General features: G+C 67.5%; 46 protein-coding genes, 1 tRNA gene and 2 pseudogenes (1 of these 49 cut by a window edge). 17 read left to right on the top strand and 32 right to left on the bottom strand.

The window, feature by feature from the left end; translation table 11 throughout:
- From N416_RS0113345 to menJ, 3 genes are all read right to left on the bottom strand, one after another.
- A protein-coding gene (locus tag N416_RS0113345) for a nitroreductase family deazaflavin-dependent oxidoreductase (protein ID WP_024442606.1) crosses the window boundary here: on the bottom strand, positions 1-442 show its 5' portion. The gene continues 2 nt to the left of window position 1, outside the view; 442 of the gene's 444 nt are visible here — the first part of the coding sequence; its start codon is at positions 440-442; only part of the stop codon is in view: it crosses the left edge, with 1 base visible at position 1.
- A gap of 14 nt (positions 443-456) precedes the next feature.
- Positions 457-1,131 (bottom strand): class I SAM-dependent methyltransferase, encoded by a 675-nt coding sequence (locus tag N416_RS21645; protein ID WP_036457926.1) that lies wholly within the window; start codon positions 1,129-1,131, stop codon positions 457-459.
- Between the two features lie 65 nt (positions 1,132-1,196).
- Positions 1,197-2,426: a menaquinone reductase gene (menJ, locus tag N416_RS0113355; RefSeq protein ID WP_024442607.1), complete on the bottom strand. Its 1,230-nt coding sequence runs from the start codon at positions 2,424-2,426 to the stop codon at positions 1,197-1,199.
- A 21-nt stretch (positions 2,427-2,447) separates the two neighbouring features.
- Between menJ and grcC1 the strand changes: the two genes are divergently transcribed.
- The 3 genes from grcC1 to N416_RS0113370 all read left to right on the top strand — a co-directional run bounded on the left by grcC1 (position 2,448) and on the right by N416_RS0113370 (position 4,837).
- Positions 2,448-3,464 (top strand): nonaprenyl/(2E,6E)-farnesyl/geranylgeranyl diphosphat synthase, encoded by a 1,017-nt coding sequence (grcC1, locus tag N416_RS0113360; RefSeq protein WP_196805139.1) that lies wholly within the window; start codon positions 2,448-2,450, stop codon positions 3,462-3,464.
- A gap of 73 nt (positions 3,465-3,537) precedes the next feature.
- Positions 3,538-4,386, top strand: coding sequence for a zinc metalloprotease HtpX (htpX, locus tag N416_RS0113365; protein ID WP_024442609.1), 849 nt, complete (start codon positions 3,538-3,540; stop codon positions 4,384-4,386).
- Positions 4,387-4,498: 112 nt separating this feature from the next.
- Positions 4,499-4,837 carry a type II toxin-antitoxin system HicB family antitoxin gene (locus tag N416_RS0113370; protein ID WP_024442610.1) on the top strand — a complete coding sequence of 113 codons (339 nt, stop codon included), beginning with the start codon at positions 4,499-4,501 and terminating at the stop codon, positions 4,835-4,837.
- A gap of 31 nt (positions 4,838-4,868) precedes the next feature.
- Here N416_RS0113370 and N416_RS0113375 read toward each other — a convergent pair whose 3' ends face one another.
- From N416_RS0113375 to N416_RS0113390, 4 genes are all read right to left on the bottom strand, one after another.
- Positions 4,869-6,395 (bottom strand): SulP family inorganic anion transporter, encoded by a 1,527-nt coding sequence (locus tag N416_RS0113375; RefSeq protein WP_024442611.1) that lies wholly within the window; start codon positions 6,393-6,395, stop codon positions 4,869-4,871.
- A gap of 140 nt (positions 6,396-6,535) precedes the next feature.
- Entirely contained in the window at positions 6,536-7,561 is a 1,026-nt protein-coding gene (locus tag N416_RS0113380; RefSeq protein WP_024442612.1) for an NAD(P)H-dependent glycerol-3-phosphate dehydrogenase, read from the bottom strand.
- Positions 7,562-7,616: 55 nt separating this feature from the next.
- On the bottom strand, positions 7,617-9,092 hold the full coding sequence (locus tag N416_RS0113385; RefSeq protein WP_024442613.1) for an NAD(P)/FAD-dependent oxidoreductase: 1,476 nt from the start codon (positions 9,090-9,092) through the stop codon (positions 7,617-7,619).
- Positions 9,093-9,137: 45 nt separating this feature from the next.
- Positions 9,138-9,629, bottom strand: coding sequence for a YajQ family cyclic di-GMP-binding protein (locus N416_RS0113390; RefSeq protein WP_024442614.1), 492 nt, complete (start codon positions 9,627-9,629; stop codon positions 9,138-9,140).
- A 79-nt stretch (positions 9,630-9,708) separates the two neighbouring features.
- On the opposite strand from N416_RS0113390, the gene N416_RS0113395 reads away from it, so the two are divergent.
- Positions 9,709-9,791 (top strand) — tRNA-Tyr (locus tag N416_RS0113395).
- A gap of 534 nt (positions 9,792-10,325) precedes the next feature.
- Here N416_RS0113395 and N416_RS0113400 read toward each other — a convergent pair.
- Both N416_RS0113400 and N416_RS0113405 read right to left on the bottom strand, forming a co-directional pair.
- A pseudogene (locus N416_RS0113400) lies at positions 10,326-10,646 on the bottom strand (2-oxoglutarate and iron-dependent oxygenase domain-containing protein); the annotation flags it as partial.
- 38 nt (positions 10,647-10,684) lie between these two features.
- Positions 10,685-11,116 (bottom strand): pyridoxamine 5'-phosphate oxidase family protein, encoded by a 432-nt coding sequence (locus N416_RS0113405; RefSeq protein ID WP_024442616.1) that lies wholly within the window; start codon positions 11,114-11,116, stop codon positions 10,685-10,687.
- 116 nt (positions 11,117-11,232) lie between these two features.
- Here N416_RS0113405 and N416_RS0113410 point away from each other — a divergent pair, with 116 nt between their 5' ends.
- From N416_RS0113410 to N416_RS0113430, 5 genes are all read left to right on the top strand, one after another.
- A complete protein-coding gene (locus N416_RS0113410) occupies positions 11,233-12,831 on the top strand; it encodes an amidohydrolase (protein WP_024442617.1) in 1,599 nt (532 codons plus the stop codon).
- An 86-nt stretch (positions 12,832-12,917) separates the two neighbouring features.
- Entirely contained in the window at positions 12,918-13,703 is a 786-nt protein-coding gene (locus N416_RS0113415) for a class I SAM-dependent methyltransferase (protein ID WP_024442618.1), read from the top strand.
- 21 nt (positions 13,704-13,724) lie between these two features.
- Complete coding sequence (locus N416_RS0113420) at positions 13,725-14,201, top strand: DUF309 domain-containing protein (RefSeq protein ID WP_024442619.1); 477 nt, start codon at positions 13,725-13,727, stop codon at positions 14,199-14,201.
- Positions 14,198-15,280 carry a galactose-1-phosphate uridylyltransferase gene (galT, locus tag N416_RS0113425; protein ID WP_024442620.1) on the top strand — a complete coding sequence of 361 codons (1,083 nt, stop codon included), beginning with the start codon at positions 14,198-14,200 and terminating at the stop codon, positions 15,278-15,280. The genes N416_RS0113420 and galT overlap by 4 nt, the downstream gene beginning before the upstream one ends.
- The gene (locus tag N416_RS0113430; RefSeq protein WP_024442621.1) at positions 15,277-16,356 is read left to right on the top strand and encodes a galactokinase; all 1,080 of its coding nucleotides are present in this window, start codon (positions 15,277-15,279) and stop codon (positions 16,354-16,356) included. Before galT ends, N416_RS0113430 begins: the two co-directional genes overlap by 4 nt.
- A 2-nt stretch (positions 16,357-16,358) precedes the next feature.
- Here the strand turns inward: N416_RS0113430 and N416_RS0113435 are convergent, their stop codons facing one another.
- From N416_RS0113435 to N416_RS0113450, 4 genes are all read right to left on the bottom strand, one after another.
- Entirely contained in the window at positions 16,359-17,528 is a 1,170-nt protein-coding gene (locus N416_RS0113435; protein ID WP_024442622.1) for an FAD-binding domain, read from the bottom strand.
- A gap of 4 nt (positions 17,529-17,532) precedes the next feature.
- Positions 17,533-19,899 carry a lysylphosphatidylglycerol synthase transmembrane domain-containing protein gene (locus tag N416_RS0113440; protein ID WP_024442623.1) on the bottom strand — a complete coding sequence of 789 codons (2,367 nt, stop codon included), beginning with the start codon at positions 19,897-19,899 and terminating at the stop codon, positions 17,533-17,535.
- Positions 19,900-20,076: 177 nt separating this feature from the next.
- The gene (locus tag N416_RS0113445) at positions 20,077-20,952 is read right to left on the bottom strand and encodes an oxidoreductase (protein WP_024442624.1); all 876 of its coding nucleotides are present in this window, start codon (positions 20,950-20,952) and stop codon (positions 20,077-20,079) included.
- Between the two features lie 25 nt (positions 20,953-20,977).
- Positions 20,978-21,652 (bottom strand): ankyrin repeat domain-containing protein, encoded by a 675-nt coding sequence (locus tag N416_RS0113450; RefSeq protein WP_036457934.1) that lies wholly within the window; start codon positions 21,650-21,652, stop codon positions 20,978-20,980.
- 116 nt (positions 21,653-21,768) lie between these two features.
- On the opposite strand from N416_RS0113450, the gene N416_RS0113455 reads away from it, so the two are divergent.
- On the top strand, positions 21,769-22,566 hold the full coding sequence (locus N416_RS0113455; protein ID WP_024442626.1) for a hypothetical protein: 798 nt from the start codon (positions 21,769-21,771) through the stop codon (positions 22,564-22,566).
- Between the two features lie 87 nt (positions 22,567-22,653).
- Here the strand turns inward: N416_RS0113455 and N416_RS21650 are convergent, their stop codons facing one another.
- The 5 genes from N416_RS21650 to N416_RS0113480 form a co-directional block, all read right to left on the bottom strand.
- On the bottom strand, positions 22,654-23,001 hold the full coding sequence (locus N416_RS21650) for a hypothetical protein (protein ID WP_024442627.1): 348 nt from the start codon (positions 22,999-23,001) through the stop codon (positions 22,654-22,656).
- Between the two features lie 12 nt (positions 23,002-23,013).
- Positions 23,014-23,316: a hypothetical protein gene (locus N416_RS0113465; RefSeq protein ID WP_024442628.1), complete on the bottom strand. Its 303-nt coding sequence runs from the start codon at positions 23,314-23,316 to the stop codon at positions 23,014-23,016.
- A 20-nt stretch (positions 23,317-23,336) separates the two neighbouring features.
- A complete protein-coding gene (locus N416_RS22170; RefSeq protein WP_024442629.1) occupies positions 23,337-24,569 on the bottom strand; it encodes a DUF4226 domain-containing protein in 1,233 nt (410 codons plus the stop codon).
- 61 nt (positions 24,570-24,630) lie between these two features.
- The gene (locus N416_RS0113475) at positions 24,631-25,410 is read right to left on the bottom strand and encodes an acyl-CoA thioesterase II (RefSeq protein ID WP_036457976.1); all 780 of its coding nucleotides are present in this window, start codon (positions 25,408-25,410) and stop codon (positions 24,631-24,633) included.
- Between the two features lie 65 nt (positions 25,411-25,475).
- Positions 25,476-26,321 (bottom strand): class I SAM-dependent methyltransferase, encoded by an 846-nt coding sequence (locus tag N416_RS0113480; protein ID WP_024442631.1) that lies wholly within the window; start codon positions 26,319-26,321, stop codon positions 25,476-25,478.
- Positions 26,322-26,409: 88 nt separating this feature from the next.
- On the opposite strand from N416_RS0113480, the gene N416_RS0113485 reads away from it, so the two are divergent.
- Together N416_RS0113485 and N416_RS0113490 are read left to right on the top strand one after the other, a co-directional pair.
- A complete protein-coding gene (locus tag N416_RS0113485; protein ID WP_024442632.1) occupies positions 26,410-27,978 on the top strand; it encodes an acyl-CoA carboxylase subunit beta in 1,569 nt (522 codons plus the stop codon).
- Positions 27,979-28,044: 66 nt separating this feature from the next.
- Positions 28,045-28,452, top strand: a complete 408-nt coding sequence (locus N416_RS0113490) for a hypothetical protein (RefSeq protein ID WP_024442633.1) — start codon at positions 28,045-28,047, stop codon at positions 28,450-28,452.
- Between the two features lie 10 nt (positions 28,453-28,462).
- On the opposite strand, the gene N416_RS0113495 is transcribed toward N416_RS0113490, so the two are convergent.
- Complete coding sequence (locus N416_RS0113495; RefSeq protein WP_024442634.1) at positions 28,463-28,930, bottom strand: hypothetical protein; 468 nt, start codon at positions 28,928-28,930, stop codon at positions 28,463-28,465.
- A gap of 75 nt (positions 28,931-29,005) precedes the next feature.
- Positions 29,006-29,791, bottom strand: coding sequence for a hypothetical protein (locus tag N416_RS0113500; RefSeq protein ID WP_155943371.1), 786 nt, complete (start codon positions 29,789-29,791; stop codon positions 29,006-29,008).
- 88 nt (positions 29,792-29,879) lie between these two features.
- Between N416_RS0113500 and N416_RS0113505 the strand changes: the two genes are divergently transcribed.
- Positions 29,880-31,307: a YdiU family protein gene (locus N416_RS0113505; RefSeq protein WP_024442636.1), complete on the top strand. Its 1,428-nt coding sequence runs from the start codon at positions 29,880-29,882 to the stop codon at positions 31,305-31,307.
- Here N416_RS0113505 and N416_RS0113510 read toward each other — a convergent pair.
- Positions 31,283-33,613, bottom strand: a complete 2,331-nt coding sequence (locus N416_RS0113510) for an MMPL family transporter (protein WP_024442637.1) — start codon at positions 33,611-33,613, stop codon at positions 31,283-31,285. The two genes, N416_RS0113505 and N416_RS0113510, sit on opposite strands and share 25 nt — an antisense overlap.
- 175 nt (positions 33,614-33,788) lie before the next feature.
- Here N416_RS0113510 and N416_RS0113515 point away from each other — a divergent pair.
- The 3 genes and pseudogenes from N416_RS0113515 to N416_RS0113525 form a co-directional block, all read left to right on the top strand.
- Positions 33,789-33,992: pseudogene (locus N416_RS0113515) on the top strand (type III polyketide synthase); the annotation flags it as partial.
- 2 nt (positions 33,993-33,994) lie between these two features.
- A complete protein-coding gene (locus N416_RS0113520; RefSeq protein WP_024442639.1) occupies positions 33,995-34,495 on the top strand; it encodes an isoprenylcysteine carboxyl methyltransferase family protein in 501 nt (166 codons plus the stop codon).
- Positions 34,492-35,508, top strand: a complete 1,017-nt coding sequence (locus N416_RS0113525) for an NAD(P)/FAD-dependent oxidoreductase (protein WP_024442640.1) — start codon at positions 34,492-34,494, stop codon at positions 35,506-35,508. The genes N416_RS0113520 and N416_RS0113525 overlap by 4 nt, the downstream gene beginning before the upstream one ends.
- Here the strand turns inward: N416_RS0113525 and N416_RS0113530 are convergent.
- The 11 genes from N416_RS0113530 to N416_RS0113580 form a co-directional block, all read right to left on the bottom strand.
- Positions 35,468-36,544, bottom strand: coding sequence for a histidinol-phosphate transaminase (locus N416_RS0113530; RefSeq protein ID WP_024442641.1), 1,077 nt, complete (start codon positions 36,542-36,544; stop codon positions 35,468-35,470). The genes N416_RS0113525 and N416_RS0113530 overlap by 41 nt on opposite strands.
- Positions 36,541-37,572 carry a 3-oxoacyl-ACP synthase III family protein gene (locus N416_RS0113535; protein ID WP_024442642.1) on the bottom strand — a complete coding sequence of 344 codons (1,032 nt, stop codon included), beginning with the start codon at positions 37,570-37,572 and terminating at the stop codon, positions 36,541-36,543. The genes N416_RS0113530 and N416_RS0113535 overlap by 4 nt, the downstream gene beginning before the upstream one ends.
- A gap of 8 nt (positions 37,573-37,580) precedes the next feature.
- Complete coding sequence (locus N416_RS0113540; protein WP_024442643.1) at positions 37,581-38,246, bottom strand: hypothetical protein; 666 nt, start codon at positions 38,244-38,246, stop codon at positions 37,581-37,583.
- Positions 38,224-39,975, bottom strand: coding sequence for a thiamine pyrophosphate-binding protein (locus N416_RS0113545; RefSeq protein ID WP_024442644.1), 1,752 nt, complete (start codon positions 39,973-39,975; stop codon positions 38,224-38,226). Before N416_RS0113545 ends, N416_RS0113540 begins: the two co-directional genes overlap by 23 nt.
- Positions 39,976-40,067: 92 nt before the next feature.
- Complete coding sequence (locus tag N416_RS0113550; RefSeq protein ID WP_024442645.1) at positions 40,068-40,784, bottom strand: anti-sigma factor; 717 nt, start codon at positions 40,782-40,784, stop codon at positions 40,068-40,070.
- Positions 40,781-41,272, bottom strand: a complete 492-nt coding sequence (locus tag N416_RS0113555) for a sigma-70 family RNA polymerase sigma factor (RefSeq protein WP_036457986.1) — start codon at positions 41,270-41,272, stop codon at positions 40,781-40,783. The genes N416_RS0113550 and N416_RS0113555 overlap by 4 nt, the downstream gene beginning before the upstream one ends.
- A 94-nt stretch (positions 41,273-41,366) precedes the next feature.
- A complete protein-coding gene (locus N416_RS0113560) occupies positions 41,367-42,995 on the bottom strand; it encodes a carotenoid oxygenase family protein (RefSeq protein WP_024442647.1) in 1,629 nt (542 codons plus the stop codon).
- Positions 42,992-43,264, bottom strand: a complete 273-nt coding sequence (locus tag N416_RS21660) for a sigma factor-like helix-turn-helix DNA-binding protein (protein ID WP_024442648.1) — start codon at positions 43,262-43,264, stop codon at positions 42,992-42,994. The genes N416_RS0113560 and N416_RS21660 overlap by 4 nt, the downstream gene beginning before the upstream one ends.
- A gap of 176 nt (positions 43,265-43,440) precedes the next feature.
- A complete protein-coding gene (locus N416_RS0113570) occupies positions 43,441-44,205 on the bottom strand; it encodes a S1 family peptidase (RefSeq protein ID WP_024442649.1) in 765 nt (254 codons plus the stop codon).
- Positions 44,206-44,298: 93 nt separating this feature from the next.
- Positions 44,299-45,297: a restriction endonuclease gene (locus tag N416_RS0113575; protein ID WP_024442650.1), complete on the bottom strand. Its 999-nt coding sequence runs from the start codon at positions 45,295-45,297 to the stop codon at positions 44,299-44,301.
- On the bottom strand, positions 45,294-46,574 hold the full coding sequence (locus N416_RS0113580; RefSeq protein ID WP_024442651.1) for a hypothetical protein: 1,281 nt from the start codon (positions 46,572-46,574) through the stop codon (positions 45,294-45,296). Before N416_RS0113580 ends, N416_RS0113575 begins: the two co-directional genes overlap by 4 nt.
- 204 nt (positions 46,575-46,778) lie before the next feature.
- Here N416_RS0113580 and N416_RS0113585 point away from each other — a divergent pair, with 204 nt between their 5' ends.
- The gene (locus N416_RS0113585) at positions 46,779-52,712 is read left to right on the top strand and encodes a DUF3320 domain-containing protein (RefSeq protein WP_024442652.1); all 5,934 of its coding nucleotides are present in this window, start codon (positions 46,779-46,781) and stop codon (positions 52,710-52,712) included.
- Positions 52,713-52,730: the final 18 nt, after the last annotated feature.

Genomic DNA, 52,730 nt, shown 5'->3' on the forward strand with positions numbered 1-52,730 from the left:
AAGAAGCCGGGTCGAACCGGAACACCGGGATCCGCCCGGCGAGCGCCTCGACCTCGTCGGGGGTGCCCTTGTCCACCAGGCCCGCCTGCTTGAGGAAGCGGGCGCCTACCGGCACCTGCACCGGGAATGCTCGCAGCACCGGGCGGGCCGCCTCCGCCGACAGCTCGACGATGCGGACCGGCCGTTCGCTGCGGCCGTGGCGCAGCAGGCCCGCGCCGGCTGCCCGGGCATTGAGCGCCCAATCGGCCTTGGGGAACCCCGCCACCGTGTAGAGCTGCCCGTCGACGGTGAACGGTGTCATCGGGGTGCTGCGCGGCTGACCGGACTTGCGGCCCGGCACCGTCAGCACCATCGGTGGGCCCGTCGGGATACCCAGCTTCTGCAGGCCGATCATCAATTTGTTGACCGGTTTGAGCCAGCGCGGCGGCTTCGGGTCACTCATGGCGTGGCTCCCTTTCAGCCCAGGTGCGCCGAGAGCAGCCAGCCCGCCGCCGACTTGCGGCCGCCCGGTTCGTCGCGCAGTGGAACGCCGCCGAATCCGGGGAACTCATCGGGGAACACCGCGTGCAGCCGGGCCGGCTTGATGTCGTCGATCACCCAGTACTTCGACACCACCTCACGCAGCTCGTCGGCGGTCACCGCGAACGGCGGGCCCTCGGGGATGGCGGCCTTGTCGAAGACCAGCACGAAGTACGACGCCCCGGGCGCGGCCGCACGCACGATGGAGCGTTGGTAGCCCTCGCGGGCCTCCACCGGGATCGAGTGGAACAGCGTGCTGTCGACGATGGTGCCGAAGCGGCCGTCATAGCCGGTGAAGTCGCTGATATCGGCGACTTCGAAGGAGGCGCTGGTCAAACCGCGCTTGGCCGCCTCGCGGCGGGCCAGATCGATGGCGGTGGGCGAACTGTCGAGGCCCACGGTGGTGTGACCCTGCTCGGCCAGATACAGCGAGATGGCGGCCTCGCCGCAGCCGACATCAAGGACATCGCCGTGGAACTTGCCCTGCTGGATCAGTGTGGCCAGCTCGGGCTGGGGCTCCCCGATGCTCCACGGTGGTTTGGCGCCCAAGCCCATCTGCTCGGATTCGCCCCGGTATGCGGCGTCGAACTGAAGTTCCATTGAATCGCTCATCACTCCGGTATAGCAACGCCCCTGATATATGTCAACGAAGTTGATATGTTCCGAACGGACCGACGTCAGGCGAACGGGCGGCGGCGGTCGATCAACCGGGACATCCGCCCCCCGCCACGCCAGGCCCGCGCCACCAGATCCGCGTCGTCGTCGGTGACCAGGTTGGCCATCACCCGCACCGCCACCCGCATCAACAGCGTCGAACGCATCGCCAGCGGGCCGGTGGCCGGCAGGAACCGGGGGAACGTCAGCAGCAGCGCCAGTCGCCGTGCCACCGAGAATCCGCGCGCGTAGTGGGCCGCCAGCAGCTCTGGCCAGGCCTGCGTAAGGTCGGCGCCGCCCGCATTCTCCAGTAGCTCGACGGCCAGGCGCCCGGTCTCCAGGCCGTAGTCGATGCCTTCGCCGTTGAGCGGGTTGACGCAGGCCGCGGCGTCACCGATCAGCATCCAGTTGGGTCCGGCGACGCCCGAGACCGCGCCGCCCATCGGCAGCAGCGCACTGGCCGGGGCACGCACCGGGCCCTCGAAACCCCATTCCTCGCGGCGTAGGTCGGCGTAGTAGGACATCAGCGGCCGCAGCGCGACGTCGGCGGGCCGTTTGACGGTGGCCAGCGCGCCGACGCCGATGTTCACCTCGCCGTTGCCCAGCGGGAAGATCCAGCCGTAGCCCGGCAGCACCTCCCCCTCCGGGGACCGCAGCTCCAGATGCGACGTCAGCCACGGTTCGTCGCTGCGCGGCGAGGCCAGATAGCCGCGGGCGGCTACCCCGTAAACCGTCTCTTTGTGCCACTGGCGGCCCAGCTCGCGACCCAGCGTGGAGCGGGCCCCGTCGGCGACGATCAGTGTCTTACAACTGACCTCCGTGCCGTCGGCCAACACCAGTGCACGCACGCGCCCGGACGCGTCGTGTTGAACCCCGACTGCCTTGACGCCCAACAACATCCGGGCGCCGGACTCCTCGGCGACCTTGCGGATGCGTTCGTCGAGTTCGGTGCGCGGCGCCGCGCTGCCAGTCGACGGGAACGACGGGCCGGGCCAGTCCACTTCGATCTCGCCGCCGAAGCCGGCCATCCGCAGACCCCGGTGCCGGATATGGCTGTCCAGCCACTCACCGAGCCCCAGCAACTCCAGCTGTTCGACGGCTCGCGGGGTCAAGCCGTCACCGCACGGCTTGTCCCGCGGGAAGGCGGCCGAATCGACCACCAGCACGTCACGGCCCGCCCGCGCGGCCCAGGCGGCCGCCGCCGACCCCGCCGGCCCCGCACCCACCACCACCACATCAGCCTGCGAACTCACAGTGACCAGTATGTTGGAGCCGTGAGGACACCGGCGAACGTGGTGGCGGGGTTGGATTTCGGCGGGTTGGGAGACCCGGGTTTCGCGGACCGGGTTCGCGACGGGGTTTCGCGTATCGAAGAGCTGATGGACACCGAGTTGCGCGGTGGAGACGGCCTGATGACCGAGGCCGTGACGCACTTGTTCGACGCCGGCGGAAAGCGGTTCCGTCCGCTGTTCACAGTGCTGTCGGCGCAGCTGGGGCCTGAGCCGGACGCCTGGCAGGTGACGGTGGCCGGTGCGGTGATCGAGCTGGTGCACCTGGCCACGCTGTACCACGACGACGTGATGGATGAGGCGCAGATCCGCCGCGGGGCGCCCAGCGCCAACGCCCGGTGGGGCAACAACATTGCGATCCTGGCCGGTGACTACCTGTTCGCCACCGCCTCACGCCTGGTGTCGCGGCTGGGGCCGGATGCGGTGCGGATCATTGCCGAGACCTTTGCCCAGCTGGTGACCGGACAGATGCGCGAGACCCGCGGGGCGGCCGACGGTGTGGACGCGATAGAGCACTACCTCAAGGTCGTCTATGAGAAGACGGCCTGTTTGATCTCGGCGTCGGGCCGCTTCGGTGCGACGTTCTCCGGTGCCGACGATGACCAGATCGAGCGGCTGGCCCGCCTCGGCGGGATCGTGGGCACTGCCTTCCAGATCTCCGACGACATCATCGACATCGATTCCGACCCCGACGAGTCCGGCAAGCTGCCCGGCACGGATCTGCGCGAGGGTGTGCACACGCTGCCGGTGCTCTATGCACTGCAGGAGACCGGCGCCGACGCCGAGCGGCTGCGAGTGCTGCTGGCCGGACCGGTCACCGAGGACGCGGCGGTCGAGGAGGCGCTGGGGCTGTTGCGCGCCTCGGCCGGCATGGTCAGGGCCAAGCAGACGGTGGCCGACTATGCCGCGCAGGCCCGCGCGGAGCTGGCCGCGCTGCCCGACTGTGTCGGACGGGCGGCATTGGCCAGCCTGGTCGACTACACCGTGACCCGGCACGGCTGACCACGATTGCGGAACTCGTGCGAGCTCGTCGGCGTTTAATGAGCACGATGGTCGTTCTCCAAGGAGGAAGTCGATGACCTGGCACCCGCACCACAACACGGCGAAGACGTTCTTTCTGCTGTTCCTGATGTCGGCGTTGATCGTGTTGGTGGGCCGGGCGTTTGGACCGCAGATGATGTGGGTGGCGGTGCTGTTCGCGGTGGGGATGAACGCCTACACCTACTTCAACAGCGACAAGCTGGCGCTGCGGGCGATGCGGGCCCAGCCGGTGACCGAGGTTCAGGCGCCGGAGATCTACCGGATTGTGCGCGAGCTGGCCACCACCGCCCATCAGCCGATGCCCCGACTGTACGTCAGCGACACCAACGCGCCCAACGCGTTCGCCACCGGCCGCGACCCGCGGCACGCCGCGGTGTGCTGCACCAGTGGAATCCTGCGGCTGCTCAACGAGCGTGAGTTGCGCGCGGTGCTGGCCCACGAGCTGTCGCACGTCTACAACCGCGACATTCTGATCTCGTGTGTGGCCGGCGCGCTGGCCTCAGTGATCACCGGTCTGGCCAATATGGCGATGTTCATGGGCAACCGCCGCGACGGCAACCCGCTGGCGATGCTGCTGGTCGCCTTGGTCGGGCCGCTGGCGGCCTCGGTGGTCCGGATGGCCGTGTCGCGGTCGCGCGAGTACCAGGCCGACGAATCCGGCGCGGTGCTCTCGGGGGACCCGTTGGCGCTGGCGTCGGCGCTGCGCAAGATCTCCGACGGTGTCCAGGCCGCCCCGCTGCCGCCCGAGCCGGAACTGGCCAGCCAGTCGCACCTGATGATCGCCAACCCGTTCCGCGCGGGGGAGAAGGTGGGTCAACTGTTCGCCACCCACCCCCCGATGGCCGACCGGATTCGGCGCCTGGAGGACATGGCCCGCGGCTAACGCGGTCCGCCTGCTGGCCCCCCACACCCCGGCGCCCCATCTGCCACTTTCGCACCCGCGCTTGGGGATAGGTGTCTTGTCGAATCGGATAGCGCATGCGCTACTACCGGGCATGAACCACTACACCTACCGCGCTGAGTGGTCGCGCGAGCACGACGAATACATCGGCCGCTGCCTGGAATTGCCCTTCCTGAAGCATTGGGCACCGACGCTGCGAGAGGCTATCGCCGGTGTTGAGCAAGCCGTTGATGAGCACCTGGCCGAGTGTGAAGGCGAAGACGTACCGCCTCCCATCACCGACCGGAACTTCAGTGGCAACTTCGTGGTCCGGACCTCACCGTCGCTGCATGCCCGGCTCGCCGTCGAGGCCGCTGATCAGCGTGTGTCGATGAACCACTGGATCGTGCAGAAGTTGGCTGACCGGCCGCCGAGTGGTCTGCTCGACTGGTGATACCGGATGCGCTATCCGATTCGAACTCCTCTCACCCCCGCCTCGATGGTGCGCACGTGACGCATGCGTCGGCTGCGCGCGCTGTGGAGCCGGATTCACTGGGCACCAGCACCGTGCCGCCGGTAGCGCAATGCTGCCGCAGCCAATCTTCAATGGCCTGCTCGGCGGCGTGATCGAGATAGGTGGTGTTGATGGCGAGCGTGACGTGCGTGCCGGCGGGAATCTGTGCCAGCACGTTGGTCAGCCGGGGCAGTGCCAGGAAGGTGCACGTGCCCGACACGGTCACCAGCCACTCGTCGTCGCTCTGTGTGGCGGTGACCTTCACCCGGATCACCCGCCACCCGGTCAACACCATCGCCAGCGCCAGCCCGATCAGCACCCCGTGCAGCAGGTTGAGGAACACCACGCCGGCCGCCGTCACCACGTAGACGATGAGATCGCCGCTGCGCCAAGCCGTCTCGATGTGAATCATCTTGATCAGTTGGACTCCGATGGTGATGAGCAGACCCGCCAGCGCGGCAGTCGGAATCTGCTGCACCAAGCCGGCGAACGGCAGGGCGAACAGCAGGATCCACACGCCGTGCAGGAACGCCGACGCCCGCGACTTCGCGCCGGCGTTGACGTTGGTGGCGCTGCGGACGATCACCCCGGTGATCGGCAGTCCACCGAGCAAGCCCGAGGCGACGTTGGCGGTGCCTTGCCCGATCAGTTCGCGGTTGAAATCGGTACGCCGCCCGGTGTGCATCCGGTCCACCGACACCGCCGAGAGCAGGCTTTCCACGCTGGCGATCAACGCCACGGTGAGCACCCCGATGAAGGCGGCGGCCCAGTTGCCCTCCGGCAGCGCCGGCAGTTGCACGGCATCCAGCAGTGATCCGTCCAGGGTGATGCGATGCACGTCCAGCGAGAAGACCAAGGACAGCACCGTTGCTCCGGCAATGGCGACCAGCGGCCCGGGAATCCGGCCCAGCGGTCCCGTCACCGATCGCCAGGCGAGCATGATGATGATCACCAGGATGCCCAGGACCGGCTCGGCTCCATGGGACTCGATCAGCCCTTCGGGCAGGCTGGCGAGGTTTTCCCAGGCCGAACTCGCCGACCGGCCGCCGAGGAGGACGAGCAGCTGCTGCAGCGTGATCGTGATGCCGATTCCGGCCAGCATCGCGTGCACCACGACCGGCGAGATCGCCAGCGCGGCCCGCGCCACCCGGCTCAACCCGAATAGGACCTGCAGCACCCCGGCGCCGACGGTGATAGCGCACGTCACCTTCCAGCCGAAGCGCCCGACCAGATCCGCGACGACGACCGTCAGCCCGGCCGCCGGCCCGCTGACCTGCAGCGGAGACCCGCCCATGGCGCCGACGACGAGACCGCCGACGATTGCGGCGATCAGACCGGCCAGCACCGGTGCGCCGGAGGCCACGGCGATACCCAATGACAGCGGCAGAGCGACCAGGAACACCACCAGGGAGGCGGGCAGGTCATACCGCAGTACCGAACGGGACCAGCCCATTCGTGGTTTGACGCGTGATTTGCCGTCGGCTTGCGCGGTCAGCATCCGGTAGTTCCCCTGCCCTCATAAGATATTGCTGAGATACAGGGAAGTTATTCGTGTCTTATTGCCAAATGCAGAATGCGACATGTCCGGGAAGTAAACACAAGTTACACATTCGGAGTGAATACACAGGAACTAGGCAGTTAAAAGCCAGAGCCGGTCACCTCATGTCCGGGCGTCTCGGCGATCAGGCCACGGTAGGCCTGCTCCACCGTCGAACCGTGGTTGATCACGCCATCGACCTCGCGCGCGATCGGCATACTCAGCCCGTACTGCGCGGCGAACTTCATGATCACGCTCGCGGCCCGCACACCCTCGGCCACCTGATTCATCGACGCGATGATCTCGTCGATGGGCTTGCCGGAGCCCAGCTGCTCGCCGACATAGCGGTTGCGGCTGCGCTGGCTGGTGCAGGTGACGATCAGGTCGCCCATCCCCGCCAGGCCCGCGAAGGTGTCGCGGGCTCCGCCCATCGCCTCGCCGAGCTTGGACATCTCGCGCACCGAACGTGACATCACCATAGCCCGGGTGTTCTCCCCGATGCCCAGCGAGTAGCCCATGCCGACCGCGATCGCATACACGTTCTTCAGCGCGCCGGCCATCTCGACCCCGACCACGTCGTCGGTGGTGTACACCCGGAATCGCTTGGTGCGGAACAGCGACGCCAGCTCACACGCCAGGCCCGGGTCGGGCATGGCCAGCACCGCCGCCGCGGCATAACCTTCGGCGACCTCGCGGGCGATGTTCGGCCCGGCCAGGATGCCGGCCGGATGCCCGGGCAACACCTCGTCGACGATCTGCGACATCCGCATGTTGGTGCCCTGCTCCAGGCCCTTGACCAGCGACACCACCGGCACCCAGGGGCGCAGCTCGGTGGCCAACTCCTCGAGCACTCCCCGGAAGCCGTGTGACGGTACGGCCATCACGACGACGTCGGCGCAGTGCGCGGCTTCGGCGAAATCGGTGGTGGCACGCAGCGTGCTGCTGAGTTCGACATCGTTGCCCAGGTAGCGACTGTTGCGGTGGTTGTCGTTGATGTCGGCGGCGGTCGCCTCCGACCGCACCCACTGCAGCGTCGGCGCGCGGCGCGAGCAGATGGACGCCACCGTGGTACCGAACGATCCGCCTCCGAGCACGACAACATTGGGTGTACGAGTAGCAGCTGGCATGTGCGACAGCGTATTGCCGTCGCCGCCGCCGCACCGGCAGTTGGCGAACTCGGTGCTATCCAGCCAGCGGTACGGGCTCCCCGGCCCGTCCGAACACCATCGATTCGGTGATCTGGTCGAACCGGAAGTCCAAGGCGTCGGCGAAGTAGTTCTGGCGCACATTCCACGGTCGTTTGGTGCCCGACCGCGGGAGCGCATGCGGCGCGCGGAGCACATAACCGGCCTGGATGTCCCAGGCCGACTTCTCGGCCATCGGCTCGTCGCCGAGGTGCGGATAGGCGTGGGTGTAACCGCGAGAAGCCATGTATGCCAGTAGTTTGGCGGTGGCCCGGGCGGTGATGTCGGCGCGCAGCGTCCAAGACGCATTGGTGTAGCCGACGCACCAGAACAGGTTCGGCACGTCTTCGAGCATGTGCGCCTTGTAGACGAATCGATCGGTGGACTTGATCTCGGTGCCATCCAAGCTGATCCGCACCCCGCCGAGCGCCTGCAGTTGCAAGCCGGTGGCGGTGACGATGATGTCGGCGTCCAGATGCGCCTCGGACCGCAACACGATCCCGGTGGCGTCGAAGCGATCGATCCGGTCGGTGACCATCTCGACCCGGCCGGCGCTGATCTCGGCGTAGAGGTCGGCGTCGGGAATCAGGCACAGGCGCTGATCCCACGGTTCATACGGCGGCTTGAAGTGGGTGTCCACGGGGTAACCCGGCGGCAGATTCTGTACGGCCGTGCGACGCAGGATCCGCTTGAACAGCGGGGGAGTCTTGCGGGCCAGGAACCAGACGTAGCCCTCGAACAGGGCCATCACAAACCGGATGATCGGGTGAGCCCACTTGCGGGGCAACAGGCTGGTCACCACATTGACGAAACGGCTGTACATGGTCGCCGAGATCAGATAGGTGGGGGTGCGCTGCAGCAGGGTCACGTGGGCGGAGCGCTGCGCCAATGCCGGGACCAGTGACATCGCGGTGGCGCCGCTGCCGATCACCACGACCTTCTTGTCGGTGTAGTCCAGATCTTCGGGCCAGTGCTGGGGGTGCACCAGCGTTCCCGCGAACGTCTCGGATCCCGGGAAGTCCGGGGTGTAGCCCTCGTCGTAGTTGTAGTAGCCGGAGCCGAAGAACACGAACCGGCCGCGGTAGGTCCGCTGGCTGCCGTTCTCGTCCGCCGTCACGGTCCAGGTGTCGGTAGACGAATCCCAGTCGGCGGCGGTGACGTGGTGGTTGAACCGGATGTGTTCGTCGATGCCGTACTTGCGCGCGGCGTCGGTCAGGTAGTCGCGGATCTCGTCGCCGTTGGCGACCCGTTCGCGCCGGGTCCAGGGTTCATACGGCAGGCACAGCGTGAAGATGCTGCTGTCCGAGCGCACCCCGGGATAGCGGAACAGGTCCCAGGTCCCGCCGATGCGCTCACGCCGTTCCAAGATGACGTAGTTGGTGCCGGGGTTGCGTTCGGCGATGCGGTAAGCCGCGCCGATACCGGAGATGCCGGCTCCGATGATGACGACGTCCACGACCTCTTCGGTAGTCACAAGGCCCAGCCTAGGCAGGCAAGGCGGTCGGAGCAGCGGTATCGGTTACCGGTAATTCACGAATTGCAGGGCCACGTCCAGGTCGGCGCCCTTGAGCAGTGCGATCACGGCCTGCAGGTCGTCGCGCTTCTTCGATGACACCCGGATCTCGTCGCCCTGGACCTGGGACTTGACGCCTTTGGGGCCCTCGTCGCGGATCAGCTTGTTGATCTTCTTGGCGTGCTCTGCGTCGATGCCCTGCTTGAGGCTGCCGCTGACCTTGTAGGTCTTGCCCGACGGTTGCGGGTCCCCGGCGTCGAACGCCTTCATGGAGATGTCGCGGCGGATCAGTTTCTCCTTGAACACGTCGACGGCGGCCTTGACCCGCTCCTCGGTGGAGCTGACCAGCTCGATATTTTCCTCGCCCTTCCAGGCGATGGTGGTGTCGGTGCCGCGGAAGTCGAACCGGGTGGCCAGTTCCTTGGCGGCCTGGTTGAGCGCGTTGTCGACCTCTTGCCGGTCGACCTTGCTGACGATGTCGAATGATGAGTCCGCCACGAGACCCGTCCTCTCTTCGAGTTGTGCTGGCCGTTTGTGTCTGAGGTACATCCTCGTTGTAGTCTGCTAGGCGCACTACGGCAGGTTGCCCGAGCGGCCAATGGGAGCGGACTGTAAATCCGTCGGCGGAAGCCTACACAGGTTCGAATCCTGTACCTGCCACACCTGATCAGGCCTCCTTTCGAGGGGGCCTGATTACTTTTTCGACGTCCGTAGCCCGCCATGAGTCCGCAGCAGAAAGCAGTCGCGACGCAGCTGGATCTGGCCGGGGACAGTGATCGAGATCCCGGGCCGGGGAAGTTGGTGCTACCAGCTTCCTGGCGTTCCGGGCGCAACCGCTACGCCCCGCCAGTTGCACGGCTGAAAGGTCTGCCACGCCACGAGAGCACATTGGGCTTCGGCAGGGATGCCGGGCAAGCAGCCAGGCTGACCCGGGCCGCCGCAATTCGTCGGTCCCGGAACGAATGGATCGGCACCTGAAACACCGGCACCCGCCGCGACAGCAATGACCGACCACATCGCTGTGACCGCAGACAACAGCAGCAGCTTCATCACACCACCTCCGACTCCAAAGATCGGGGCAAGAATATGGTGCGATGTGAAAATTTGTTGGGAATTGTGGAAATCGGTCCGTTATCTTTCGCGCCGTGGCGTCGGCGTGATCCCGTGGTGCAGTTCCGCCACATCGGGATGCGCACCCTGCGCGTCGGGTAGCGCAGGGCGTTGCGGCCCGATGTCGATCTGCTCTCGCCAGTCGACGCGCCCGTTCGTCAGCTCGCCACCCAGACGTGAATAGCCCCGGAAATGCGGGCTTTTCAACTGGCTGATCTGGTTCTTCTCCGCCTCGGGTAGCGCGAAGAACTGCCGGGCCAGCTCGAGGATCTCGGTGATCTGCGCATCGGGTATGCGGTGGCCGGTGAGGTAGAAGAAGCCGTGGGTGTGCGTGGCCTCCCGCAAGGCCAGGCGAAACGCCGCTGTGTCGGTATCGGCGGCAGACAGGTCAAGTACCGGCAGCATCACAGCGAGTCTTCGGTTCAGGCGCCCAAAGCCAAGCGCTACAGGTCGCCGGAGTAATCGGCGGTCAGCCAGCGGTCGGGCCGGATGGTGAACAGCACGCTGGAGTCGCCGTCCATGTTGGCGGCGAATGCCCGGCCGCCTTCTTGGCCCAGGTAGCGGATCGCAATGGCCTCGCGCTGCGGCAGCGGGGCCGGCGTGACCGCATTGACCACGGTGCCTTCGACGATCACATATTGGTAGGGCAGTTCTTCGCGCTGCACCACCAGCGTCACCGCGCCGGCCTGTTCGATGAGCCTGGCCTTCCGCCGGCCCGCACCGGTGTTGACCAGGATGTCGCCGCCGGGGGTGTAGTCATACCAAATCGGGACGCTGGCCGGGGGCCGGCCGTCGGTGGCGGCGACAGACAACACCGCGATGTGCTTGTCGGCGAGAAACTGTTGACGCTCGGTCTCGGTGAAGGGTTTGGGCATATCGGCTCGAACAGCGGTCGTCCCCGGGCTATTCCACCGGGTCGCGGAGCAGCTCTCCGGCAGGGGCGCCTCCCTCGGCTTACACTCCGGCGATGCCTGCCCAAGAGGAGCCCGGAATGCCTGTAGCGGATCTCGTTGTCATCGGCACGGTGCTCACGGTCAACGACGCGCAACCGACTGCCCAGGCGCTGGCGGTCACCGACGGGCGCATCGTGGCGGTCGGCGACCGCACGGACGTGGACGCGTTCATCGGCCCGGACACCCGGGTGCTCGACATCGGCGACGGCTGCGTATTACCCGGCTTCGTCGAGGCGCACGGGCATCCGCTGATGGAGTCGGTTGTGCTGTCCGGCCGGATGGTCGATATTCGGCCGGTCACCCTGGCCGACGCCGACACCGTCGTGGACCTGATCCGCCAAGAGGTGGCCGCGCGCGGCGTCGACGGGGCGTACGCGATCGGCTGGGACCAGCTGCTGCAGCCGGGTCTGCCCGAACCGACGTTGGCCTGGCTGGACAGCGTCTCTCCGGAGCACCCGCTGGTGATCGTGCACAACTCCGGGCACAAGGCCTACTTCAACTCTGCGGCCGGCCGGCAGGCCGGGTTGAGCCGTGACACCCCCGACCCCATCGGTGCGAAATACGGCCGCGACGCCGCCGGCGAACTGGATGGGACCGCGGAGGAGACCGCCGCGCTGATTCCATTGCTGGGCAAGGCGATGATGCCCGGCGACGCCCCGGCGATGCTGCGCGCCGAATGCGCACGGCTCAACCGGGCCGGGCTGACAACGATTTCGGAGATGGCGTTCTCACCGCAGTTCCGGCCGCTGGTTGACCACCTGCGCAATGAGCTGACCGTGAGACTGCGCACTTACGAGATCTCCAACGAGGCGTTGCACACCGACGCGTCGCCGGGGGACGGCGACGACATGGCGCGCCAGATCGGTATCAAAATCTGGGTGGACGGCTCACCGTGGATCGGCAACATCGACCTGTCGTTTCCGTATCTGGACACCGACGCCACCCGCATCATCGGCGTCGAACCCGGTTCGTGCGGGCACGCCAACTACACCGGCGAACAACTGACCCGCATCGTCGAGGCGTACTTCCCGCACGGCTGGCAGATGGCCTGCCATGTGCACGGCGACAACGGGGTTGACACCATCCTCGACGTCTACGAGGACGTGCTGCGGCGGTACCCGCGCGAAGACCACCGGTTGCGCCTCGAACACGTCGGCGCCATCCGCCCCGAGCAGTTGCGCCGCGCCGCCGCGCTGGGCGTGACCTGCAGCCTGTTCGTCGACCACCTGCACTACTGGGGTGATGTTCTGGTCGACGGACTGTTCGGGGAGGAACACGGCTCGCGGTGGATGCCGGCGGCGTCCGCCGTCGCGACGGGCATGCGCATCTCGCTGCATAATGACGCGCCGGTCACCCCCGAAGAGCCGTTGCGCAACATCAGCGTCGCCGCCACCCGGGTTGCGCCCAGCGGGCGGGTTCTGGCGCCCGACGAGCGGCTCACCGTCGAGCAGGCGATCCGGGCGCAAACCCTCGACGCGGCCTGGCAACTGTTCGCCGACGATGTGACCGGCTCCCTCGAGGTGGGAAAGTATGCCGATCTGGTGGTGCTCTCCGCGGATCCACGGGCCGTCGCCCCGGAGGCGGTCGCCGATCTGGAGGTACGCGCTACCTTCCTGGCCGGTCGCCAGGTGTTCTGACACGCGCGACCATCCGGCTATTTAAAGGAGATATAAGGGTCTAAAGTCATCTGGCGGGATAAGCCTGGTAAGGCTAACCTTCGTTCATGACACTTCCGATGCCCGACCGCAAGACCGCTGACCTCCCCGGACACTGGCTCTTCGCGCGCCTCGGCAAACGTGTCCTTCGGCCGGGCGGGCTGGAGCTGACCCACCGGATGCTCGCCGACGCGAACCTCGCCGGTGCCGACGTCGTGGAACTCGCGCCCGGCATGGGGCGCACCGCGAAAGACATCCTGCAGCACAGTCCGCGCAGCTACACCGGCGTCGAGGCCGACGACCATGCCGCCGGTGTCGTCCGCTCGGTGGTGGGCGACAAGGGACGAGTGGTCACCGGCGAGGCGTCGGAGACCGGGCTGACCGCCGGCAGCGCCGATGTCGTCATCGGCGAGGCGATGCTGACCATGCAGACCAACACCCACAAGTCCGAGGTCATGCGGGAAGCCTTCCGGGTGCTGCGGCCGGGCGGCCGTTATGCCATCCACGAAATGATGTTGCAGCCCGCCGAGGTGCCCGAGGCCGTCAAGGAGGAGGTCCGCACCGCCTTGGCCCGCTCCATCAAGGTCAATGCCCGGCCGCTGACCGCCCCGGAGTGGACCGAGCTGCTCACTGAGGCCGGCTTCACCGTGGAGAAGATCTCCTACGCGCCGATGGCACTGCTGGAGCCGCACCGGTTGATCGCCGACGAGGGCCTGGTCGGGGCGCTGCGCTTCGTGTTCAACGTGCTGCGCGATTCCGACGCGCGGTCCCGGGTGCTCAACATGCGCGCCACGTTCCGCCGCCATCGCAACAACATGGCCGCGATCGAGGTGATTGCTGCCAAGCCCGCCTGACCGGCTTGCCATGATGGTCAGGTGACAACCCGCGACCGCGACGACTCGGGCCGTCCCCGAAACGCCCGCCCGCGTGATCGGCTGGGCCGCCCGCTGCCCCGCGGCAGCCAGGGCGGGGTCGAAGGTGTTCCCGACGACCTCGACCTGCCGCCGTCCCAGATGCTGGCCTATGCGCAGCTGTTGCTGGACGACGGGCTGGCGTTCAACGCCCACGAGGTGCTGGAAGCCGCCTGGAAACATCGGCCCGCCGCCGAGCGTGAACTGTGGCAGGGCTTGGCGCAGTTGGCCGTCGGCGTCACCCACGTCCAGCGGGGCAACGTCGCCGGAGCGGTCAGCCTGTTGCGCCGCGGCGCCGAACATCTGGCGACGGTGCGGCTCCCGGCCCCGTTCGGGATCGACCTCACCGGATTGCTGGGCTTCGCCGCGCAGTTGGCCGACGACCTGGCGGCCGGCGTCGAGATCGCCCCGCAGCGGTTGCACCCGCGGCTGGTCGCGTGAGCGCCCCGATTCGCTGGGCGCTTGCCGACGGCCGCGACCTGCTGTTCTTCGCCCTGCCCGGCCGTGCCCCGGTGCCGGTGCCCGATCGGCGGCCGCTGCCTCCCCGTGACCCCGAGCCGTCGCAATTGCGCTTCGACCGCACCACCGGCCAGTGGGTGATCATCGCCGCGCAGCGCCAGGACCGCACCTATAAGCCCCCCGCCGAGGCGTGCCCGCTGTGCCCGGGACCGAGCGGTGAGACCAGCGAGGTGCCGGCGGCCGACTACGACGTCGTGGTCTTCGAGAATCGGTTCCCCAGTCTGGCCGGCGCCGGTGCCGTGGTCTCCCCGCCGCCGGACGGTGCCGAGTTCGTTTCCGAACCGGGCAGCGGGCGTTGCGAGGTGATCTGCTTCTCCGCCGATCACACCGGCTCATTCGCCGACCTGCCGGCGGCGCATGCCCGGCTGGTAGTGCAGGCGTGGCGGCACCGCACCGCTGATCTGTTGGCCCGCCCCGGCGTCGAGCAGGTGTTCTGCTTCGAAAACCGGGGCGAGGAGATCGGGGTGACGCTGGCTCACCCGCACGGCCAGATCTACGGCTACCCCTACCTGACCCCGCGCACCGCCGCGATGCTGGCGCAAGCGCGTGATCATCGAGTGACGCACGGCGGGAATCTGTTCGCCGACCTACTGGCGGCCGAGCGTGCCGAGGGTGCACGGATCGTGGCGCAGACCGAACACTTCACCGCGTTCGTGCCGTTCGCCGCACGCTGGCCCGTCGAGGTGCACCTGTACCCGAACCGGTGGGTGCACAGCCTGACCGACCTGACCGATCCCGAGCTCGACGACTTCGCAACCGTCTACCGGAATCTGTTGGGTCGCTTCGACCGTCTCTACGACGCCCCGCTGCCCTATATGGCCGCACTGCACCAGTACCGCAACGACGGCGCGCAGGCCGACGGCTATTTCCACGTCGAGCTGATGTCGATCAGACGCAGCGCCACCAAACTGAAATATCTGGCGGCCTCGGAATCGGCGATGGACGCGTTCATCGCCGACGTCACCCCGGAGTCCGTGGCGGCTAGGCTGCGTGAGCTGTGATCACCTACTCCGCGCCGGGACGAGTCAACCTGATCGGCGAACACACCGACTACAACGCCGGTTTCGCGCTGCCCATCGCGTTGCCGCAACGCACCAGCGTCGCCTTCACCCCCGGCGAGGTCGACACGCTCACCGTGCTCAGCGACCGGGCCGATGCGCCGGTGATCATTCCGCTGGACACCACGCCCGGGCAGACGACCGGATGGGGGGCCTATGTCGCCGGGGTGATCTGGGCGCTGCGCGACAGCGGTTTCGCGGTGCCCGGCGGCACCATGGACATTCGCAGTGACGTACCGATCGGCTCGGGCCTGTCGTCGTCGGCGGCCCTGGAATGCGCGGTGCTCGGCGCCTTGGCATCGGCGGCCGGTCTGCATATCGACCGCATCGAGCAGGCCCGGATCGGCCAGCGCGCCGAAAACGACTATGTCGGAGCCCCAACCGGATTGCTGGATCAACTGTCTTCCCTTTTCGGAGAGGTGTCCAGCGCGCTGCTGATCGACTTCCGTGATGTCGCCGTGCACCCGGTGCCGTTCGACCCGGACGCGTCCGGGGTGAGTCTGCTGCTGCTCGACTCCGGCCAACGGCACGGCCACGTCGACGGCGAGTACGCCGCCCGGCGCGCATCGTGTGAGCGCGCCGCCGCCGCATTGGGGGTGGGATCGCTGCGCGACGTCCAGCACCGGGGTGTTCAGGCGCTGGATGCGGTCACCGACCCGGTCGATGCCCGGCGAGCTCGGCACGTGCTGACCGAGAACGAGCGCGTGCTGGATTTCGTTGCGACTTGCGCCGAAAGGGATTTCGCCACTGCCGGAGCTTTGTTCACCGCATCGCACGCCTCGATGCGCGACGACTTCGAGATCACCACTGAGCACATCGACCTGATTGCCGACAGTGCGGTGGCCGCCGGCGCGCTCGGCGCCCGGATGACCGGCGGCGGGTTCGGCGGCTGCGTGATCGCGCTGGTGCCGGCCACGCTCACGTTGAAGGTGGGCGACGCGGTGCGCGCCGCGGTCACCGAGGCCGGCTACCCCGAGCCGGAGGTGAGCCGGGTGTACGCGGCAGCCGGAGCGGGATAGTCTCAGATTCCGTAGTCGGGCAGGTCGAAATCGTCGCGCACGGTACCGGCGAAGAGGTTTGTCAGTATCCGCAGGTTCATTGCCCGGAGCGCGAGGTTGCGAAACCACAGGCCGAAACGTGTTCGGGTGGCGAAGAAGCCGAGCAGTTGCTGCGCGTTGGACTGTTTGGCCTCGATCAACGGGCGCAGTCGTGACTCGTAGGCCTCGAACGCGCGTAGGTGGTCACCGCCGGCGCGGTGCAGCTCGCCGGCCAGCACATAGGCCTCGGTGATCGCCAGGCCGGTGCCCTCGCCGCCGAGCAGCGAGATGCACCCGGCGGCGTCGCCGATCAACAGCACTCGGCCGCGCGACCAATGGTTCATCCGAACCTGACTGACCACGTCGAAGTACAGGTCTCCCGGGTCGCCGGCATCGAGGGCGGCCAACAGTTGCGGGCACTCCCAACCGGCATCGGCGAACCGGTTGTGCACCTGGACCTTCGGATCGGAAACGTCAGGTGAGGCGTCGCGGAACACGAACAAGGCCAGGGTGCGGTCGTCGCGCAGCGCCACGCGGGACACCTGCCGGTCGGGGACTGCGTATGTCAGGTAGGTCAGTTCGTCCCGGGGCCGGTAGCCGTCGACGACGGCCGCGGCCACCTTGCAGCCGAGGTAGTGCTCGAAACCCGGGTCCGGGCCGAACACCAACCGGCGTACGTTGGAGTGCAGCCCGTCGGCGCCGATCACCAGGTCGAACTCGCGCGGCCCGGCATGGCCGAAGCTCAGGCGGACGCCGTCGTCGTCCTGGTCGATGGCGGTGATGCTGTCGCCGTAGATCATCTCGACGTGCTCGGCAATGGTGGCGTGAATGGTGTCGGCCAGGTCGCCGCGCGGCAGGCTGGTGAAGTCGTCGCCGAGTAAGTCCCGAAAGACGTTGGCGTCCAACGTGGCGAGGGTGTGGCCGTCGGCGCCGACCGTTCGGACGGAGTCGATCTGGTAGCCCTTGTCCAGGATCTGGGCCTCCAGGCCCATGCGCTGGGCGACGGTGTAACCGACGCCCCAGAAGTCGATCATGTAGCCGCCGGAGCGGAAGGCCGGCGCGCGCTCGATCACGGTCGGGGTGTGGCCGGTGCGGTGCAGCCAATACGCGAGCGCCGTCCCGGCTACTCCCGCACCGCTGATCGCAATCCGCATCGGCTCAGATCATTTCGTTCTCTGTCAGCCATCGCATCACCGGCCAGCCGACGAACACCGGCAGCCAACAGGTCAGCACCCGGTAGAGCAGCACCGACGGGACCGCCAGAGCGGCGGGCACACCGAACGCGGCCAGCCCACCGATCAGGGCGGCCTCCACGGCTCCCACCCCGCCGGGCGTCGGCGCCGCGGAGGCCAGCGTGCCGCCCACCATCGTCACGACCGTGACGGTGACGAAGGAGGTGTTGCCGCCGAAGGCCTCCACGCTGGCCCACAGTGCCAGCGCCGCGCCCAACGTGGTGCCTGCCGCGCCCAGCACGATCAACGCCAGCCGCTTGGGTTCGCGGGCCAGCTCCACCAGGTCGCCGGTGACTTCCTTGAGGCGTGGCCGCAGCGCTGTGGTCAACCATCGGCGCAGGTTCGGCACCAGCAGCACAATGCCGGCCAAGCCGAGCGCCACACCGGCGATCAGGTACAGCATGGTGGCACCGGGTACGAAGTGGGACAGGTCCGTCGAGGCGCCCGCAGCGGTGGTGAAGACAACCAGCAGAATCACGTGCACGATCACCTGCACCGACTGCTGGAGTGCGACGGCGGCGGTCGCGCGCAGTGTGCTCAGGCCGCCCTTTTGCAGGAACCGGGTGCTCAGCGCCAACCCGCCGACCCCGGCCGGGGTGGTGGTGGCCGCAAAGGTGTTGGCCACCTGCATGATCGCCAGATTGCGAAAGCTGACCAGGCCGTTGGCGCAGGCCCACAGTGCGCCCGCGGCGCCGACATAGGTCAGCGACGAGACGATCAGCCCGACCAGCGCCCACCACCAGTTCGCTTGGCGCAGTTGGGAGAAGAAGGTGGGCACCTGGCTGATGAAGGGATAGGCCACGTAGACCAGGGCGCCAAGCAGGATCAACTGAATCAGCTGGCTGCGGGTGAACCGGGTGATGGTCTTGGTCTGGATCTGATCGGTACCGGTCTGACGTTTGACCTCCTCGCGGGCGGCGGCGATCACCGTGCCGACGTCGGGGACGGCATTGCGAAGGCGTGCGGGCACCGCGGATTTGGTGAGGCGTCGTGACGCGGCCAACACTGCGGTCCGGCCGAAGTACTCGATGGCCGCCTCCACCGCCGCGGCCGCGTCGTACAACGATGACGTCGTCACCAGCAACTGGGCGATATCGGATTGCAGCTGGGTGTCGGTGGCGCCGTACTCGGCATTGCCGAAGCCGCCGAACAGAACCTGGCCGCCGTCGACGGTCATCTCCTTGGCGCGCAGGTCGCCGTGCGAGATCTGCTGATCGTGCAGGTGCCGCAAGGACTCCCAGGGCTTGGCCACCGGCGTGCTGGCGGTGCAGTCAGCGATCGGGGTGCCCCTGGTGGGGGTGTGGGCGTATAGCGTCCAGCCCCGGTCGAGGGAGGCGACCGCGACGGTGTTGGTGTTGGCGAGCCCGGCATCGGCGATGGAGATCGCCATCAGCGCGCGATGCTCCACGGCGCGGTGTAGCGAGGCATGCAGCGGCGCGGTCTCGGTGGTGCGTAACCGGAATTTGCGCCAGAGCTGTCGCAGCGCGCCGCCGCTGCGCTGGTTGGGGCCGTACAACTCGATGATCACCGGGTGGTCGCCGACGGTCGACAGCACCAGCGGGCCGGGGCCGGCCGGCCGGATGACGGCGAGTTCGGAGACGGTGTGCCGGCGGCGGGCCAGGGTGCGGACGGTGCCCTCCAGCGGCACCTCCAGCGCGGGTGTGCCGACGATCAGGATCACCAGGGCCCCGACGAACCAGCCGACGGCCAGCCCGAGCAGCGAGCGCGCCGGGACGATCGCGCTGACCACCAGGTGGATCGGTACGAACGCCAGCAGCAGTGCCCACCACCAGCGTCTCCAGCGGGCGGGCAGCCAGGGCCCGGAGACGGTGAGCATGGCGGCGAGCATGGCGATCCACCGCGGGTCGTCGAGGAACTGCGCCAGCGTGGTGGCCAGCCGATCGGACAGGTCGAAATGCCAGTTCGGCGCGGCCATGCCGGTACTGCGGATCGACAGTGACACCACTGCGAGCAGTCCGGCCACGGCATAGGCTCCGAGCAGCTTCCATTGCTTGGAGACCACCAGTCCGATCAGGATCGCGAACGGCAACGCCAGGATCGCGATGCCATAGGCGAGGTAGACCAGGTTGGCGTGGACGGGGGAGAGCACCCCGACGATCTGGGACACCGACCGCTCGAGTGCCACCCATTCGTAGCGGGTGACCAGCGAGCTGGTGATGACGGTCGCGAGGAAGAGTGCGGCCAGCACCAGACGCAGAATGTCATTGGTGCGTCGGGTCAGCGGCTGCAGCAGGTTGCCGGTGACGGCGACGTCGCGCCCCTCAACTCGCATGATCTCTTTCGGTCCGTCTCATGCCGCATCGCGTGGCGGCTCGCCACAACTTAACCGGTGAGCTGCGGTATCACGCTGGATTGTCGGCGACATGGCGCCGCGTCGGCCCGCGTGAGTCTCATGTGCCACACCCGTCACCATCGACGATCGGCACCAGGTGTGCCCGGCTTGCAGCGACTAGAGCGGGTAGCTGACCCCGGTCATCTTCTCCGACTCCTCCCATAACCGGCGCCACAGTCGCTGATCCTGGGACAGCTTGTTCGACGGGCACGGCCCCATCGGGCCGCGGGACTGGTTCAGCTTGGTGGGACCCCAGTAGATGTCCGGGTCGGCGTCGGGAACGGTCGCGGCGAACAGGGTCGACTCGGCGCCCCGCTCCGGCGGCTGGCCGACCAGCGGCAGGCCGTACTTGGCGATCAACCCGACGATGGTCTTGTCGTTGTCGAACAGGTCGGTGGTCGACACCCCGGGGTGCACGCCGTAGGAGCGCACCGGCGAGCCGGCCGCAACCAGGCGCCGCTGCAGCTCGCGGGCGAACATCAGGTTGGCCAGCTTGGACTGGGCGTAGGCGAGGTTGCGCTGGTAGGGGCGGTGCTCATAGTTGAGGTCGTCGACCCAGAACTTGGGGGTCTGCTTGTGCGCGATGCTCGACACCGTCACCACCCGGTCACTGATCCGGTCCAACAGCAGGCCGGTCAGCGCGAAGTGTCCCAGATGGTTGACGCCGAACTGCGTTTCGAAGCCGTCCACGGTGCGCCGCATCGGGATGTTCATGATTCCGGCGTTGTTGACCAGCACGTCGAAGCCGCCCTGCTGCGCGGCGAAGTCGCGCACCGAGGCCAGGCTGCCCAGGTCCAGCGCCGCCACCGTGACGTCACCGTCGATGCCGTCGGCGATCTCCTGGGCTTTGGCGGTGTTGCGACACGCCATCACCACGCTGGCGCCCTTGGCGGCCAGGGTGCGGGTGACGACCTCACCCAGGCCGCCGTTGGCGCCGGTCACCACGAAAGTGCGGCCGGACTGATCGGGGGTGTCCGCGATTCTGAAAGACATGCTGGTCACGGTACCTGCCGCTGGACTAGGCGGTGCCCGCACCGTCTTCGGCGACCAACACCGCGCCGCGGTGGGTGATCACGTGGCGTTGCCCGGCCCCGGCGGTCTCCAAGTAGTCGGCACGCAAGGTGACCCGAATACCGCCAGGAATACGCGGAATCACCAGCTGCACCGACCGGCCGGGCGCCTCATGCAGCACCGCCACCGGGGGAAGGCGCAGCACCCGCCTCAGATCGCGGTCGGTGTGGCCATCGAGGATGCCGGCGGCACGAACGCTGCCGTGGATCACCCATTCCAGGTTGGCGTCCAGAGCCCGAGTCCGTTCCATCGACAGCGGGGAAGCCGGCGGGATAAGAAGGCTGATCAGGGGTATCGGGTGCCGGTGAGCGAATGCCACGTCGCGCGCGGCCCAGCCCCTGGCGTCGCGCAGTGAACGTAGTGCACCCCGTTCAATCAGCGCCGCAACGACTTTCGTCGGTGCGCCGTGACGGGCTGCCTGGTGCAGCGGAGTAACCCAGTCGGTGCTGCCGGGCCGCCACTGGTTGGCGCTGAGCGCCGGGTCGGCATCAAGCAGATCGAACAACGCCGGCCAGTCGCCGGCCTCGGCCGCGTCGGCCATTTTGTGCCCGGCTGTGACGGTCTCCTCCGACATCAGTGAAGGTTCCAGCACACCGGGCCAAGCTATAGGGGGTTCGTCCATGCCCGGAACCGTAGCGAGGGGGTCTGACAACTGCCCTCGGGCGAGGTTGAGCGACAAAGGTTGTCGGTGCCTGCCGATAGATTCCTCACACGAGAAACACCGAGCGGGAGGCAACAATGTCGGACTCTGCAGACAGACCGTCGGTCGTCACGCGCGTGCTGCTGCTCGGTGACCGTGAGACTGTCGATCACCGCGCCGATCTGGCTACCGATGCCGCCCGCCAGCACTGCGTGGTTATCGATGCGTTCGGCTTCGAGGAGGGGGCGGCCGGTGGTACCGACGACTTGACCGAGGTCGACGCGGTGGTCGCCGCGCTGGGCCGCGCGATCGGCGGCCGGATGGATGTCTGGGTGCCGTTTCCCGGCCCGGATTTCATCCGCGAGCAGCACCTGCGGCGGATCAGCCTGGTACTGCAACGGCACGGGTTGAACCTGCGGCTGACCCGGGAACTGTTCGAGGCGCCTACCGAGGGTGGGATGAACGAGATCGACTTCGCGCTGCGCCGGGAGGTCCGGGCCGTCGACGACCTCGATCAGGCGGCGCTGGCTGCCGAGGGTGCCGAGAGTCTGAGCCGGGAGATCGAGCTGGCGCTCAGAGCGGTCCGCGGTCCGCAGGCGGTGCGGCGCATCCCGTCCGGCGCCAACAGGGCGGGCCGGCACCCGGGGCCCCCGGTCCTGCCCTCGCCCTCGGTGCCGTGGCCGGAACGCAAGGAGCACCTGGAGCGCTACGTGCGCTGGCTGGTCGACGGATGCGGTGTCACCCAGGCGGCCACGGCGCGGGTGCTCAACTCGGCCGGGCAGCGCACGCCGACTGGCCGGCCCTGGAAGCCTGGCACGGTGTCAAAGCTGCTCAACGGCAAGTACGACGGCCCGCGGCGTCCCGGTGACTTCAGGCCCGATGCGGTAGCTGGGTGACGACAACGGGCGGGATGACGGCCAGGGGATGGTGGCCATTGCGACGCTGAAACCGCTTGGGCCGCAGTGCTTCGACAGTCGGGTAGCTCATATGGTGTCCACCAGCGACAAAAAAATCAGTGCCCATGGCAACCCGCCGGCCGCCAGGGCCAGACCGGACCCGCCCACGGCCAGCCCCAGGCCGCGCCGGCGCGGTGACTCGGAACGCAAGATTATTGCGGCGATCAGCAGCGACGCGGCGGTTGTGATGGCGACCGTGGCGGCAAGCATGATGCGATAGCCGGCATGGCTGTCTATCGGCAAGTGGCCCAGTAGCCATCCGACGCCGAACGCCCCTGCAAACACGATCTGGACGACGATCGGCGCTGATCGAGTGGCCGTTCGCCAGACCTCGTTGTCCTGAACGAGAATTCGTGCCCTCAGTCGATTGAGCATGGCCGAGTCCTCTCAGTGCAGATGCTGCAGTAGCTGGTAGATCACGGTGGCGGGGATGACGGTGGCGGCGATGGTCAGGGGAGTTGCGAGGTATCCGATGAGGATCCCGCGCCCGACCTGGCTCGCGGTGTCGGGCAGTTCCCGCATGAACAGTCCGGTCGGTACCACCACTACCGTTGCGAGCACAAAGAAGAAGATGCTGGCGAACCAGAAGGGCAGCCAAGCCCACGTCGCGGTCTCGACGATCGCGATGGTCGCCAGCGTGGCGAGGAAGCCGCGGGGTCCGTAGCGGGCTGTTGGGTTGGTGGTGGCCATGACGGCTCCTTCGACGGCGCTTAGCTGATTGGTCTCGACGAGACGGATGGCGGCGCATAGACCGGCCCGAAATCACGAGCCGCCGCGTCGTCGAACGCGGCGAACCGAGAACTGCCGACACCGACCTCGTGGTGGATCGGCAGATTGGTGACCGGGCCCAGCCAGGTATTACCCGAGTGCGCCGGATCGATCAACACCGTGTGGGTACTGCCATTCGGCAGATCCTGGTAGACCTCCAGCGACGGATAATTGGTACGGGTCCCGTCGATGTAGACGCCGTCGTGTCCCGGGGTGAACACCAGATCGCCGTTGACGCTGAGCCGATTGTCACGCAGTGGTCCGTGCGCGTCCGTCGTGAAGCCGGGCACCAGCGGGTTCCCCGCGTCGTACTTGATGCGCACCGATCCATCCGGGGCTTGCCAGATGCTGCCCTGGGGCACACCGACTGCCACTTTGCCAGGGCCGCCGCTGCCGTTGAGTTCAACCGAGGGGTTCTGTCGCATCACCACGATGCCGTTCTCGTAGTCGATGTAGGTGGTGACCTTGGTGTCCTCGGGATCAAAGCGCGCATCGGGTCCACGATTGTTGCCGAAGTCGCGAGAAAAGAAGCCGCTCTTGACATCGCGCTGCGGGATCCACTGCGACGCGCGCACCACGCCCTGTCCGGGCACCGGATCTATCCGGGCCACCCGGATCTCGGATTGCACCCCCTGGAATTTCGGGTCGTACGTCTCCGGATCCAGGACGGCCGCAGTCGCCCAGTCCGAGGTCGATATCGGGTCGCGGCCGAAGGACTCCCGGAAGGCATCGATCTGATTGAGCCGGCGCTCATCGGCGGTTGCCGGCGACCGTTTGTGCGTCACGTAGTCGACGGTTTGGACGCCGCGCCTGCGAGGGTCCTCGGCCACGTAACCGCCGCCCAGCGAGTGCACTGCCTGCGCACGGGCGTGGCTGTCCACGACGGTGTCGGCGATCACCTGATGAATGTCGCGGGTCTTGGCGGTCAGGAACCGCTGGAACTGCCGGGCTCCCGCGGGTGTGTTCAACGCCGACGCGCGATTGTGGGCTAACGCCTCGCGGATCTCGGCCTCGATGCCGTCGAGTCGTGTGCGACCCCGCAGGGCCACCTGCGTGGCACCGCGCACCGTCGCCAGGAAAGCCCGGTCGGCCTGGGTGGATCTCTGCAGTCGCCGCGCCAGGACATCCTCGCGTGCTCGCGCGGCATCGGCGTGGGCGCCGAGTTCCTCGGGCATACCCGCGACGCTAGTTCAGCGACGGCGATTCCGGTATTCACCCGAGGCCGCGTCTTGAGCGTCAGTCCTTGAAGTACACCAGCTGATGCGTGCTGGCCAGCAGCCGGCCCGCCCGAGACCACAGGTGCGCGCTTTGATCGAAGTAGCCGCGTGAAAATCGATTGGCGTGCGCGCTGGCCAGCAGGAAATCGCTTCCGAGCGAATCAATTTCGCCCTGGTCGGCGTGAAAATAGGTGGTCAGCGAGATGGTGCCGGCCGGCAGGAACCGGCCGCTGCGCAAGAACACCCGAGGGAAGAACACGTCCGACAGGCACGCCAACGCCGCGAAGTCCAGCGGCCGGTCCTCGGCGTCGCGCACCCACAATGTGGTGGTCGACGATGCGCTGGGCGCTACGGCCCTGAGTGGCACCGGGCCGTCGGTGAAGCGCATGTCGTAGCGCTTGGCCCAGACGATGGCATCGACGAACCGGCCGGGGGCGACGTCCTCGGGAGCGGGCGTGCTCGGCGGGTGGCTTTCGTCGTCGGCCCAGGTGTCGCGATGCAGGCCGAACAGCGCGGTCGCGGTGGTTCTGACCTCGTCACCCTGGCGCAGCTCGAGCACCCAATGCTGGTTACTACGGTTGGTCCGGGCGGCGCGCACGCAGATGTCGAACTCGCCGTCGGCGATCGGCGCGGCGAAGTTGACGGACAGCGCCAGCGGATCGCCGATGCGCTCGGGGTGCGATTCGACCGCGCGCAGCAACACCGCCGCGGTGATCCCGCCGAACGGCCCGACCATGTTGGCCCACTCCGGCTGGGTCACACCACGAAAAGTCCCGGCGTCGACGGTCTCGAACTGCATGGCACGGTCGAAGGGGTGCGAGGAGGCGGTCACGGAGATCCTTCGGGTGGGTGGAACGACATCGGTCACGCTATCGCGGTGACCACCCAGGTGCGGCCCGGGAACTGCACCACACCGTCGACCCGCTGCCGGCGCAGCTCGTCACGCAGCTCCTCGACCACGCCGGCCCAGCCGTCGGCGCCCAGCCTGGTCTCCAGTTCGGCGCGGGCCTGCTGCCCGGTGCGGTTGGCCAGGATCAACGCCAGCCGTTCTTCGACGCCATCGCTACCGCCGATCCCGAAATTGCAGGTCCCGTCGAACGGTTCCAACCCGATGTCGCTCCAGCCGGCGTCGGACAGGACGGCGCGCACCCGCTCGGGATTGCCGAAGGCCAGCGGGCCGGGCGTCGTGGGATCCAGCGCAGCCGGAGGAGTCTCCAACTTGGCGGCCAGGACGTCGATGCCCGCGGTGAACATCGGATTGTCGCCCTCGCGCCAGCACACGAACGCCAGCCGGGAACTCGGAGCCGCCGCGCGGCGGATGTTGGTGAATGCGGCCACCGGATCGTCGAAGAACATCACCCCGAACCGGGAGACGACCCGGTCGAACGAGGACCCGTCCGCGGCTGCGCGCAGGTCGATGGTCTGGGCGTCGCCGAGTATCACGGTGGCCGCCGGTACCCGCCGGCGCGCCGCCTGTGCCATCGGCTCGGAGATGTCCACGCCGAACGGAACGGCGCCCAGGGTCGCCGCGCGCTGCAGCAAGGTGCCCGAGCCGCAGCCGATGTCGAGCACCCGCTCACCAGCAGTGATGCCGGCGGCCTGCAAGACCGCGTCGGCGAACGGTGCCAGCACCGCCTCGAAGATCGCTGCGTTGTCCACCCAGTCGATACCCTGGGCCGCCCAGGCCTGCTGCTGTTCCTCGTTCGCCATGCCCTCAGGGTAGGGGCCGAAAGTCGGGGTGGACGCCGCGCGGCCCATGATGTTGGTCTAGGTCAACACCCCGGCGAAGGAATCCCACATGGCCGACGCTCCGCTGCGTGACGATCACCTCGAGCTGCTGCGTCGTCGCGCGCTGACCGAGGACACCGCCCGCCCGCAGGCAGTGCAACGCCGGCACGCCGCCGGGGGCCGTACGGCCCGCGAGAACATCGCCGACCTGGTCGACCCCGGCACCTTCGTGGAGTACGGGCGGTTCGCGATCGCAGCCCAACGCGCTCGCCGTGACATCGACGACCTCATTGCCAACACCCCCGGCGACGGCCTGCTGGGGGGAACGGCCACCATCAACGGCGCACTGTTTGGACCCGAACGCGGCGCCTGCGCCGTGTTGTCCTACGACTACACCGTCTTGGCGGGAACGCAGGGCGCGGTCGGCCACTTCAAGAAGGACCGTCTGTTCGAGCTCATCGAACGGATGCGCCTGCCCACCGTCTTCTTTGCCGAGGGCGGCGGTGGCCGGCCCGGTGACACCGATTATCCGACGGTGTCGTCACTCGACGTTCCGGCTTTCGCTTTGTGGGCCAAGCTGTCCGGTCTGGTGCCGCGTATCGCGGTGGTCAAAGGCCGCTGCTTCGCCGGCAACGCGGTGATCGCCGGCGTCTCGGATCTGATCATCGCGACCGCGGACACCTCGATCGGCATGGCGGGCCCGGCGATGATCGCCGGCGGCGGACTGGGCCACGTCGCACCCGATGACGTGGGCCCGTTGTCGGTGCAGGCACCCAACGGCGTCGTCGACGTGGTGGTGGCCGATGAAGCCGAGGCCGTCGCGGTGACCAAGCAAGTCCTCGGCTATTTCCAAGGCGCTACCGCCCCCGGCGTGGTGGCAGACCAGAACGCCTTGCGCAGCATGATCCCCGAGCGGGCACGGCGCGCCTACCCGCTCAAGCCGATCATCGAGACCATCGCCGACGTTGACTCGGTGACGTTCCTGCGGGAGAAGTTCGCGCCCGAGATGGTCACCGCCCTGGCTCGTATCGACGGCCGGACGCTCGGGATCATCGGCAACAACACCATGGTGATGGCCGGGGCCATCACCGCTGCCGCCTCCGACAAGGCCGCACGTTTCCTGCAGTTATGCGACGCCTTCGGGCTGCCCATCGTGTCGCTGGTCGACTGCCCCGGCTATATGGTCGGTCCTGCCGCTGAAGCAGAAGCGCTGGTGCGAAGGGCTTCTCGGCTGTTGGTGGCCGGCGCGGCGCTGCGGGTGCCGCTGATCGCGGTCATCCTGCGGCGCGGCTACGGCTTGGGCGCCCAGGCCATGATGGGCGGCAGTCTCCACGAACCGCTGCTGACCGTCGCCTGGCCGGGCGTGCATCTGGGGCCGATGGGACTCGAAGGTGCGGTCCGGCTGGGGCTGCGTAAGGAACTCGACGCCATCGCCGATCCCGATGAGCGCGAGGAACGCGTCCGCCACGCCACCGCCATCGCACAGGAGAATGCCAAAGCGCTCAACGCCGCAACTCTTTTCGAGATCGATGATGTCATCGACCCCGCGGAGACGCGCGGCTTGATCATCGCCACCCTGGCGGCGTCCGCCGGGTTCGGCCGCGACCTGCCACCGCGGAGGTTCGTCGACACGTTCTAAAGAGCCGCGCCGTTGTGTGGCATCCGACGCATTTCGGCACACCCCGAACCAGACAAGGTGATTCGCATGACCATCGACCTGCCCTACATCGATGAGCACACGCTGCGGATAGACGCGCCGCGCACCGTGGTGTGGAGCGCCCTGCGGCGCTATGTCGAGGCCATGTTGGCCGCCAACGAACGCAATCCACTGCTCGCGCCGCTCGGGTTGCAGCCCCGCGCCGGCTTCGAAGTGGCCGAAAGTGTTGAGCTGCAACGTCTTGAACTTGCCGGGCAGCATCGCTTCTCGCGCTACCGGCTGGTGTTCGAACTCACCGACGACCAGGCGGACGCAACGCGCATCCACGCCCACAGCTACGGAACCTTCCCCGGACTTCACGGCGGCATCTATCGCGCCCTGGTCATCGGGACGCGGCTGCACGTCGTCGCGACGAACCATTTGTTGCGGGAAATTCGCGCGGTGGCAACCCGCTAGCGGTGGCGTGTCACGCAGCCGAGCGCAGATTCCGATCTCCGCTGGCCGGTTGCGGCGCCGGCCGGTTGTGCGACGGCGCCCACCCGACATAGGTCAGATACAGCCCGATCAGTGCGAACAGCACGTAGGCGGCGCGCGCCCAGCCTTCGGCGCGCATCGCAATGTTTGCCGTCGACATCCCGGCGTCGGGAAACACGCTCAGTGCGAATCCTTTGATCGCGGTGATCCAGCCCGTCACCGACACGAAGATCGCCGCCGCGCCGCGCCAATACGGGTGAAATGCCACCACGACCAGGCCGGCCAATAGCGTGAACGCCCCGGCCACCCACAACAACAACGGGTCGGTCCCGTAGTCCGAGACTCGTTCCCACACCTGCGGGGCGCGAAATATCGCGGTCGAAGTGAGGATCAGTAGGAACGGGCCGATCACGCGGGCGAACATCCGCGTCCGGGCCGAAGATTGTTCTGACACACTCATCGCACTGCCCTCCTGGACCTGGTTTCACCAGGTTACGAGCATTGGGTGGCCGCCGCCAGTACCGCTGCGGCCGTGTCAGCGGCCGGTGGTGGTGTCCAAAGTCAGGTCCCAGGCCGACAGCCACGGTGTGATGGTCTGGGCTATCGAGAAGGGGTGCGGGTCTTCGCACTTGGGCTCGGAGTAGGTGCCGTCGGACACCGCGATGTAGATGCCGACCGCCTCGGCGGAGCCGTCTTCGCGCAGTCGGTAGACGGGCCCGCCGGAGTCTCCGCAGGTGCCGCCGGCTTCAAACCGGACCTTGTTGGCCTCGCTGGCCACTACCGGCCCGCACAGCGGTCCGCCGCTGCGGATTCCGTAGTGACACAGCACATCACCGGCCGACACATATTCGGCTACCCCGACCACCGGATGTCCATAGATGACCGAAGTCAAGGGAATCTTGCCCGGATCGTCCAGGGTGATCAGTCCGATGTCGTAGTCATCCCAGTTGCTGCCATCGTTGACGGTCTCGGTGAAGGTGCCGATGGTGCGATAGGCGAACGCGCCGCCGTGCCGGATCACCACCTGCCCGGGGCCGCCGCCCGGGTTGCAGTGCCCGGCCACCAGGAGTCCTGGCCGGCCGTCGCGGGTGTGCACCAGGAATCCGGTGGTGCAACTGATAGCGGCTTGGTCGTCGTCGGGGGAGACGTTGATGCCGATACCGGGCCCGATCGCGTGCGCCATCGGGACCGGCACCACGGGGCGCGCCGGATGGGTGCGATTCACCTGGTACAGGCCGATGAAGATCGCGGCGACCACGACAACGGTCCCGATCCGCCATGCCGCCGTCGTCAGCGTCTCCCAGCGGCGCCGTCCCGTCACCGTGGCAACGGTAGCGGTCGCCGCCCAGGTGCGGATACGGCGGCTGCGACCGGAACCCGCGAAAGCCCCCGTTGCGTAGGCTGGCCAGATGGCGTCTCCGATACTGACCGCCGACTTTGCCCGCGAGTTGCCCGAACTGGCGCGGCCCTGGCAGGCCGCCACTCCACCGGAGCCGAAGCTGCTGGTGCTCAACGAGGGCCTGGCCGCCGAACTGGGCTTGGATCCGGCCTGGCTGAAAAGCTCTGACGGTCTAAACCTGTTGACCGGTAGCGACGTTCCTGACGGCGCCACTCCGGTGGCCCAGGCCTATGCCGGACACCAGTTCGGCAACTACGTGCCCCTGCTCGGCGACGGCCGCGCCCTGCTGCTCGGCGAACTCAACGGCGAGCACCGGCGCGACATCCACCTCAAGGGTTCCGGGCCGACTCCGTTCGCGCGCGGCGGCGACGGTTTGGCCGTGGTCGGGCCGATGCTGCGCGAATACGTCATCAGCGAAGCCATGCACGCGCTGGGGATTCCCACCACCCGGTCTTTGGCGGTGGTCGCCACCGGAGCCCAGGTGCAACGCGAGGCCCCGGTGCCCGGGGCGGTGCTGACCCGCGTTGCGGCCAGCCACCTGCGGGTCGGCAGTTTCCAGCTGGTCGCCCAGCAGGCCCGCGCCACCGGTGACCTGGGGTTGCTGCGCCGGTTGGCCGACTACGCGATCGCCCGGCATTACCCCGGCGCCGCGCAGGCCGAAAACCCTTACCTCGCACTGTTTCAAGCGGTCGTCGAAGCTCAGGCCTCGCTGATCGCCCGCTGGATGCTGGTCGGATTCGTACACGGAGTGATGAACACCGACAATATGACCATCTCCGGGGAGACCATCGACTACGGGCCGTGTGCCTTCATGGAGGCCTACGATCCGGCGACGGTGTTCAGCTCCATCGACCACGCCGGGCGCTACGCCTACGGCAACCAGCCGCTGGTCGCGCAGTGGAACCTGGCCCGCTTCGCCGAGACCATCCTGCCGCTGCTGGCCGCCACCGAGGAGCTGGCCCTGTCGGTGGCGGTGGAGACCCTCGAAGGGTTCATGCCGCGCTATCACGGCCTCTGGTCGGCGGGGATGCTGACGAAATTCGGGTTGTCCGCCAGTGTGGAGGCTGCCGCGCTGATCGATCAGGCGTTGGCGCTGATGACCGACAACCAGGTGGACTACACCTCGTTCTTCCGGCAGCTCGCGGCGGCCGGGCGCGGGGAGACCGGCGCGCTGCCCGCGGTGTTCGGCGACTGGCTGGGCCGCTGGCGGGCCCTGCAGCCTGATGTCGACGCGATGGACCAGGTCAATCCGGTCTACATCGCGCGCAATCACCTGGTGGAGCAGGCGTTGACGGCGGCGATGCGCGGCGACCTATCGCCGGTGGAGAAGCTGCTGGAGGTGATCGCCGAGCCCTACCGGCCGCGCGACGGCTTGGCGGCATACGCCGCTCCGGCACCGCCGGAGTTCGGGTCCTACCGCACCTTCTGCGGGACCTGACGGCTCCGGTCAGCAGCCCGATGCGCGCCATGATGCGACGCCACGTGCGGGGTCCGCAGTCCCGGCGGCGCGGCATGGCGGCCCCTTGATCCGCCGTTCTCACTGATCTCGAAACGCCGCGCCAGCCGTGCCAGCGGACGAGGCGCCCACCAGTTCCACCGGCCCATCAGGTGCATGAACGCTGGCACCAACACCATCCGGATCAGCGTGGCATCGGCCAGCACCGCCAGTGTCAGACCCAGGCCGAGCATGCGCATGAACGACACCTGCGCGGCGATCAGCGCCGCGAACGAGATCGACATGATCAGTGCCGCTGCGGTGATCACCCGGGCGGTATGCGCCAAGCCCTGCGACACACTCTCGTCGTTGTCGGCGCGGGTGCGCCCCGAAGCCAGCCAGTACTCCCGGATCCGGGACACCAAAAACACCTCGTAGTCCATCGACAGCCCGAACGAGATGCAGAACAGCAACACCGGCACGTTGGCGACCAACATTCCGGTGGGGGTCGTGCCCAGCGCTCCCAGATTCCCGTCCTGGAATATCCAGACCAGCGCCCCGAACGCGGCGGCCAGCGACAACACATTGAGGATCAGCGCCTTGATCGGCAACACCAGACTTCCGGTCAGCAGGAACAGCAGCCCGAAGGTGATGACGGCGATCAGCCCCAGCACTTGCGGCAGCCGGTCGGTGATCGCGGTGACGCTGTCGCGGTTGATCTGCGCCAGCCCGCCCATCTGCACCGTCCGCTGACCGGGTGGCGGTACCTGATGCAGCAGATCGAGTTGGGTTTCCGAACGCTGCGAAAACAGCGGGGCGGTGCTGGCCACGGTGAGCAGCACGGTGTCGTCCTTGATCCCGGTGGCCGCCGAGGGATCGCCCACCCGGCCGCCGCCGACGAAGGTGCCGGTCGGCGCCGACACCGACGACACCTCCGGCACTCGGGACAGCGCGGCGGCATAACGATCCAACTCTTCGGGCGTGACGCCGTTCGCGTCACGAACCACGATCGGCACGGCCCGGTCGGAGTCGTCGGCGAAATCCTGGCGCAGCGCATCACCGACCTGGTGCGCCGACGCGGATCGCGGCAGCACCCGGTCGTCGGGATAGCCCCACTTGACCCCGAGGAACGGTACTCCGACCGCCACCAGCAGGGTGACCACCGCCAGACCGATCGGCACCGCGTGGCGGGCGACGAATCTCGTTGACCGGTACCAGAATCCCTCTTCGATCGGCTTGACGACGGGTTCGGGTCGCCGCAGCAGCCGGCGAATCGGCCGGCGCAGGTTCAGCGCGTCGAGCCGGGGCCCCAGCAGAGCGATCGCCGCCGGAGTCAGCACGATCGCCGCGATCGCCACGAACGTCACCGTCGCAACCCCGGCATAGGCGAACGACTTGAGGAAGTACATCGGGAACAACACCATGGCCGCCATCGACAGCGCGACGGTGATCGCCGAGAACAGCACGGTGCGCCCGGCGGTGCTCATCGTTCGGATCAGCGCTTGATCGGGGGCGACACCCTCGGCCAGTTCGTCGCGGTAGCGGTTGATGATCAGCAGGGTGTAGTCGATCGCCAGCGCTAAGCCCAACGCGGTGGTGAGGTTCATCGCGAATATCGATACGTCGGTGCCCAGCGCGATCAGCCGCAGCACCGCCATCGAGCCGACGATCGCGAGTCCACCGAGCGCGACCGGCAACGCCGCCGCCAGCAGACCTCCGAAAACCCACACCAGCACCGCGAAGCTCAACGGGATCGCGATCGACTCCATCAGCAGCAGGTCATGTTGATTCTGGTGATTGATCTGGGCGTAGACCATCGCCCCGCCCCCGGCGCGAACGCTGACCCCGTCGCGATCGTGGGCCACCTGGTCGGCCAGCGTGCGGGCATACTTCTGCGCGTCGTTCTCGCCGCCGCGCAGGTTGGCCACTATCAGACCGGCGGAGCCGTCGGTGCTGGTCAGTCGGGCAGCCGCAGCCGGCGGATCCGTCCATGGCGAGGTGACGTTGAAGACGTGCGGCGAGCGCTGCAGCACGTCGGCGATCTCGGTGCCGACCGTGCGGGCCCGCTCGCTGTCGACCCCCTCGGGCGAGCTCACCAGAATCAGCAGCTGCTGGTCGCTTTGGCCGAACTTGTCGGTGAGCAACTGGGTGGCCTGCGCGGACTCCGAACCGGGATCTTGAAAGCCCCCCGCGGACAGGTTGTCGGCGACGGGAATCCCGAACACCGCCGCGGCAACCATCACCAGCCCGGCCAGGATCAGGACGCGACGTGGAGCGGCGAGGGCCAGCAGGGCGATCCGGTGCAGCACGTAGTGACCTTCCGCCGAAATGGTCCACCGGAGGTACCGACGGCACCCCTAACGACAAGATACGTAGTGGACGGCGCGGGCGTTCAATATTCGCCGGCTACGCCGTGCCGTTGAACCACGGCCGCGGTGGCACCGTGACCTCGGCATGGACAACACTCCGACCGTGGCCGCCGTGGCCGTGGACAACTTGCCGCACCTGCCGCCCGAGGTCCTGACGCCGACCCGAAAATCGTTGCGTGACCATGGGAACCTGTCTTCAGTGTCGGTTCTGGATATCCTCGACGGCATCGACTCCGATCCGCCGCCGCCGGGCTCTCTTGGGTTGATGATCGCGATGGGGCCCGGTTTGTGCGCCGAACTCGTACTGTTGGAGTGGTAGCCATGTATTACTTGCTGGTTCTGGCGGTGGGCGTTGAACGGCTCATCGAGTTGGTGTTGGCCAAGAGCAACGCGCGCTGGGCGTTCGCCAACGGCGGCGTCGAGTTCGGGCACCGTCACTACCCGGTGATGGTCAGCATCCACTCGGCGCTGCTGGTCAGCTGCGTCGCCGAGGTGTGGGTGTTGAACCGGCCGTTCATCCCCTGGCTGGGCTGGCCCATGTTCGCGGTGGCGGTCTCGAGTCAGGTGCTGCGCTGGTGGTGCGTGCGCACGCTCGGCCGGCGCTGGAATACTCAGGTGATCGTTCTGCCGGAAAGCCCGCTGGTGCAGGGCGGCCCGTACCGCTGGATCCGTCATCCCAACTATGTGGCAGTGGTACTCGAGGGGTTGGCGCTGCCCTTGATCCACACCGCCTGGCTGACCGCGCTCTGGTTCAGCCTGGCCAACGCGGCGGTGTTGCGGGAGCGGATTCGGGTGGAGAACGTCGCGCTGGGGTACCGGTGACCGGCTTCGACACCGACCTGCTGATCGTGGGTGGCGGGCCGGGGGGACTCGCCGCCGCATTATGTGCGCGGCAGCAGGGACTTTCGGTGATCGTTGCCGATCCCCGGGCCAGCCCGATCGACAAGGCCTGTGGGGAGGGCCTGATGCCGGGCGGGCTGGCCGTTCTGGAGTCGCTCGGCGTTTCCCCGGTCGGCATGCCGTTGCGCGGCGTCGCCTATCTCGACGAGCAGCGCCGGGCCGAAGCGACGTTTCGCAACGGCCCGGGACGCGGCGTCCGACGCACGACATTGCATGCCGCCCTGACCGATGAGGCCAAGCAGAATGACGTCGACTGGATTGCGACGAAGGTCGACAACGTGGTCCAAGACGACGCGGGAGTCACAGCGGGTGGTATTCGGGCCAAATGGCTGATCGCCGCGGACGGGCTGCACTCGGTGGTTCGCGGCGCCGTCGGAATCTCCTGTGTGGCAGGTTCTCCGCGCCGCTATGGGCTGCGCTGGCACTACCAGGTGCCGGCGTGGTCGGAGTTCGTCGAGGTGCACTGGTCACGGTGGGGGGAGGCCTACGTGACGCCGGTGGAGCCGGGTTTGGTGGGGGTGGCCATCTTGTCACCGCACCGCCCGCAGCTCGACTGGTTTCCGGCCCTGGCCGCCCACCTCGCCGACGCCCAACGTGGCCCTGCCCGCGGCTGCGGGCCCATGCGGCAGCTGGTTTCGCGGCGCGTTGCCGGGCGGGTGCTGCTGGTCGGTGACGCCGCCGGCTACGAAGACGCGCTCACCGGTGAGGGCGTCAGCCTGGCCGTCAAGCAGGCCGCTGCCGCGGTGGCGGCGATCGTCGACGGCAACCCTTCGTCCTATGAGCGCGCCTGGCACTCGATCACTCGCCGGTATCGCCTGCTCACCCGCGGCCTGGTGCTGAGCAGCTCCTGGCCGCCGGCCCGGCGTGCCTTGGTCCCCGCCTCGTGCGCGCTGCCTAGTGCGTTCGGGTGTGCGGTGCATCTGCTGGCGCACTGAGTGTTTGCTCGACGGCGGACAGCACCATCTGGGTGGAGCCACGGGAGCCGATCGTGATGCGCACGGCGCCGTCGGGATAGCCCCGGACTCGCAGGCCGCTGTCGGCGAAGATCGCACTCCAAGGCCGGCCCGTCGCCGGCAGGTACACAAAGTTCGCGTGGGAATCGGTGGTGTACACCCCGGCGGCCCGCAGCCGGGCGCGCAGATAGCTGCGTTCGGCGACGATATGGGCGATGCGCTGCTGCAGCTGGTCCTCGGCCGCGTAGGAGGCCGCCACCGCCACCGTGCAGCCGGCGCCGATACCGAATGGCAGCTGCAGGGACCACAGGCGCGCGGCCAGCTCCGGGGCCGCCAGTGCGTAGCCGATGCGGAGCCCGGCCAGACCATAGGCCTTGGAGAACGTGCGCAGCACAATCACATTCGGAAAGCGCGCGATGAGCTCCGGGACGTCGATGCGCTGGCCCGGGGCGACGAACTCGATGTAGGCCTCGTCGAGCAGCACGAGAGTGTCGGCCGGCACGTTCGCGACCAGCCGTTCGACATCTGCGACCGGCTCCAGGGTCCCGGTCGGGTTGTGGGGCCGGCACACCACCACCATCCGGGCAGCGGAGGCGGCCCGGGCCATGGCGGTCAGGTCCTGATGGCCGAACCTGTCGAGCGGGATGTCGGTGACCGCGAGTCCGGCCATCTGGGCGAACGCGGGAAATCCCTCGAAAGTGGGCGTGCTCAGCACGATCCGCTGCCCGGGAGTGGTCAACGCTTGCAGCACCCGCATGGCCAGTCCGGAGGCACCCGCGCCGACCGCTACGTTCTCCTCGGCCACGTGTGCGTGCTCGGCCACCAGGCGCCGTAGCCCGGTGGGCAGGAATTCCGGATAGCGGTTGGCCGCCGCCATAGACTCAACCAGTGCGGTACGCACCGCCGGCAGCGGCGGCAGCGGGTTCTCATTGAGCGACAACGCCCATGGATCGACGGCCGGCCGAAGTGCGTTGCTCGGGTAGGCGGTCGTCGAATCGGCGTGCGCCGCGGAGGTCATCGCGTTCGTCCGCCCCACCGGATGGCCGCCGCGCCGGCGAAGTCGCCGGCGTGGGCGAAGCCCGCCATCACCACCACCTCGCCCGGCTGCACCCGGTTCTGGGAGATCGCTCGATCCAGATTGATCGGGATGCCGGCACCGAACAGGTTGCCGCACGCGTCGAAGGTGTCGACGTGGCGTGCTTCGGGCACTTCGAGCGCCTCGCGCCAGTTGCGCAGAAACACCCGGTTGGGCTGATTGGTGACCAACAGCCCGATATCGTTGGCGGACAGGCCGTTGCGATGACAGACCGCGAGGGCGACTTCGGGAACCTGCCGGTTGCCGCGAGCGAGCACCTTGGTGATCTTGTCCTCGGTGAAGCCGATGTAGGCGGCGCCGGGGCCCGGCTGCCACCACTTGCGGGGCGGGTCGGTGTGGTAGGTCATGTCGCCGGCGTACTGGCCGTAGGTGCGGCATTCCACGTCGAGGATCGGGGAGTGATCCGACAGCGTGAGCAGTCCGACCGCGGCGCCGTCACCGGGAACCGACGCCTGCGATTTTCCTCGTACGGCGGGCTGATCGAAGACCTGGCCGGCGGCGTTCTGGGCGATCGCGATCAATGCGCTGCGGCCCGCTCCGGCCGTCAACAACTGCCGGGCCACGCCCAGCCCCAGCACGAAGGCGGCGCAGCCGCCATTGTGCAGATCCAGCACGGTGGACGGGCGCATCCCCAGCCGGTGAGCGATGCCACCGCCGCCGCCGCAGAACGGGATGTCGGGCAACTGGGTGTGGGTGATCAAGATGTCGACGTTGTCGATGACCTCGCGGCCGTGCCGGTCGATGATGCCCTGCGCCGCCCGCTCGATCATGTCGGCCGCGGTCTCGTCCTCGCCGACGTGATGGCGGAATCGGGGCGCGCGGAACATCAGGTTGTCGCGCAGCGCATCGGAATCGGCGTACTGCGTGTAGTAGTCGGCGGCGATGGGTTCGCCGGGGAGATAGCTGGAGACGTCGATCAGACTGACTGGGGTTTCGCCGGGCTGGGTCATGTTTCGCCTCATCGCATCCAGAACGGGGTGACCGGCAGGCCGTTGTGGTGCCGGTATTCGGCAATCGCCTTCAAATTCTTCATTTCCAGCAGGTGGCCGGCACCGAACATGTCCCAGAAGTCGCCGACCCATACCGGCCGCTGGGGCGGCGCGGTGTCCGGATAGGGGTTGTGGTCATAGAACGGGTGGTGGCAATTGGTCCACAGCACAACCGATCCGGGCTTGTTCAGCACGACCTGGGCGTCGACGATCCGGATCAGGTAGATCATCCACAGGTGGTCGGGCTGATCCCAGGCGCAGTGGTAGTCCACCGTGAAGGCATCCCGGTTGGAGACGGTGCGGGTGTAGATCTTGGTCTCCGAACCCAGTCGGTCGTAGGCGAGCCAGAGACCTGATTCTTCGGTGGGGGTGAAGCCGCGCAGGCTGTAGGTCCACTCTTCCAGGCATCGCGTATCGGAGAGGTAGTCGAACAACTCGTCGGGCGGGCAGTCGATGTAGTCGTTGACGGTGCAGTAGTCGCCGAACACCACGTCGTGGGGGTAGACCGAGCGCATCATCTCCATGATGATCGGGGTGGCGACCTCCCGGGGGCTGGTCTCGACCCGGACTAAGCCGTCGATGGGGCCGGGTGTACCGGCATGGACGCTGATATCAGCGAGGGCGGGCAGCGACATCGAAGTGGTCCTCCTTGTGCGTGGAAACTTTGCCGTTACGACCCACTGGGCCAGTGGTTTTCGGTGCCTCGATGGCATTGAGGAACGGCGCGAACGGCGGTATCTCGTCGGCGGCGCACTCGACGCTGATCACCGTGGGCCCCTCACGGTCCAACGCCGACGCCAAGACCGCGGCGAAGGTGTCCGGGTCGTCGACGTCAATCGCGCTGAGCCCGGGGAACATCGACGCCAGGCCGTCACCGAGCTGGCTGTGGGCGAAGCGGTTGTAGGTGTAGAAACCGTCGTAGAACAGCTGCTCGCGGGTGACGCACATGGCGTGCGCATTGTTGTTCAGCAGCACGAACAGCACCGGAAGGCCGTGCTGCACCGCGGTGTGGATCTCCATGCCGTGCATGAAGAACGCGCCGTCGCCGGCGATCACCACGGTGCGCCGACCGCGGCCGAAGGCCATCCCGATCCCGGCCCCGAAGCTGTAGCCCATTCCGCCCATCCCCAGCGCGGCCAGGAAGCGGCCGTCGCGCCGCGCTGGCAGGTAGTGGATGGCCGCAGCGCCGGTGTTGCCCGCATCGACGACGATGTCGGTCCCGGCGGGCAACGCGCGGTCCAGCACGGCCATCGCCTCGCGATAGCGCACCCCCGGGCCGGTGTATGGCGGAGGAGTCAACTCGGTGTGCGGCACCGACTCGGGCACCCGCAGCCACCTGGGGCGCCCGGCTCCCGACAGCGCACGGCAGATGGACTGCAGGGATGTCCGCAGGTCAACGGTCTGCACGTGGGTGCACGGAACATACGGCGGTGCCGAACCGATCGACACGGTGTGGATGGAGCTCAGCGCCGCCTCGAGGCCGGCGCGGGCGGTCATCGTCAACCGGGTGCCGACTACCAGGCACACCGCACTACCGGTCAGTGCCTCGGCGACCGAGGGGTGGCCCATGACGCCGGCCACGCCCAGTGCCGATGAGGACCCCAGCCCCGAGGTGCCGGAGACATCTTTGGCGTCGGGCACGCACACCACCCGGGCCCGCAGCAGTGCCCGCAGGTTCTCGAGCTCGGCCCGGGCGTCGTTTCGGGCCACCTGTTCGCCGGCGATGATCGTGACCGGTCCATGGGCGTTGCGGAGCGCGTGGATGATCGGATGCGGGTCGCTGATGACGCCGGGATCGCCGCCGCTGTCGCCGCCGTTGCGGTACGGGCTGGCGGTGACGAAACCTTGTTGAACATCCTTGGGCAGCAACAGCACCGCGGGTCCGCCGCTGCGTGCCGCGGCGATGGCTCGGGGCAGCGCGGTCACGATGTCTTCGGGGTTCATCACCCGCTCGCAGAAGACCGATACCGCCGAAAACAAGGCGTGCGCGTCGAGTGCACCGTTGCGTCCACTGGTGTCTTGGAAACTTCCTCGACCGTCCAAGGTGCTCGGGGCCTGGCCCACCAGCGCCAGCACCGGAACCCGGCTGGCCAATGATTCGCCCAGCCCGGCAACCAGGTTCAGGGCGCCCCCACCCGAGGTTGCGGCGACTACCCCCAGTCCGGCACCGCTGCGGCTGTAGCCGTCGGCCATGGTGGCGGCCGAGAACTCATGCTTGGCCAGCACCGCCGTGATGTCGGGACGAAAATATGCTGCGTCGTAAAGGTCTTCGATGTTCGCGCCATCGACGCCGAAGATGTGACCGACTCCCATTGCCGCCAGCTGGGCGACGATGAAATCGACCACGGAAGCGATCCTGGACATCTGCCCGCCTAACTCGTGACGATGTCATTGACACGGTTTGCGGGCGGGATTGGTTCGACGAAGGCATCGGCAGATGTCGATGACCCGGGTCGCTACAGGGTGCGCTCCAGCAGAACCTGGCCGTTGTCGGCTGACACCACTTGTACCGAGGCGATCTGATCCGACGGTGTCGAGATGCTGCCGGCCGGCGTCGCGGTGTGCCCGGGTTCGGCAACCCAAGTCGCCAGTCGGGTCTGGCTGCCGTCGCGGCCGACCACCACCAACGCCAGGGTGTCGTGGTGAGCGTTCACCGGTGCCAGGCAGACGCAGCTCAAATCGATGTAGCTGCCCCAGGATTCGTCCCTGACCGCGACCGTCGAGGCCAGCGCCGTCGTCCCCACTTGGGCCATCGGCACCGCATCCTGATGTGGGGAGGGTGTGGTCGGCGAGCCGATGCCGATCAGGACCCCGATACCGAGTACGGCGGCCGCCGCGGCTGATGCCGTCCACGTCAGCAGTCGGGTACGCCGGCGGCGCCGGTGCACTTCGGTCAGCAGGGACGGCAGCAGGTTGGCCGGCGGGGGCGGCGCTGCGTCGGCCTCGTTGATCGCAGCCACGCAGTTGCCGTCGAGTTGCGACAGCAGGGCGGGCACGCCGCTGATCTCGGTGACGGCGTCGCGGCACTGCGCGCAGCCGGCCAGGTGTCCCTCGAACTCGCGACGGTCGGCCGCGGACAGCGAACCGAGCACATAGGCGGCATCCCACATGGCGTACGGATGCTCACTGTCGACCGGCCCGCCGGGCGAGCCGAATTCTCGCGGCCACGTCATCGTGTCACCCCCATCTCCTGCAGGGCGAGTCGCAGAGCCCGCACCGCGTAGTGCAGGCGTGATTTCACCGTTCCCTCGGCGATCCCCAAGTCCGCAGCGATCTGCCCCGTACTCCACCCACGGTAATAGGACCGTTCGATCACCGCTCGGTGCTCCGTCGACAGGTGGGTCATGGCGTCGCCGATCAACATCCGGTCCAGGGCGGTGTCCACCTCGTCGCGGGTGGGTTGCTCGGGCGCGGTCGACTCGTCGAGGGTGGCCACGACGTTGCGGAAGTGGGCGCTGCGGCGTTCGTCGATGATCATGTTGCGCGCCACGGTGCACATCCAAGCCCGTGGTGACCGCGCGGTATCGCCGATGACCTCCGGGTGCTGCCAGGCGCGCAGCAGGGTCTCCTGCACGACGTCCTCGGCGCGGGCGGCGTCACCGGTCAGGCGCATGGCGTAGCGCCACAGCACCGCGGCGTGCTCGTCGTAGAGCGCCTTCATCAGCGCGGTTTCGTGATCTGGCGGTATGCCGATGCGCGGCAAGCTGATCACCTCCTGCCTAATGACACGACGCGGGCGCCCGTGGGGTTCATGCTCAGTCCGGGATCCAACTCCCGTGGAAACCGTGCGGAACGCGCCGCGGCAGTCGCACCCGCGCGACGGGGGCGGCGCCGAAGTCCGATGCGCCCAGGATCACCAGTTCACTGCACTGGCGGACCGGGCTGTAGACGTAGCTCAGGTACCAGCCGGCCGATTCGTCGGTCTGGCCCGGTGCTGGTGCGAACACCGCCTCGTCGGGTGCGCCGGCAATGCCGTTGTTGCCGAACCGGTGGACCTCGGCGCTGTCGCGCGCCACGTCGTAGCGGACCAGCCCGTCGGTGCCGACGGCGACGGTGTAGCGGGCCGATGCGCCCACCCGCCGGTCGTCGACGCGGGGGAATTCGATGTCGCGGTCGTCGAGCTGAACCTCGGCCACGACGCCCGCTTCCAAGTCGATGGTCCAGCGCCACAGCGCGGCCTCGGTCTCGAAATCACTGTTGTCGCGCCAGATTTCGGGGTAGCGGACCACCTGCATCACGATCGCGTTGCCTTGGGCTGAGGCCACGTCGAACGCGTTGGCGACGTGGAAGACGTAACACGGGTTGATGTCGAACCAGCGAACCGGGCCGAAGGGGTCATCGCGACGCAGCACCCCGAGGCGGGCGCCGTAGTCGTCGTCCCACCGGTAGGGCGGGTCGCGTTCGACTCGTCGGGTGAGCGCAACCTGCGGATTGAACACCAGCGGCAGGTCCAGGAACACCACGTGCTGGGCGGTCAGCGCGAAGTCATGCATCAGCGTCAGGCCGGGAACGTCGATGGGACGACGAACCTGGACCGCGCCGTCGGCGCTGGCGCGGTAGTAGTTGATGTGCGGTCGGGCGAGGTCGCCGTATCCGAAGAAGTGCAACTCGCCGGTGATCGGACAGACCTTGGGGTGCGGCGCCATGGAATCGACCAGCTTGCCGGCGAAATCGTAGGGGCCGAGGGTGTCCAGCTCGGTGGAGATCTCGTAGGGCAATGCGCTATCCATCAGCGCCAGGGTTTTGCCGGCGTGCCGGATAACGTGGGTGTTGGCCGCGCTGGAGTGCAGGTTGCGGCTGCCGTCGGGATTGAACAGCGGCAGGGGGCGGTCGAAGTTCTCGGTGCGCACCCAGCGGTTGCGGTACCAGGCGGCCCGGCCGTTCTCCAGCCGAACCCCGTGCACCATGCCCTCGCCGGTGCACCAGTGACCGCCCGCCTCGCGGGGGTTGGGGCCGTTGCGCAGATACCAGCCGTTGAGCTCCGGCGGGATGTAGCCCTCGACGGGCAGATCGAACGCCGTGAGTTCGTCGGGGACCGGAGCGTAGTTGCCGGGGCGAAAGACTCCGAAGACCGTCTCCGGTGGTTGCAGGACCGCCACCGACCCACCGGACTCGTGGCCGTTGACCTGGCGGATGACGCCGGCGGCGGCGAGACCCGCGCTGAACGCGCCGTCTGCGGTGTCGAGCGATTCCAGGTCGAGTTCGCCGAAGTCCTCGTGATCCAGCAGCGACAGCACGGCCGGCATCCCCGACAGCTCGGAGACGGCATCCTGGCATAACGGGCACTCGTCGAGGTGCGTCTGGTACTCGCGATAGTCGGACTCCGAGAGTGACCCCAGCACGTAGGCGGCATCCCACATGCCGTACTCGTGGTCAAACGTCATTGCACCGTTCCCAATTCTCGCAGTGTCTGTTGCAGGGTCCGTAGCGCGTAGTGCAGCTGGGTCTTCACGCCGGCTTCCGCGATCTCCAGGTCGACCGCGATCTGCTCGGTGCTCCATCCGTCGTAATAGGCACGACGTAGCAGGACGCGGTGTTCGACGGAGAGATGCGCCAGCGCGGCGGCGACCACAGCCCGGTTGGGCGCCAAGTCGCGATGCATGGCGCTGGAAGCGCTGCTCAAGCGGGGACGGGCCTGGTCGTCTGCGGTCATGGCGGTTCAGGCCCTGCCCGTACGCGCGGAAGAGTCCGGCCGCGGCGCGGCCGCGGTCGAGTGCCGCTCTTCCGCTGGTTTTCCTCTACCCATGCACCAGCCTCCCGGAGGTGACACGACGCAGCGTCCCGTTCGGTTCAGTGTCGCGCGCGCCGGGCTGCTGCGGTAGAGGCTTTTTACGTCGTGGTGACCAGCGTCAGCTGCCAGGCCTGCAGCCACGGCTTGATCAGCTGCGCCACGGAGGACTCGCGAGGCTCAGCGCAGGCCGTCTCGGGATCCTCGCCGTCGGACTCCGCGGTGAGGATGCCGACCGCTTCGGCGGTGCCGTCGGGGCGCATCCGGTAGGCGGGGCCACCGGAATCGCCGCAGGTGGTCGCCGCGGCGAACCTGACCTTGCCCTTGTCGCTGGCGGAAACCGGTCCGCACATCGGCTCACCGCTGCGGACGCCCAAATGACAGAGCGTGTCGCCGATGTTGACCCGCTCGGCCACGCCGCTCACCGGATGTCCATCGACCTCAGGGGACAGCGGGAACTTGTCCGGGTCGTCCAACGTGATCAGACCGATGTTGTGGCCGTCTTTGCCGTCGTAGACGCTCTCGGTAAACGCCCCGACGGTGGGATAGAGGGCGCCGTTGTGGATGGACACCGTGCCCGAGCCGCCGGGCTTGTTGCAGTGCCCCGCCGACAACAGTCCCGGCCGGCCGTCCTTGCTGCGTACCAGGAAACCCGCGGTGCAGCTGGTGGCCTCGGAGCTGCCGGTAGAGGACACATTGATGCCGACCCCGGGACCGATCGCCTCGACCGGCGGCTGCGGGATGAGCTGCTGCACCGGCTGGGCGCGGCTGACCCAGACCATGCCGGCCAAGACTGTTAATACGCCGCCCGCGATGGCTAGGCGCTTGAACAGGGTTTTGGGTGGGAGTCGTCGAAAGGCGGCCACTTAGGCGAGGGTACCGAGGGTGGGGCGGGTGTGGGGGTGGGGTGATTACGCGGAGGGTGAACATCCACCTGAGCAGGTGGGGATGTGGCGGGGTCAGCTGACCTCTGCCGGCACGTAGAGCGGACGTAGCGTGATCAGGCTACGAGTCGTCGCGTCGGCGTTTTCATAGTTGTCGACTAAGGCCTTGGTCAGCTCCTGCAGAGTCCACAGTGCCAGCGGTACCGTTGAGCGGTCCGCCTCGTACCGGGCGTCCTTGGTGAAACCGCCAGTGCTCACGTAGAGCCCACGATCCTCGGGGTGTCTACCACCCAAGAATCCGCGAATGTCCTTGCTGCCCATCTGTCCCTTGCGGTGTTTGACCTCGACGACGATCCGGGGCCGTTCGAAGCCGAACCCGTCCGGCGAGGCCAGAATGTCACGGCCTAGATCCGACCCTGGCGGAGAAACCTGGGTTTTGTAGCCCATCGCCCTCAGAATTCCGGCAACCAATTCCTGCATCTGCGACCAATCCAGCGCGCTGACCCGGTCCTTGATCTGTTCGAACGCCAACGCAGGGAAGTCACGCAGCGGGTCGTCGGGCTCGACGGTGTCGTCCGATGGCGCGGGTGCTGAGGTGCCGTGCAGCAGGCTAAGCACTTCAGTGCGCACCACTTCGGAGAGCTGAAAGACTGTCAAAGTTGAGCCCAGGCTGTTCTTCGCCACCGGGCTCAAGTCATCGCGGTTCAACTCGACGGTCTTCCAGGTGATGGGGCGGGCCAGGCCCATTCCCTGATCGGCCCAATCCTGGTGGAGCTCCGCCGGTCCGGTGACGGTACCGACCAGGTAGGTGCGGTTCTCCGGTGAATAGGTGATAACCCAGTCGTTGGCGGCGATTTCGTTGACAAACCGGTACACCTGCGCGGCGCTGACCACCGCCGCCTGTTCTTTGACGCCCGGCTCAGCCTCCCGGTAGGCCTTTGCCAGAGTTTTACGGTCGACGCCGGGTTTGGCGAGCGCAGCGATCTGCCGAAACCCGATGCCGGCTGCGCTGCGGTCACGGAAATCGTCGTAGCGCAGACCTCCGTCGCTGCGCACCATCCACATCGCAGTCATCGGTCGACCTCCGGTTCCGGTGTCGCAGATGATGCATCGTTGCCAACTGCTTCTTTTTGGTTGAACCGCTGCGCCATGAAGCCACGGATGTTGGACAGTCCCCGACCGGCAGCCGCGATGGCTTTTTCGGCGACAGGCTTGGCTATCTCCACCGCCGCATCGACAGCCTCACGAACGCCCGGGGTCTCCATGTCCTTCCAGCCGTCGACCTGGTGGTGGCGCGCACTGGCGAAATTGTCCAGCTCAGTTCGCAGGGTGTCGCGGTCGGTGGCAAGTTGATCGACCGCCCAGAACCGAAAGCCGTCGAGCGCCTCGGATCTTGCGATCGCATCGACCACCTGGTGTGCCTTCTGATAGAGCTTGCCGTCCTCGGCCAGCTGGTAGGCCAGTAGTTCACGGGTGTGCTCGAGTACCTGCGGCAGATGATTCGGCTCAGTGGCTTCGACTCGGGCCAGGCGCAGCCGCTGCCACTTGTACAGCGACTCCTCGGCCACCACAAGCAGACTCAACGTCTCGCCAATGAAACTGTCGGCGATGGCGGCCCGCATCCTGTTCGCCCGGTCCTGTATCGACAACGTCGGGTCCAAGGTTTCCAGAACACGCCTGGCATGGTTGCGCAGCCGTTCGGTTGTGGCGTTCAGAGACGGACCTAAGCCCGCGATGGCATCCCAGTAGGCGTCAGGCAGCGATCCGTTCTTTTCCAGGTAGGACAGCTGCCGGGTGATGGTCAAATTGTCAGCGAGGACGTCCCCGGCACGGTCGGCCTGAGCCAACTGAAGGATGGCTCCGACCTTGCTCTCCACCCGGTGGATCGAGTCGCTGACGTCGGAGATCGCGGCCTTCAGTGCGACCTGCACCCCGATCATCTGCAGCGACACCAACTGCTGCGGGTCCAACATCGCAGGCCGCCACTGCAGCTGCTCGGTGAACTTGCTGTCGGCGCCGCGGGTCATCATTCGGAAGAAGCCGTCGGTTCCCGGAACCAGGTTGCCGCGCTGGATCGCTGCCAGGCTGTCCGGATGCAGTTGCACGAACTTCCCGGCTTGCTGCAGCACCGCGGCGACACCAACGCCCAATCCGGCGGCGTTGGTCAGTGCCGCCTTGTCGATAGCAGCGACCTGGACCGCGTTACCGGAAGATTCTCGCAGCCGCTCCAAATAGGCCTCCACGGCCTCCGGGTCGCCGCCGACAAGTAAGCCCTCCGGTTGCTGCATCACGACGACCTCGCCGGGAGTGACGGTGGCGGGCAGGGCGGCGACGTCGTCGTCGTCAGTCACGGGGTACCTCCGGGGGTGGGTTTTCGCTGAGTGTACGTAGGGCCGGGAACACGGGAGGTCCGCTCGGGTTGCGAGATGTCACTCCGAACGTATAGGCCGGCGACGCGCATGTAAGGCTTTCATTCGCCTGTCAGGACCTCCCTCTAGGCTGCTGCCAAAGCGACGCCGGTGTCGTCGGTGCCGCCTTGCCTCAAGGAGCTCAGGGTGACCGATGCCGACCATCGCGCACAACCGGCCGAAGCGCCCTATGGTCGGCACGCCAAGGTAGAGCCGGCCGACGTTGATTCGCTGGCAGAAGCCAAGACCCCGGCTATCGGCCCAAGCATCGAGATCCATGCGGTCACTGACTTGAGCTACCCAATGGCGCACTGCCGCATCCCGGTGATCGACCACCTTGCGGTCGACAACGCCGGCGACGAGTTGCGCGGGGCGGTGCTGCAACTAGAGGTCACCAGCGCCGACGGCTCCCACGGCGGCCCAAAAGAGATTCACCTGGATCTCGCGGCCCACTCGCCAACTATCTTGCGCGATGTTGCCCTGCTGCTCGACCCGGCCTCGATGCTCGCCGCCGACGAGCCACGGCCAGGCACGATCCGGGCCGTGCTGCGCGACGTCCACGGCTCCGTGCGCGCCGAGGCGGAAAAGGACGTCACGATCTTGGCCGGCAACCAGTGGAAGGCCCGCCCTCTGCAGCTGGCCCTGGAGATGTTGGCAGCCCACGTCCAACCCAACGCCGCCGCCGTCACCGCGCTGATGGTCAAGGTGTCCGATCGGCTGCAGGCGCTCACCGGAAACTCGGCGCTCGATGGGTACCAAAGTGACGAGCCGGCCCGAGTTGACGCTATCGCCCAGTCGGTGTTCGAGACCATCCGCGACTGCGATGTGCGTTATGCCGAACCGCCGGCCAGCTGGGGTTTGGAGGGCCAGAAGGTCCGCACGCCCGCGGAGGTGCTTGAGGGCCGGCTCGGCACCTGCCTGGACACCACCCTGACGATGGCCGCAGTGCTGGAGCAGGCCGGGATCAATTCGACCATCTGGGTGCTCCATGGTCACGCGTTTCTCGGCTATTGGCGAATGGACTCTGCGCTGCCCAACGTGTCGACCACCGAGGCTATCGACGTGGTGAACCTCGTCGAACTGGATCAGATCAGGCTCGTGGAAACCACCATGCTCACCGGTGGGGCGCAAGCCGCCGAGTTCAGCGCCGCGACCGCCAATCCGCGAGCCAAGCACCTATCCGCGGACCTGTCGAACATCCTCGGGATCACCGATATTCGCCGAGCCCGCGCCGCCCGGATCTACCCGTTGCCCAGCCACGCCGCAGACGTGGATGGCAACATCACCGTCGTCGAATATCAACCGGGCGCCGGCCCGGTCATCGCCCCGTACGTGCGTCCCGAGACGGTCCAACAGAGGCCGCAGGAGGCCGTGCCGGAGCGGGTGCGGCAGTGGAAGAACGCGCTGCTGGACTTGAGCCTGCGTAATCGCCTGATCAACTACACCGAGCGAGCCGGTTTCGCGCTGGCGATACCCGGCCCGGCGCTGGCCCGCTTCGAAGACGACATCAACGCCGGGGTCAGCATCAAGCTGCTGGCCTCCGACGAAGTCAGCAGTGTGGATGCAGCGCGAGGCATCCGCTACGGCCGGGAGCTGCCCGAGGATGAGCGCACTGCGCTGCTGGCCGACAAACATAGCGCTTACCTCGACGTCACCGCCGCAGCGTACAAGTCCCGGCTGCGCAACCTGGCCTACAAAGCCAAGACGATCACGCAGGAGACCGGCGCCAACAATCTCTACCTGGCGTTCGGGATGCTCAACTGGCGCTTCGGTGATCGCGAGCTACGCTCCCCGGTGGTGCTGGTACCTGTGAATCTGTCCACGACCAACCGCGGTGACCGCTATGTGCTCAGCATCGACGAGGCCGGCGTGTCCACCCCCAACTACTGCCTGATCGAAAAGCTACGGGTCAGTTTCGGTTTGGACATCCCTGAGCTGGCCAACCCCGCTGAGGACGCCTCCGGGATCGACTTGGCCGGAACGTTCGAGGCCGTGCGGCGCGCGATTGCGGCCGCCGGCCTGCCGTTCCGAGTCGAGGAAGGCGCGCAGCTGGCGATCCTGCAGTTCGCGAAATTCCCGCTGTGGAAAGACCTGGATGAGTCGTGGGCGGCACTGGCCGACAACAGCCTGGTGCGCCACCTGATCGACACCCCGCTGGCCGCCTACACCGACCCGGTGCCGGCAGTCGAGGGCGTCGACCTTAACGAGCTGCGGCCCCAGATGCCGGTGCCGGCGGACTCCTCGCAGCTGCAAGCGATCGCCGAAGCGGTCGCTGGACGCACCTTCGTGTTGGAGGGCCCGCCGGGAACCGGCAAATCGCAGACAATCACCAACCTGTTGGCCCACGCCATGGCCTCCGGACGGAAGGTGCTGTTCGTCGCGGAGAAGAAGGCCGCTCTGGACGTGGTCAAAAAACGGCTGGATGCCGTTGGGCTCGGTGAACTGTCGCTGAACCTGCACGACAAATCGGCCCGCCCGGCCGCGGTGCGCGAACAGATTAAGACCGCACTGGAGCTGCGGGTCAACGCCGATACCGAACGGCTGCGCACCAACCAGCAGATCGCCGCGGCGGCGCGCACCACATTGGCCCGCTACGCCGAACGGCTGCATGCCAAGAACGCTGCCGGGCTGTCGGCCTATACCGCCCGCTCCAAAGAGCTGGCCGCCGACCGTGATGTTGCCGCCCTGGAGGTGCCTCGCGAACTGGTGGCCACTGCGAGCCCGGAGACGATGACGCAGATCGGGGAGTTGCTGCGGGCACTGCCGGCGGTGGCCGAACTCGCCCGGCCCAGTGCCGATCATCCGTGGGGATTGCTGGATGCGGTTCCGGCGGATACCTCGCAGACATACCGTGCCGTAGTCGAATTCGATGCAGAACTAGCCGGGTTGATCGACGAAGGGCAGCGTCATGGCATCGGGTTGGCCCAGCTTGACCGGGCCGGCGAGCCGGGCATCTTCGCCGGCTGGGCTCGGTTGGCCAGCGCGCCCCGGTATCCGCTGGCCGGCATCGACGCCCTGAACACCGCAGCCTGGGCTGCTGAGCTGACCGCGCTCGGGCAGCTGCTGGCCGGCTTGTCGGCACAGCGGCCGGGCTGGCTGGACACCGCCGGCCCGCAGGCGATGGACTTGGACATCCCCGCGATTCACGCCGCCGCGCTGGCGGCCGACGAGTCCGGGTTCTTCGGGCGCAAGAAGCGGCGCCGCGCGGTGCTGGCGCAGTTGGCCGACGTGCTGGTGGTCGACGAGGCCAGTAGCGACCTCAAGGGCCTGTCGACCGGCACCGCCGCGATGGCCGAAACCCACGCGCTGGTCAGCGATCTGCGTCAGCGGGTGACCCGGCTGCCGGTCACCCTGCTCGACGGCGACTGGAATCCGCTGATTCCCGAGACTGCCGCGCAGCTGCGGGCCGGGCTGGACTGGCTGGTGTGGCTGGTGGACGTTCTCAGCGCCGCCGGTCCGCATGTCGCCGACTTGCGCGACTTCTACGCCCGCACTCCCGTCGGGACACTGGCCGGGCCGCTGGACCGGCTCGGTACCGCCTGGAGCGCGTTCAGTCAGGCCAGCGGGGTGACGCTCGATGCACAGCGGGATTGGGCCGGCGGTGCGTTCTTCGACCGGTGGTGGGCTGGCCGCGGTGCGCGACGGCTGGAAACCCCTGCTGCACTGGAATCTTGGCTGGGGCTGGTCAGCCATCTCGAGCCGCTGCGCGCCGCCGCCATGACCTCCGCGCGTGCGGCGATCCTGACCGGGCAAGTGTTGCCCGAGGACGCCGCGCTGGGATACGAACGCGGGTTAGCCGCGGTGTCGGTCACCGAACGTCTGGACGCCAACGCCTTGGTCGGGTTCGACGTTGCCGCCCACGGCAAGACGATCCAGCGGTTCACCGATGCCACCCGTGCCATTCGTGAGGAACTGCCGAGGGCGATCCCGGCGGCGCTGCTGGCCGAGCGTCGGTTCGACTCGTGGTCGGAGAGCGGTCAGGTCGGCGGGCTGCGCCGGCAACTGGAACGCAAACGCGGCGGCATGAGCATCCGTGCGCTGCTGGACAACTTCGGCGAGCTGATCACCACGATCATGCCGTGCACGTTGATGAGCCCGGACTCGGTGGCCCGGTTCTTCCCCGCCAAGCCCGGGCTGTTCGACATTGTGGTCTTCGATGAGGCCTCCCAGGTACGCGTCGCGGACGCGGTCGGGGCGATGGGCCGCTGCCGCTCGGTGGTGGTGGTCGGTGACAGCAAGCAGATGCCGCCGACCAGCTTCGCCGAGGTCGGCATCAGCGATGACGACGAAGATTACAGTCCCGACAACGTAGTTGATGAGGAGTCGATTCTCACCGAATGTGTGCAATCCCAGGTGCCACGCCAATGGCTGTCCTGGCATTACCGCAGCCAGGACGAGGCACTGATCGCGTTCTCCAACCAGAACTACTATGAGGGCCGGCTGGCCTCGTTCCCGGCGCCGCGGGCCGGTGGCTCAGGGTATGGGGTCTCGCTGGTGCGGGTCGACGGTGTGTTTGAGCGCTCCGGCAAGGGAAAGACGCTGCGCACCAATCGGGTCGAAGCCGAGCGGATCGTCGCCGATATCCGGCAGCGCTTCGCGCTGTCGCCCTCGGTGGCGCCGTCGCTGGGTGTGGTCACCTTCAACGCCCAGCAGCGTGACTTCATTGAGAACCTGCTGCGCGACTCCGGTGATGACCGGCTGGTGGCGGCTTTGGATGAGCCTGATGGGCTGTTCGTGAAGAACCTGGAGAACGTCCAGGGCGACGAGCGGGACACGATTCTGTTTTCGGTGGCGTTTAGCGCCAACGACAAAGGTGTGGTGCCGCTGAACTTCGGCCCGCTGTCCCGCCCCGGCGGGGAGCGACGGTTGAATGTGGCGATCACTCGGGCCCGACGGGAAGTGGTGCTGTACGCCAGCTTTGACCCGTCCGCACTTCGTGCCGAAGAGACCAGCCAGGTCGGCACCAAACACCTCAAGGCCTACTTGGAGATGGCCGCCCGCGGCGTTGATGCACTGGGCGGGGGAGGCCGGCGGCAACCGGTCTTCGACAACCACCGCGACGATATCGCTGCTACTTTGCGGTCTTGCGGCTTAACGGTGGCGGCTGATGTCGGGTTGTCGGATTTCCGGGTGGACCTCGTGCTCTCCGATCCTGCCGCACCCGACGAGCCACTGGTCGCGGTGCTGCTGGACGGGCCGGGCTGGTATTCGCGGCGCACGGTCGCCGACCGTGACGGTCTGCCGGTCGACGTTTTGAGCGGGCTGTTGAAATGGCCGGCGGTGGAACGGGTCTGGCTGCCGGAATGGCTGCAGAGTCGGGACGCGACGGTGGCGCGATTACGACGGGCGGTGGAAGAGGCGCGGGAGCGGAAGATGGCGTCTATTGAGGCGGTGCCTCCGCCCGAGCTGGCCGCGCCGGTGGTGTCGGCGCCCGACCCGGTGGTCGAGGAGGAGCGGGAGCTGGCGCCGCTGCGTTCGGCACCTGTTGTTGCCGCACCGGCGCCGCGGCGGCACCCGATGTTGCAGACCTTCCGGGAGTGGGAACCGGTAGTGGCCGGTGACATCAGTGTGCTGGACAACCTGCAGGCGGATTATCTGAAGCAGATGGTGCGCGGCGTGATTCGCGACGTAATCGCCGCCGAGGGGCCGATCCACCCCGACCGGCTGGCCAAACTGGTGGCCGGAGCATTCGGGCTGAATCGGGTGGCGGAGAGCCGCCGCAAGGCAATCCGGCAGCTGGTGCCGTCGGAGTATCGCCGCTCGTCCGATCGCGAAGCCTTCTACTGGCCTACCGATGTTGACCCGTCAGCTTGGCGGGCGGTGCGGTGCCCGGTCGACGGCGAGAGCCGTCCGATTGACGAGGTCAGCTTGATTGAGATCGGTAACGCGATGCTGGTGATCGCGGAGCAGACCGGCGGGATCGAGGCCGAGGAACTCAAGCGCGAGGCGCTGGGGCTGTTTGGAGGGAAGCGGATGACGGCGGGGATTGAGGCGCGGTTGGGGGAGGCATTACGCGCGGCTCAGGCCAGGTCCCTATTGGTGGAAGGGCGATCAGGGCTGATACAACGTGCATCTTCTTGAACTGAATCCCCCCGGCGT

The sequence above is a fragment of the Mycobacterium sp. UM_WGJ genome, from assembly GCF_000455125.1.
In the GTDB taxonomy this organism is placed as follows: domain Bacteria; phylum Actinomycetota; class Actinomycetes; order Mycobacteriales; family Mycobacteriaceae; genus Mycobacterium.

Bases quoted from the DNA above. Each gene is read 5' to 3' on its own strand.
- N416_RS21645 (WP_036457926.1), bottom strand. From the start codon at position 1,131: ATGAGCGATTCAATGGAACTTCAGTTCGACGCCGCATACCGGGGCGAA.
- htpX (WP_024442609.1), top strand. From the start codon at position 3,538: ATGACCTGGCACCCGCACCACAACACGGCGAAGACGTTCTTTCTGCTG.
- N416_RS0113370 (WP_024442610.1), top strand. From the start codon at position 4,499: ATGAACCACTACACCTACCGCGCTGAGTGGTCGCGCGAGCACGACGAA.
- N416_RS0113375 (WP_024442611.1), bottom strand. From the start codon at position 6,395: ATGCTGACCGCGCAAGCCGACGGCAAATCACGCGTCAAACCACGAATG.
- N416_RS0113380 (WP_024442612.1), bottom strand. From the start codon at position 7,561: ATGCCAGCTGCTACTCGTACACCCAATGTTGTCGTGCTCGGAGGCGGA.
- N416_RS0113405 (WP_024442616.1), bottom strand. From the start codon at position 11,116: ATGCCCAAACCCTTCACCGAGACCGAGCGTCAACAGTTTCTCGCCGAC.
- N416_RS0113410 (WP_024442617.1), top strand. From the start codon at position 11,233: ATGCCTGTAGCGGATCTCGTTGTCATCGGCACGGTGCTCACGGTCAAC.
- N416_RS0113415 (WP_024442618.1), top strand. From the start codon at position 12,918: ATGACACTTCCGATGCCCGACCGCAAGACCGCTGACCTCCCCGGACAC.
- N416_RS0113435 (WP_024442622.1), bottom strand. From the start codon at position 17,528: ATGCGGATTGCGATCAGCGGTGCGGGAGTAGCCGGGACGGCGCTCGCG.
- N416_RS0113440 (WP_024442623.1), bottom strand. From the start codon at position 19,899: ATGCGAGTTGAGGGGCGCGACGTCGCCGTCACCGGCAACCTGCTGCAG.
- N416_RS0113445 (WP_024442624.1), bottom strand. From the start codon at position 20,952: ATGTCTTTCAGAATCGCGGACACCCCCGATCAGTCCGGCCGCACTTTC.
- N416_RS0113450 (WP_036457934.1), bottom strand. From the start codon at position 21,652: ATGGACGAACCCCCTATAGCTTGGCCCGGTGTGCTGGAACCTTCACTG.
- N416_RS0113455 (WP_024442626.1), top strand. From the start codon at position 21,769: ATGTCGGACTCTGCAGACAGACCGTCGGTCGTCACGCGCGTGCTGCTG.
- N416_RS21650 (WP_024442627.1), bottom strand. From the start codon at position 23,001: ATGCTCAATCGACTGAGGGCACGAATTCTCGTTCAGGACAACGAGGTC.
- N416_RS0113465 (WP_024442628.1), bottom strand. From the start codon at position 23,316: ATGGCCACCACCAACCCAACAGCCCGCTACGGACCCCGCGGCTTCCTC.
- N416_RS22170 (WP_024442629.1), bottom strand. From the start codon at position 24,569: ATGCCCGAGGAACTCGGCGCCCACGCCGATGCCGCGCGAGCACGCGAG.
- N416_RS0113475 (WP_036457976.1), bottom strand. From the start codon at position 25,410: ATGCAGTTCGAGACCGTCGACGCCGGGACTTTTCGTGGTGTGACCCAG.
- N416_RS0113480 (WP_024442631.1), bottom strand. From the start codon at position 26,321: ATGGCGAACGAGGAACAGCAGCAGGCCTGGGCGGCCCAGGGTATCGAC.
- N416_RS0113485 (WP_024442632.1), top strand. From the start codon at position 26,410: ATGGCCGACGCTCCGCTGCGTGACGATCACCTCGAGCTGCTGCGTCGT.
- N416_RS0113490 (WP_024442633.1), top strand. From the start codon at position 28,045: ATGACCATCGACCTGCCCTACATCGATGAGCACACGCTGCGGATAGAC.
- N416_RS0113495 (WP_024442634.1), bottom strand. From the start codon at position 28,930: ATGAGTGTGTCAGAACAATCTTCGGCCCGGACGCGGATGTTCGCCCGC.
- N416_RS0113505 (WP_024442636.1), top strand. From the start codon at position 29,880: ATGGCGTCTCCGATACTGACCGCCGACTTTGCCCGCGAGTTGCCCGAA.
- N416_RS0113520 (WP_024442639.1), top strand. From the start codon at position 33,995: ATGTATTACTTGCTGGTTCTGGCGGTGGGCGTTGAACGGCTCATCGAG.
- N416_RS0113530 (WP_024442641.1), bottom strand. From the start codon at position 36,544: ATGACCTCCGCGGCGCACGCCGATTCGACGACCGCCTACCCGAGCAAC.
- N416_RS0113535 (WP_024442642.1), bottom strand. From the start codon at position 37,572: ATGACCCAGCCCGGCGAAACCCCAGTCAGTCTGATCGACGTCTCCAGC.
- N416_RS0113540 (WP_024442643.1), bottom strand. From the start codon at position 38,246: ATGTCGCTGCCCGCCCTCGCTGATATCAGCGTCCATGCCGGTACACCC.
- N416_RS0113545 (WP_024442644.1), bottom strand. From the start codon at position 39,975: ATGTCCAGGATCGCTTCCGTGGTCGATTTCATCGTCGCCCAGCTGGCG.
- N416_RS0113550 (WP_024442645.1), bottom strand. From the start codon at position 40,784: ATGACGTGGCCGCGAGAATTCGGCTCGCCCGGCGGGCCGGTCGACAGT.
- N416_RS0113555 (WP_036457986.1), bottom strand. From the start codon at position 41,272: ATGAAGGCGCTCTACGACGAGCACGCCGCGGTGCTGTGGCGCTACGCC.
- N416_RS0113560 (WP_024442647.1), bottom strand. From the start codon at position 42,995: ATGACGTTTGACCACGAGTACGGCATGTGGGATGCCGCCTACGTGCTG.
- N416_RS21660 (WP_024442648.1), bottom strand. From the start codon at position 43,264: ATGACCGCAGACGACCAGGCCCGTCCCCGCTTGAGCAGCGCTTCCAGC.
- N416_RS0113575 (WP_024442650.1), bottom strand. From the start codon at position 45,297: ATGACTGCGATGTGGATGGTGCGCAGCGACGGAGGTCTGCGCTACGAC.